This is a genomic window from Coprococcus sp. TM115-187, assembly GCF_027679115.1.
GTDB classification, from domain to species: Bacteria; Bacillota; Clostridia; order Lachnospirales; family Lachnospiraceae; genus Allocoprococcus; species Allocoprococcus comes.
In genome coordinates, this window is the sequence record NZ_JAQEKS010000017.1 from 1 (window position 1) to 57671 (window position 57671).

The following is a 57671-nucleotide window of genomic DNA, read 5'->3' on the forward strand; positions in this document are numbered from 1 at the left end:
CTCTAAGGAATTGACCTAATTATCTAAGTTTCATGTCCACACTATAGGGTCCATTATAACCGGCAGAAGTTGGTTGAAAATTATAAAAGTTTAAAACAGGTCAATCAAATGAGTTCAGAAGGTTGACTATAAACTTCAAAAATAAAAAATGAATCAATGAGTCTAACATTTAATTAGAAAAAGAATCAGGAGATACATACACATGAAAAAGGTTCTCAGGAATTCGATGCAAAATTATCTGAGATTATAAAGCAGGAAGAATGGATTATCGATGGTAATTATGGAAGAACACTTGAAATGCGTTTTAAAGAATGTGACACTGTATTCTTTTTAAATCTGCCGACCAGTGTGTGTCTTACGGGCGCAGAAGAGCGTATTGGAAGTGAAAGAGAAGATATGCCGTGGCAGGAAGAAGAATTGTCAGCAGAATTCAGAGATTTTATTATCAATTTTTCAAGGGATGAAATACCGGAAATCAATGAGATGTTAAGAAAATATAAGAATAAAAATATTATTATATTCAAATCGCGGAAAGAGGTAGATGCATGGAAATGAGGATGAATTTAGAAGCACAGAGACAGTTTATCTTAAATGGAAATATGTATAATGATTTGTCAGATGAGCTGGTGGAAGCACGTGAAAAGACGGTATTTTTAACCAATGAATATAATGCAAGCTTTGGGAAACCGGCGGAAGAGCGGGAAGCTATCCTGAAGAAACTGTTAAAATCCATCGGGAAAGGTGTTCATTTTGAGCCGAATTTCCGATGTGAATTTGGATATAACATTTCGATAGGAAATAATTTTTATGCAAATTTTGACTGTATTATGCTGGATGGCGGTGGCATTGAAATCGGTGATAACGTTCTCTTTGGACCAAGAGTTGGAATCTATACCTCTAATCATGCAATGGATGCATGGGAGCGGACACACGGAGCCTGCTATGCGAAGCCGGTCAGAATCGGGAATAATGTCTGGGTTGGAGCCGGTGTGCATATTAACCAGGGCGTAACTATAGGTGATAATACGATCATAGGTTCCGGAAGTGTGATTACGAAGGATATTCCGGCAAATGTGGTTGCAGCTGGGGTCCCTTGTAAAGTGATCCGCGAAATAACGGAAGCGGATAAGACCGGATATTGTCCGTAGGGAATAAGAAGGCGAGATGAGTCAAGATGAAAAGGTTAAGAAAAATTGTATGAAAACTTATTAATTGATGATGTAAAAAGTTATATAAAAAATATATTTGAAAGAGAAGGTAAAGACACAGTATCTGGATAAATATGAGATTGATCCAGCAAACTTTACATTTCCAGAGTATGAATCGATAGCAGAGAAATCAGAGTCAAAGGATTTATGGACTCCGCAATAGTAAGGTATAAATAATAAGAGAATCTGTGGGTTGAAAAACTTGCAGGTTCTTTTTGTGTGTAAAAAAGTTTTTGCTAAATAAAAGATACGATGTGCCAAAGACACGTGCCCGGTACAAGAATGTGTCATTGTGCAGTCATCATTCAGTGCTGTATATAAAAATTTTAAATCGAGAAAATTCTTCTTGCAATATACCCTGATGGGGTATATAATGACCCTCGTAAAGAGGAAAGATAAGAGGTGAGACGCATGGAAGAAAAGAAAGAATGTTGTCACTGTCATAAGACGAAAGAGCGTTCTGAAAAGGAATACAAGGACATGATCAACCGCCTGAACCGGATTGAAGGGCAGGTCAGAGGTGTGAAGCGTATGGTAGAAGAAGATGCGTACTGTCCGGATATTCTGATTCAGGTGTCGGCAATCAATGCGGCGCTCAACAGTTTCAATAAAGTCCTTCTGGCGAATCATATCCGTACCTGTGTGGCAGAGGATATCCGCGAGGGAAAAGATGAGACGATCGATGAGCTGGTTGTAACGCTTCAGAAACTGATGAAATAATAGGATTGTTATAGATTTTCAGGTGAAAAGCGCAGGAAAATTTTTACAATATAAAAATGGCAGATAAAGCCAAAAAGTGAGGTGGATTTTTGTGGAACAATATACAGTAACAGGAATGAGCTGTGCGGCATGCAGCAGCAGAGTGGAAAAGGCAGTATCGAAGGTATCGGGAGTTACCAGCTGTTCGGTCAGTCTTCTGACGAATTCCATGGGAGTAGAAGGAACCGCATCCCAGTCGGAGATCATTGCGGCTGTTGAGGCAGCAGGATACGGTGCTTCGGTAAAAGGAGCAGATGCAGGAGCCAAAAAAGGCGCAGCAATGGATGAGGATGCCCTGAAAGACAGGGAGACACCGATTATGAAGCGTCGTCTGATCGCATCACTGTGTTTTCTGATTCCACTGATGTACATTTCCATGGGTCATATGATGTGGAACTGGCCACTGCCAGGATTTCTGGCTGACAATCATGTAGCAATGGGACTGATCCAGCTGTTATTTACCGGAATTATCATGGTGATCAACCAGAAGTTCTTCATCAATGGATTTAAGGGACTCCTTCATGGTGCGCCGAACATGGATACCCTGGTTGCACTGGGATCAGGGGCATCCTTTGTATACAGCACCTATGCATTGTTTGCAATGACAGATGCACAGGTGAAGATGGATATGGAAGGAGTCATGTCTTATATGCATGAGTTCTATTTTGAATCAGCAGCCATGATCCTGACGCTTATCACAGTCGGAAAGATGCTGGAAGCGCATTCCAAAGGAAAGACAACAGATGCATTAAAGAGTCTGATGAAGCTGGCTCCGAAGACAGCTGTTGTCCTGAAAAATGGTGTGGAGACAGAGGTTTCCATCGACCAGGTGAAAAAAGGCGATATCTTTGTAGTAAGACCGGGTGAAAATATACCGGTAGATGGTATCGTGCTGGAAGGAACCAGTGCAGTCAATGAAGCAGCACTTACCGGAGAGAGTATTCCGGTTGATAAAGCAGAAGGTGACAAGGTATCTGCTGCAACCATGAACCAGTCCGGTTTCCTCAAATGCGAGGCAACCAGAGTTGGGGAAGATACCACACTTTCACAGATCATTCAGATGGTCAGTGATGCGGCGGCAACCAAAGCACCGATCGCAAAGATTGCAGACCGTGTATCCGGGATATTTGTGCCGGCGGTTATTACGATTGCAGTGATTACAATTATCGTATGGTTGATCGCAGGTCAGAGTGTTGGATTCGCACTGGCAAGAGGTATTTCCGTACTCGTTATCAGTTGCCCTTGTGCACTGGGACTTGCCACACCGGTTGCCATTATGGTTGGTAACGGAATGGGCGCAAAGAACGGAATCATGTTCAAGACGGCGGTATCGCTGGAAGAGACCGGTAAAATGCAGATCGTAGCTTTGGACAAGACCGGGACCATCACAAGCGGGGAACCGAAAGTAACGGATATGATACCGGCAGAGGATATCTCAGAGGAAGAACTTTTGGGATTTGCTTATGCACTTGAAAGAAAGAGCGAGCACCCACTGGCACATGCAATTTTACAGGAAGCCCAAGAGCGCAGACTGGATGCGGAGGAAGTAGAAGACTTCCAGGCAGTACCTGGAAACGGACTTTCCGCAGTTCTTGCAGGAAAGACGATTTATGGTGGAAATAAGAAATTTATCCAGACAAAGACTTCTGTGGATGCAGGAACGCTGAAAAAGGCAGAAGATCTGGCGGCAGAAGGAAAGACACCTTTGTTCTTTGCGAAAGAAGATCAGCTGATCGGAATCATTGCGGTAGCAGACGTCATCAAAGAGGATAGTCCAAAGGCAGTCAAAGAACTGCAGAATATGGGAATCCATGTGGTAATGCTGACCGGTGACAATGAGAGAACCGCAAAAGCGATCGGACGTCAGGCGGGTGTAGATGAAGTCATCGCAGACGTTCTTCCGGACGGAAAAGAAGCCGTTATCCGGAAATTAAAGAAAAAAGGAAAAGTTGCCATGGTTGGTGACGGAATCAATGACGCACCGGCACTTACCAGAGCCGATATGGGAATTGCGATTGGTGCAGGAACCGATATCGCGATCGATGCAGCAGACGTTGTTCTGATGAAAAGCCGTTTAAGTGATGTACCGGCAGCCATCCGTATGAGTAAAGCAACTTTAAGAAATATCCATGAGAACCTGTTCTGGGCATTCTTCTACAATGTGATCGGAATCCCGCTTGCAGCAGGTATCTGGTATCCAATCTTCGGATGGAAATTAAATCCGATGTTTGGCGCAGCAGCTATGAGTCTTTCAAGCTTCTGTGTCGTAACCAATGCACTTCGTCTGAACTGGTTTAAAATGTATGATGCCAGCAAAGATAAGAAGATAAAGTCAAAAGTCAAAGAAATAGAGGAGGAAAAGACAATGACAAAAACAATGAAAATCGAAGGTATGATGTGTGGACACTGTGAGGCAACCGTAAAGAAAACTCTGGAAGCAATCGAAGGAGTAGAGGCGGCAGAAGTAAGCCATGAAAATGGAACAGCGGTAGTAACACTTGCAGCAGAAGTAGCCGATGAGGTACTGAAAAAAGCTGTTGAAGACAAAGATTACAAGGTGACAGGGATTGAGTAGGTTTAAGTCTGAAAAATAAAGATTGTTAGAAATTACAATACTATAAAGAAGAAAAACATGGAGAAAACCATTATTTTGATTGATTTATTATGAAAAAAACAATCAAAATAATGGTTCATAAAAAAATAAAAAAAGTGTTGACACCATATAAAATCTGTGGTAAATTATAACTTGCGTAAAGCGAACAACAAAGAAGAGTATCCACTCTCACCTTAGCGCAATCGGGCGACTAACGGTTTGATATTGAATTTATAATACCGGATATAAGTATTGTATGCAATAGATAGTGGATAGTCTGCAGCTATTCACTATTTTTTTATTTATTGGAGGTGCACAACAATTAGCGATTTAATGATTAACGAACAAATCCGCGACAGAGAGGTACGCGTGGTTAGCGAGAGTGGGGAACAGTTAGGAATAATGTCAGCAAGAGAGGCTATGAAGCTGGCACAGGAAGCGGAACTGGATCTGGTTAAAATCGCTCCGACAGCGAAACCGCCGGTTTGTAAGATTATCGATTATGGTAAGTACAGATACGAACAGGCAAGAAAAGAAAAAGAAGCAAAGAAAAAACAGAGAACTGTCGAGGTTAAGGAAGTGCGTCTTTCACCAAATATTGACACCAACGACCTGAACACGAAGATGAATAATGCTAGAAAATTTATCTCAAAAGGAAATAAAGTAAAGGTTACACTTCGTTTCCGTGGTAGAGAGATGGCTCATATGCAGCAGAGTAAACATATTCTTGACGATTTTGCTGAGAAGATGAAAGATGTTGCTGTCATTGAAAAGCCGGCAAAACTTGAAGGCAGAAGCCTGAGCATGGTTTTAACTGAAAAACGTTAAAAATAAATTATCTATATTAAGGAGGAAAACATCATGCCAAAAATTAAAACAAATAGAGCTGCTGCAAAGCGCTTCAAAACAACAGCTACAGGTAAACTTAAAAGAAACAAAGCTTACAAGAGCCATATCTTAACAAAGAAGTCTACTAAGAGAAAAAGAAATCTTAGACAGTCAACTATCACAGATTCTACAAATGTAAAGAACATGAAGAAAGTTTTACCATATCTCTAAGATTTGGCAGGAAAGATAGAAGGAGGATTAAGTAATGGCAAGAATTAAAGGCGGAATGAACGCTAAGAAGAAACACAATAGAACTTTAAAACTGGCTAAAGGATACAGAGGAGCTCGCTCTAAACAGTACAGAGTTGCAAAACAGTCTGTAATGAGAGCCCTTACATCAGCATACGCAGGAAGAAAGCAGAAAAAACGTCAGATGCGTCAGCTTTGGATCGCTCGTATCAACGCAGCTGCAAGAATGAATGGTCTTTCTTACAGCAAGCTTATGCACGGACTTAAAGTTGCCGGTGTAGATATGAACAGAAAGATGCTCGCTGAAATGGCAGTTAATGATGCAGCTGGATTCGCAGCTGTAGCTGAAGTTGCTAAAAAGGCACTTGCATAATTAAATCAGACGATTTCGTATAGAGTTTGAGAGAAGAGGGAAAACCTTGTGGAGAGAATCCGCAAGGTTTTTTTACGTGGATTGTTGTTATAACAACAGAATAGAATGCGGTTGTAAGCTAAAATAAGTTGGTAAAGTTAAAGGAATACAAATTTTTCGAATAGGAGGATATAAAGGAATATGATTCGTAGAATTATTCAGATAGATGAGGAGAAGTGTAACGGGTGTGGAGCTTGTGCAAAGGCCTGCCATGAGGGGGCTATTTCTATGGTAAATGGGAAAGCAAAGCTGATGAGAGATGATTATTGCGACGGGCTGGGAGACTGTTTGCCGAATTGTCCGGTGGATGCCATTCATTTTGTAGAGCGTGAGGCGGCGGCTTATGATGCGGAGGCTGTGAAGCAGAATATGCTTAAAAAGCAGCAGGAAGAGGCTGCAAAGCAGAATGCGGGAGAAGGACCGAAAGCACCGGTAAAACCATTTGCAGGGGGATGTCCTGGATCCCGTATGCGTATGATGAACAGAGGGGGGAGTACGCAGAATGCGGAGAGCGAAGAGGAAGGCAGGGAGACGGCGAAAAGTGTGAATAAGAGTATGCTTTCCCAGTGGCCGGTACAGATTAAGCTTGCACCGGTAAATGCACCGTATTTTGATGGAGCGAAGCTTCTGATCGCCGCAGACTGCAGTGCCTATGCTTATGGAGATTTTCATAATCGTTTTATTAAAGGGCATGTGACTTTGATCGGATGTCCAAAGCTGGATAATGTGGATTATTCGGAGAAGCTGACGGAGATTATTAAGAACAATAATATTAAGAGTGTGACGATTGTGCGGATGGAAGTACCTTGTTGTGGCGGACTTGAGCTGGCGGCTAAGAAAGCGCTTCAGGAAAGCGGTAAATTTATTCCGTGGCAGGTCGTGACCTTATCGCTTGACGGACAGATCCTTGATGAATAATATCAGTAAAGTAATTTTATTACGGAAAACAGCATATGAAATATGTTGCGGTAAATCTGTAGAGTCTGCAAAAGGGCAAAGAAAAAGGCTGAAAAGTTATAAACTTTTCGGCCTTTTCTGACGCATTTACTAATGTGTTCGTACATATTCTTTGATTGCGTTAAAGCTTTCTCTGCTGATCACGTGCTCCATCTGGCAGGCATCATCTGTAGCGATTTCTTCTGGGACACCGAGTTCGATCAGCCATTTTGAAATAAATTCATGCCGTTCATAAATCATGTTCGCGATCTCTTTTCCTGAATCGGTAAGATAGATAAAACCTGCATCTGTTACGGTAATATGATTCTCCTGACGAAGTTTCTTCATGGCGATGCTGACGCTTGATTTTTTGAAACCAAGTTCGTTGGCAATATCTACGGAACGTACGACAGGTAATTTTTTACTTAACATCAATATTGCTTCAAGATAATTTTCGGAAGATTCATTTTTAGCCATTTATTCCGGTCACCTCACTATTTATTCTTATATCTAATAGGATACCATGAATTGTATTTTTTTTCAAATAATATTGTTCTGTAAATGCTCTTTTTGTGCAAAAAGTAGAAGCTATAACTATTAGAAGTAAGTTTTAAAGGGCAAAAATGAGTAACAGAAAACAATGGTTTAATAAAACTTAAAAAAATGCTTGACAACACACAAATGTTAGCATATACTAACTAGTGAACAAAAGTTGGTAATGAAAAAAATTATCATTCAAAATTCCAAATACGCAAAAGAACAGGAGGTAGGGATTATGCCTTTAACGATGGCGAATATTGGTGAAGTAAATGAAATCAAGAGAATTGGTGGAAATGAAGAAACAAGGCGATTCCTTGCGAATCTCGGATTTGTAGCAGGTGCAGAAATTACAGTTGTTTCTGCAATCGGTGGTAATGTGATCGTGAACATCAAGGATTCACGTGTTGCGGTTAATTCTGATATGGCGCGGCATATCATGATCTAGCCTCTGGCTGGTCGATGGGTCCGCTGCATATATATTCTGTATTACGAAGCTTAAAGGAAAGGAGATACGACAATGACTTTAGGTGATGCAAAGGTTGGAAGCACTGTTGTTGTGACCAAGATTGAAGGAGACGGAGCTTACAAACGCCGTATTATGGACATGGGCATAACAAAAGGAAGCGAGCTGTACATCAGAAAAGTTGCGCCTCTCGGTGATCCTGTTGAGATTACTGTAAGAGGATATGAACTTACAGTAAGAAAAGATGATGCACAGTGTGTGCAGGTAAAATAGCATATACATAATTATGCATGAGAGTAGTACAACAAGGAGGTAAAAAGGAATGGCAATTAAAATTGCACTTGCCGGAAACCCGAACTGCGGTAAAACTACCATGTTTAACGCGCTCACAGGAGCCAACCAGTATGTTGGTAACTGGCCAGGGGTTACTGTAGAGAAAAAAGAGGGTAAATTAAAAAGTAAAAAGACAAAGGAAGAAGTTATCGTAACTGACCTTCCGGGTATCTATTCAATGTCTCCATATACACTGGAAGAGGTTGTCAGCCGTGACTATGTGCTGAAAGAAAATCCGGATGTGATCATTGATCTGGTGGATGCAACCAATATTGAACGTAACCTGTATCTGACAACTCAGCTGATCGAGACAGGTGTTCCGGTTGTTATTGCACTGAACATGGCAGATCTTCTTGCGAAGAGAGGAATCAAGATTGATGTGAAGAGACTTTCAATGCTACTTGACTGTCCGATTATCGAGACATCTGCGCTGAAAGGTGAAGGACTTGACAAACTGATCGATGAAGCAGTAAAAGTTGCTAAGAAGTCAGAAATCGATCTTCCGAAAGATATCTTCTCAGCAGAGCTGGAAGGTGCTGTAGCAGAAGTTAAGAGCGTTCTTCCGAGTTCTGTTTCAGAAGAGAAGAAGAGATGGTACGCTATAAAATTCCTTGAGAACGACAGCAAGGTAGTAGAGAGCATGAAACTTTCCGGTGCGGCAGCCCAGACGGTGGAAGCACAGAGAAAAGCTCTTGAAAAGAAACATGACGATGATATGGAAAGTATTGTAACAGACGAACGTTACAAATTCATCCAGAAGATTGTTTCAACAACTGTTCAGAAGGGAAAAGAAAAACTTACAACTTCTGATAAGATCGACCGTATCGTTACCAACCGGTTCCTCGGAATCCCGATCTTTATGCTGGTAATGTGGATCGTATATTATGTTTCTGTAACGACAGTCGGTACCTTTGTAACAGATTGGACAAATGATGTATTTGTAGTAGCAATTCAGGATGCAGCAACAAGCGCACTTTCAGCGATTGGTGCCGGTGACATGGTTATGGGACTTGTTGTTGATGGTATCATCGGTGGTCTTGGAGCCGTTCTTGGTTTCGTTCCACAGATGGCGATTCTGTTCCTTTTCTTGTCTATCCTTGAAGACTGTGGATACATGGTTCGTATCGCATTCGTCATGGACCGTGTGTTCAGACATTTCGGACTTTCGGGAAAGAGCTTTATCCCGCTTCTGATTTCATCAGGCTGCGGTATTCCTGGAATCATGGCTTCTAAGACTATTGAACAGGATAATGACAGACGTCTTACAATTATGACAGCAACTTTTATCCCGTGTGGAGCTAAACTTCCGGTTATCGCTTTGATGGGTGGTGTTATTTCCGGTGAAGTAGCAGGATATCAGGAAAGTTCATTTATCGCACCGCTTATGTATTTCATTGGAATTGTTGCAGTACTTGTGGCTGCGATCATTCTGAAGAAGACAAAACCGTTCTCAGGAAAACCGGCACCGTTCGTAATGGAACTTCCACAGTACCATATTCCACAGGCTAAGACAGTTCTCCTTCATGTATGGGAAAGACTGAAAGGCTTCATCATCAAAGCCGGAACAATCCTGTTCCTTGCCTGCGTCGTAATGTGGTTCCTTGGCGGATTCGGATTTGTAGACGGAAGCTTTGGTATGGTAGAAGATAGCGCAGACAGTCTTATGGCAATGATTGGTGGCGTGATCGCACCGCTCTTTGCACCACTTGGATTTGGCGAGTGGCAGCCGGTAGCAGCTTCTATCTCTGGATTTACAGCAAAAGAAGCAATTGTTTCAACAATGGGTGTACTTGCAAATGTATCTGGTGATACAGAAGATGCAGTCAACGTAGCAGCTGGTGTTGCATCTTGGTTCCCAAGCTCAATTGCAGCATTTACATTCCTGATGTTCAACCTTCTTGATTCTCCTTGCCTTGCAGCAATTGCTACAATGGCACAGCAGATGCAGTCAAGAAAATGGTTCTGGTTCGCAATTCTTTTCCAGAACATCTTCGCTTACATCGTATGCCTCTGTGTATATCAGATCGGTTCATTCGTAACAGGCGGAGCATTCGGAGTTGGTACAGCAGTAGGATTTATCCTTCTTATCGGAATCCTCTTCATGCTGTTCAGACCAGATCCGTATAAAAACCAGAAAGTTTATTCAAAACGTTCTGTAAACGCATAAGATTTATAAGAACTTTAAGGCGGAAGCCGGATGCAGAAGCCTGTGTCCGGCTTCCAGTGTAAAAGAAAGAACAGGTGAAGGTTTATGATCGCTAATATTGTGATACTCGCACTGATTGCAGGATATTGTATTTTTCTGATCCGTAAAGGATATAAAAACCATAAAGAAGGGAAACCTGTCGGATGCGCGGGCTGTAGCGGAAATTGCAGTTCCTGCAGCGGATGCAGCAGTAAGACCGCACCGAAGAAGGAAGACTGAAAGGCGGGAAGAATATGGGAAATTCATCAGGCTCTATGTTCTATGCTTTCGGTGCAATCCTGATCATTTATCTCGTAGGAGTCAGTATTTATCAATTGGTCTTGTGGATAAAGAAATGGCGTGAACGCCGGAAGGATGAGGAATAACATGGTTGATGCAATTATTATTCTGATCGTGATCGTACTTCTTATTTTTGCATTAAAGGGTACGCTGAAACATTTTAAAGGGGAAAGTCCTTGCTGTGGTGGCGGATCCGAAACGATCGTGACAGACATTGAAGATAAGATGCTGGATAACCCGGCAATCGGTAAAAAGACAGTGAAGATTTCCGGTATGCATTGTGAGCATTGTGTAAAATGTGTAACGGAAGCGATCAACAAAATCGAAGGTGCATCTGCAAAGGTGAATCTCAAAAAAGAAGAAGCGGTTGTAAGCTATGACAGAGAAATCGATGATGATGATCTGAAAAAAGCTGTAGAGGAAGCAGGATTTAAGGTAGTTGATATCAGAGCCTAACAGGTGACAGCATGGAAAGGGGCTATCATGGACGCGAAAGAAAGAATAATCGAGCAGCTGAAAAGAAGTGGCTGCAGGGTTACGAAGCAGCGGCTCATGCTGATCGATATTATTTTGGAAGGAAAATGTAATTGCTGCAAGGAAATTTATTATCAGGCGTCTCAGAAGGATCCGAGTATCGGACCGGCGACGGTATACCGTATGGTCAATACGCTGGAACAGATCGGAGCAATCAGTCGCAAGAATATGTACCGAATTTCGGATAAGGGCTGTAAAATGGAATACATGATCGAGCTGGAGGACGGAACAGTTCTTGATCTTCCGGAGGATAAATGGACGGCAGTGATCAAATCTGGTCTGGATGTCTGTGGATTTTCAGGCGGACAGAATGTAAGAAACATCACACTTAAAGAAGCATAACATTGTAAAAAAAACGTTCCGGAACGGAACGGTTCGGATATGGAGGCAGGTACCGTGATTGTATCTGTCTCTTTTAAATACCGGGGAATGAGTTTCTTCTATATAAATATGGATATAGATAACTGTGGAAAGTTGTGTAAAAATTGAGGTGAAAATAGCAAATCTGTGTCAGATATAGTGAAAAAAAGTTCGACAAAACTGATTTTGCGCAAAAAATGAGAAAATTTATCAGAAGCGAAAAAAGACTGGAAATTTACAGATTCGTGTCATATAATAGGCGTTAATGAAAAAAACAGGAGGTACATAGGTATGTTTGATATTACTAAAGTAAATTGGAAAAAGGTTGGAATTTTTGCATCAGGAGTTCTTTTTGGAACAGCTGGAATTAAAGCACTTTCAAGCAAGGATGCTAAGAACGTGTACACAAATTGCACAGCAGCAGTTCTTCGCGCAAAAGACTGTGTTATGAAAACAGCTACAAATATCCAGGAAAATGCAGAGGATATTTACGCTGAAGCTAAGAACATCAACGAAGAAAGAGCTGCTGAAATGGAAGAATTTTCTGATGCAGATACAGCAGCAGAGGCTGAAGAAGCTGAAAATACAGAGTTCAACGAAGTAACAGAGTAAGAGGCGCACTGAACGTGAAGTTTATAATTAAACATGAGATGAAAGGCCGGATGAGAGTCCGGCTTTCTCAAAAAAGAATGACATATGAACAGGCTGATATATTACAGTATTATCTGCTCTGTAATGAATCGGTCAAATTAGCAAAGGTATATGACAGAACCTGTGATGCAGTCATTAATTATACCGGCGACAGAGAAGAGGTAATTCGTCTTCTGCAGGAATTTCGCTATCAGACAGTGGAAGTTCCGGCAGATGTACTTGCAACTTCAGGTCGTGAAGTGAATGCACAGTATCAGGAAAAGCTGTTCAATAAAGTAGTATTTCATTATGCGAGAAAATGGTTCCTTCCGTATCCACTGAATGCATGCTATACATCGGTCATGTCACTGAAGTATATCTGGAAGGGAATCAAGTGTCTGTGGGCACGTAGAGTTGAGGTCCCGGTGCTGGATGCGACTGCAATCGGTGTATCCGTTGCACGTGGGGATTTCAGTACAGCCGGATCCGTCATGTTCCTGCTTGGAATCGGTGAGATTCTGGAAGAGTGGACACATAAGAAATCCGTAGATGACCTGGCAAGGACCATGTCTCTGAACGTAAGTAAGGTATGGCTGAAGACAGAAGATCAGGAAGTTCTGGTTCCTGCATCCAAGATAAAAGCAGGAGACCGGATTGTGATTCGTATGGGAACTGTGATTCCGTTTGACGGCGATATCGTGGATGGTGAAGCGATGATCAATCAGGCATCTCTTACCGGAGAGTCAGTGTCTGTCCGCAAGACGGTTGGAAGCTATGCATATGCAGGAACCGTGGTCGAAGAAGGTGAGATCACAGTTGAAGTTAAACAGGTAAGTGGAAACAGCCGCTTCGATAAGATCGTTACGATGATTGAAGAATCTGAGAAGTTAAAATCAGGAGTAGAAAGCAAGGCAGAGCATCTTGCTGACAAGCTTGTACCGTATTCGCTTGGGGGAACAGCCATTACCTATCTGCTGACAAGGAATGTCACGAAGGCTCTTTCTATCCTGATGGTAGATTTTTCGTGCGCGCTTAAGCTTTCAATGCCGATTTCAGTGCTGTCTGCAATCCGTGAAGCAAATCTTTACAATATTACCGTAAAGGGCGGAAAGTATCTGGAAGCTGTGGCAGAGGCAGATACGATCGTATTTGACAAGACTGGTACACTTACAAAAGCAACACCTACCGTGGTGGATGTGGTTCCCTTTGATGGAAGAACACCGGATGAACTGCTCCGTATTGCAGCGTGTCTGGAAGAACATTTTCCACATTCTATGGCAAAAGCAGTAGTAAATGCAGCAAAAGAGAAAAATCTGGATCATGAGGAAATGCATTCCAAGGTAGAGTATGTGGTTGCACATGGAATTTCTACAACGATTGATGATAAAAATGTAATTATCGGAAGCTCTCATTTTGTATTTGAAGATGAAAAATGTACAATTCCGGAAGGAAAACAGGAGTTATTTGACAGTCTTCCGGAAGAATATTCACATCTGTATCTTGCAATCGAGAATCAGCTTGCAGGAGTGATTTGTATTGAAGATCCATTGAGAGAAGAGGCGAAGACAGTAGTTGCCGAGCTCAAGAAAACAGGATTTGGAAAGATTGTTATGATGACAGGTGACAGCGACCGTACAGCTTCGGCGATCGCAAAGCGTGTCGGTGTGGATGAATATTATTCAGAAGTACTGCCGGAAGATAAGGCTGCATTTGTAGAAAAAGAAAAAGCAGCCGGAAGAAAAGTTATTATGATCGGCGATGGTATCAATGATTCTCCGGCGCTTTCTGCAGCAGATGTGGGAATTGCGATCAGCAATGGCGCAGAGATCGCACGTGAGATTGCAGATATTACGGTAGGTGCAGATGATCTTGGACAGATCGTGACCTTAAGACGTCTCAGTAATAGGCTGATGAAGAGGATTCAAAGTAATTACCGCTTTATCGTTGGATTTAATTCCGGTCTGATCGTACTCGGAGTAACCGGTGTGATCCAGCCAACGACATCAGCACTTTTACACAATACTTCAACTCTGGCAATTGGGCTGAAGAGTATGAAGAATCTTCTGTAAGGCAGAACAATTTAATGATAGCTCTAAACGTGGGGGGTGATTCTCTGAATCATGCCCCATTGCTGGATTAAGAGGCAAAATAGCGTTACTGTTCACTCCCGTGTCAATCACTACGCTGATTGGCACGGAGGATGCACGTTTTATCTTGAATGGCATCTCGCCCATCGCCAAAGGCGATTTAAAATGGCGAGATGCGTTGCTGGTCGCAGGTACTGTGAACAGTAACAAAATAGCAGATAGTATCCAAAAGGATAAGATTGACAAATGAAGGGATAATCCATACAATGATAAATAGATTGATAAAAGGGAGGAATAAAAAGCGTGAAAATTGATCTGTTTTCAATAGGAAAGTTTACGATACATGGATATGGACTGATGATCGCAATCGGTATCCTTTGTTGTGTGGCAATGGCTTCTTATCGGGCAAAAAAGAATGGCCTGGATCAGGAAGCAATTGTGGATATTGGAATTTACGGTGTAATCGGCGGTTTTTTGGGTGCAAAAATTCTATATGTGATCGTGGAGTTTAAGACGTTTATCAAGAATCCGAAGACGGTACTCGGTTCAGAAGGGTTTGTCGTATATGGTGGAATTATTGCCGGTTTTCTGACAGCGATTGTATATTGCAGAATCAAGAAGCTTTATTTTCTGGAATATTTTGATCTCGCTGTGGCAAGTATTTCGATGGCACAGGGATTTGGAAGAATCGGATGTTTTCTTGCAGGATGCTGCTATGGAAGGGAGACAACCTCCAGATTTGGTGTGGTTTTTCCGGAAGGTGGGCTTGCTCCGGCAGGTGTAAAACTGATCCCTACACAGCTTATTTCGTCGGCAGGCGATTTCCTGATCATGATCGTGTTACTTCTATATTATAGGAAGAATAAAAAAGACGGTACACCGGGAAGTGTAGGTTTTCTGTATATGCTGCTGTATGGTGTAGGAAGATTCCTTGTTGAGTTTTTAAGAAATGATAACAGAGGGGGAGTCGGAATGTTCTCAACCTCCCAGTGGATCTCCATGGTGATCGTAGCAGGTGGAATTGTATTGTATCTGGTAAATAAAAAAAGGCATAAAAGGTAAGGAAGCAGAAGATGGAGCCAGGTTCGTCCAGTGGACGAATGCCCTGCGCCGACCGTAGCGAAGCGAAGACCTGAACTATGGGGTTAAGCTGTACGTTGGTATAAAAAGAATTTCTAAACAAAAACGGAGAGCTTGAAAAAAGAAGGAAGCGGAAGATGGGGCGCAATTCGTCCGGTGGACGAATGCTCTGCGCCGACCGTAGCGGAGCGAAGACCTGAACCATGGTTTCAGGTCACGCTTCGGTACTATAAAAAGGAACCTCTGATAAAATCAGAGATTCCTTTTTATAATGCGGAAGATGGGACTTGAACCCACACAAGCGCAATGCTTACAAGATCCTTAGTCTTGCTCGTCTGCCAGTTCCGACACTTCCGCACAAACAATATTTAATTACCGGATTCGGATAAATCCGAATGCGGAAGATGGGACTTGAACCCACACAGGCGCAATGCCTACAAGATCCTTAGTCTTGCTCGTCTGCCAGTTCCGACACTTCCGCATATCACTCAGTGAGCTTTATTTTTTAACTGCTCGCCGCTGACAAAAGCTATAATACTATATTCCAAACACAAAGTCAACAAAAATTTAAAAGAAATTTTAATTCGCAATATATTACGAAAAATATCGAAAAGATAAATAATTCAATAATTTTACAAATCCACTTTCTTATTATGAGAAAATATAGTAATATGATATATAATTGTATGCGTTAATTGCGCGTTTTATCAATGGATTTGGGAATAATAAGAGCAGAAACTGGTGAAATGGAGGCATTTTATGGATAAAAATATAAAAATGAAGGATATAAAAGAACTGGGAGAGCAGCTTGGAGAACTGCAAAGAGTGTGCCGGGAGAAAAAAATCCCGGTGATGATCGCGTTTGAGGGTTATGGAGCAGCAGGAAAAGGACTTCAGATTGGTAATCTGATCCAGGCACTCGATCCAAGAGGCTTTAAAGTATATGCGGTAAAAAATGAAACGGAAGAGGAATGGATGCATCCTTTTATGTGGCGTTTCTGGACGAAGATCCCGGAAAAGGGAAGAATTGCAATTTTTGATACCAGCTGGTATCGGAGAGTTATGATTGAACGTTTTGAAGGAAAAACACCGGAAAAAGAGCTAGAAAAGGATTTTGCATCGATCCGTGCGTTTGAAAAACAGCTGACGGATGATGGAATGGTGATCATCAAACTGTTTTTAAAGATTGACCGGAAAGAACAGAAAAAGCGCTTCGAGAAACTGCTTGCTTCCAAGGATACTGCATGGCGGGTAAGCAAAGGCGATCTGAAGCGGAATCATGATTTTAAAGAGTATAAAGCAATCAATGAAGAGATGCTGCGGAAAACGGATGCAGATTACGCACCGTGGACAGTGATCGATGCTACAAAGAAGAAAGAAGCTAAAGTGGCTGTTTATCAGGCGGTGATCCAGGCAATGAAAGAAGCAGTCGCAAGAAAGGAACTGGAAGAAAAAGGCAGTCTGGAAAAGAAAACGGAAATGAAAAGGGAAACAGCAGAATCCATTCTGGCAAAGACGGATCTTTCCAAATCCATGCCAAAAGAGGTTTATGAGGAACGCTTAAAAGAGCTTCAGAAAAAGATGGAACATCTGCATGGAGAGCTTTATCGCAGGAGAATCCCGGTTGTCCTTGGCTTTGAGGGGTGGGATGCCGGAGGAAAAGGTGGTGCGATCAAACGTCTGACTTCACATATGGATCCGAGGGGATATGTGGTGAATCCGACAGCGTCACCGAGTGATACAGAGAAAGCACATCATTATCTGTGGCGTTTCTGGCGTGCAATGCCGAAAGCCGGCCATATTGCGATATTTGACAGAACCTGGTACGGAAGAGTGATGGTAGAGAGGATTGAAGGATTTTGCACCGAAAAAGAATGGAAGAGAGCTTATGGGGAAATCAATGCCATGGAGCAGGATCTGGTAAATGCAGGAGCAATCGTGCTGAAATTCTGGATGCAGATTGACAAGGATGAGCAGGCGAGAAGGTTTAAAGCCAGACAGGAAAATCCGAAAAAACAGTGGAAGATCACCGATGAAGACTGGAGAAACCGGGAAAAATGGGATCAGTATGAGGTGGCGGTAGAAGAAATGCTGGAAAAGACTTCTATGCCACATGCACCGTGGATCGTAGTGGAAGGAAATGATAAATACTATGCACGTATTAAAGTTTTGGAATGCGTGACAGAAGCAATCGAGAAACGACTGAAAGAAGAGAGAAAATAAAAAATGACGATCAGGGAACAGATGGAAGAAAGAGAAAAGGAATATCTAAGCCCCTGTGCCACGTTAAGCATGGCTTCCCGGGGGAGAAAGAGAAATGAGCCACAGTGTGATATCCGACCGGTTTTTCAGAGGGACAGAGATCGGATCCTGCACAGTAAGGCATTCCGGCGCATGAAGCAGAAGACGCAGGTGTTTCTCCTACCAATCGGAGACCATTATAGGACACGGCTGACGCATACGCTGGAAGTATCGCAAAACGCCCGGACGATCGGAAAGGCGCTCAGGCTGAACGAAGATCTGGTGGAGGCAATTGCACTGGGGCATGATCTTGGGCATACTCCGTTTGGGCATGCAGGAGAGAGAGCTCTGAACAACGTGTGTCCGTGTGGATTTAAACACAATGAACAAAGTGTCCGTGTAGTAGAGGTGCTGGAGAAACATGGGGAGGGACTGAACCTGACCTGGGAAGTGCTAGATGGAATCCGCAACCACAAAAGTGCGGGCATGCCTGCGACACTGGAAGGGCAGATCGTCAGACTGTCTGATAAGATTGCTTATGTGAACCATGATATTGATGACGCAGTAAGGGCGGGGATCATGAATGAAGAGGAACTGCCCAAAGAGCTGCGAAAGGTTCTGGGCAACAGTAAAAGAGAGCGTCTGAACACACTTACCCATGATGTGATCGTAAACAGCATGGACAAACCGAAGATCTGCATGTCAGAGGAAGTCCGTGAAGCATTGATGGAGCTGCGGACATATATGTTTACCCATGTTTATGAGAATCCACTTGCAAAGGGCGAAGAGGACAAAGCAATCCGAATGGTCGAAGATCTGTATTCTTATTATGAAACGCACATGGAAAAGATGCCGGAGCAGTATCTGAAACAGCTGCAGAAGGGGGAAATGCCGGAGATCGCAGTGTGTGATTACATAGCAGGAATGACGGATAATTTTGCCGTAAAAAAGTTTGAAGAAATTTTTATTCCACAATCTTGGAAATTTTAAAGGAAATAAAAAAGTTTTGTCGAATATATATTATGTAGGGGTTGCGCAAGGTGCGCGAACCCTGCCAGGAAGGTGTAGGACATAATGTATTATTCAGATGAGATTATAGAAGAAGTAAGATCGAAAAATGATATCGTAGATGTGATTTCCGGATATGTGAAGCTGAAGAAGCAGGGGAGTTCGTATTTCGGACTTTGCCCGTTTCACAGTGAGAAATCTCCTTCTTTTTCTGTGAGCAGGGATAAGCAGATGTATTACTGCTTTGGCTGCGGAGCGGGAGGAAATGTATTTACTTTCATTATGGAGTATGAGAATTATTCTTTTGTAGAAGCACTCAAGTTTCTGGCACAGCGTGCCGGTGTGGAGCTTCCGCAGGAGGAATATTCAAAAGAAGCGAAAGAAAGAGCGGATACGAGAAGTGCGCTGCTTGAGATGAACAAGCTGGCGGCCAAGTATTATTATGCGCAGTTGAAGACGGAGGGCGGAAGGCAGGCAAGAGAATACCTGCAGAACCGTCAGTTGAGCCAGGAGACGATCACCGCATTTGGACTTGGATATTCCAGCAAATACAGTGACGATCTGTTTCGATACCTGAAGATGAAGGGTTATAGTGAAGAGATGATCATCAAAGCCGGTCTGGTAAATGTCGATGAAAAGCACGGAGTTTACGACAAATTCTGGAACCGTGTTATGTTTCCGATTATGGATGTGAATAACCGTGTGATCGGATTTGGCGGGCGTGTGATGGGCGACGGGAAGCCAAAGTACCTGAACTCACCGGAGACTCTGATTTTTGATAAGAGCCGGAATCTGTACGGACTTCACCGGGCGAGAACATCGAGAAAGCCGTATTTTATTGTATGTGAAGGCTATATGGATGTAATTTCGCTCCATCAGGCGGGATTTACCAATGCAGTTGCGTCACTTGGAACTGCACTCACAGCAGGACATGCAGCATTGATCAAACGGTATGTGAATGAAGTCTATCTGACCTATGATAGTGATGAAGCCGGAACTAAAGCGGCACTCCGGGCAGCTCCGATTCTTCGGGAGGCCGGTGTGACGACCCGCGTGATCCGGATGGAACCGTATAAGGATCCGGATGAATTCATCAAGAATCTTGGAGCTGAGGCATTTGAAGAGCGGATCAGGAAAGCAAGGAACAGCTTTATGTTCGGTCTTGAGATGCTGGAAAAAAGTTATGATCTGAATGCACCGGAAGGAAAGACGGAATTCCTCAGAGAGGCGGCGAGAAGGCTGGCACGTTTTGAAGAAGAAATTGAACGTGACAATTACATAGAAGCGGTGGCAAAGACTTATCACGTTGGCTACGAAGAACTTAAGAAGCTGGTTGTCAAGGTAGCAGTCCAGAGCGGAATGGCAGCTCCGGCCACAAAGCCGAGACAGACGATCCGCCAGGAAACGCCAAAAGAGGATGGTCATATCCGGTCACAGAAGATTCTGCTTACCTGGCTGATCGACAGGGAAGAGCTGTTTGATCAGGTAAGCCGTTATGTTACGCCGGAGGATTTTACGGTGGAGCTGTACCGGAAAGTTGCTGAACTTCTGTATGAACAGCATGCAAAAGGAGAACTGAATCCTGCGCAGATCATGAATTATTTTACAGAGGAAGAGGAACACCGCGCGGTGGCAGCACTTTTCAATACGAGAATCAAAGAGCTGACGACTGCGGGAGAGCAGGAAAAAGCGATCAAGGAGACGATTCTCCGGGTAAAGGAGTACAGTATCGAAACTGCAACCCGGAATCTGGATCCGACAGACATTCAGGGGCTGCAAAGGCTTATGAATGCGAAGAAGGCAGTGCAGGACCTTCATAAACTGCATATTTCCATTAATTAGGGATAGAATATAAACAAGCGATGAGAGGAAGGACACTACATGGAAGAGAACGTAGTAAAGTTTCAGGAAAAATTAAAAAATCTGGTTGCCCTTGCGAAGAAAAAGAAGAACATTCTTGAAATCCAGGAAATCAATGATGTATTCCGGGATATGGAGCTGGAACCGACACAGATGGACAAGGTATTTGAGTACCTGGAGGCCAATGGGATCGATGTGCTTCAGATGAATGATGACTCCAATGTGGATGATGATGATCTGGAGATCATGCTTTCGGATGAAGACGAAGTGGATATGGAGAAGATCGACCTGTCTGTTCCGGACGGAATCAGCATCGAAGATCCGGTCCGTATGTATCTGAAGGAGATCGGTAAGGTTCCGCTTCTTTCAGCAGAAGAAGAGATTGATCTGGCAAAGAGAATGGCAGATGGTGATGAAGAAGCGAAAAAGCGTCTTGCAGAAGCCAACCTGCGACTGGTAGTCAGCATTGCAAAGCGTTACGTGGGACGTGGTATGCTGTTTCTGGATCTTATACAGGAAGGAAACCTTGGACTTATCAAAGCGGTAGAGAAGTTTGATTATCAGAAGGGATTTAAGTTCAGTACCTATGCAACATGGTGGATCCGTCAGGCAATCACACGTGCGATTGCTGACCAGGCGAGAACCATCCGTATACCGGTTCATATGGTAGAGACGATCAACAAACTGATCCGTGTATCCAGACAGTTACTGCAGGAGCTTGGACGTGAACCTACGCCGGAAGAGATCGCTGCAGAGTTGGACATGCCGGTAGACCGTGTGCGTGAAATCTTAAAGATTTCCCAGGAACCGGTTTCTCTTGAGACTCCGATCGGTGAGGAAGAGGACAGCCACCTGGGCGACTTTATCCAGGATGACAATGTACCTGTTCCGGCAGAAGCAGCAGCGCAGACACTTCTGAAAGAACAGCTGGATGAAGTTTTAAGTACACTGACAGAGAGAGAGCAGAAGGTTCTCCGCCTGCGTTTTGGTATGAGTGATGGAAGAGCACGTACACTGGAAGAGGTCGGAAAAGAGTTCGATGTCACCCGTGAGCGTATCCGTCAGATCGAAGCAAAAGCACTCCGCAAGCTTCGTCATCCAAGCCGCAGCAGAAAATTAAGAGATTATTTGGATTAAGAAGATGGCTGAATTATCAAAAAGATTACAGGCAGTGGCGGATCTTGTCACACCGGGAATGCGTCTTGCGGATGTGGGAACAGATCACGCTTACATTCCAATCTATCTGACACAGAACGGGCTGGTTCCATCCGCAATTGCCATGGATATTAACAAAGGACCATTAGAGAGAGCGGATACACATATCCTTGAACATGGACTGGATGGGAAGATCGTTACCCGTCTTTCTGATGGTCTGGTGAATTTGAAAATGGAAGAAGCTGACACAATGATCGCCGCCGGAATGGGCGGCGGTCTTGTCATACACATTTTGAATGAGGATCCGGCAAAAACCAGAAGCTTAAAGGAACTGATCCTGCAGCCACAGTCAGAGCTTGCGAAAGTCCGTCGTTATCTGGAAGAACATAGATTTCGTATCGTTGCAGAGGACATGGTGGAAGAGGATGGCAAATACTATCCGATGATGAAGGTGATCCCGACAGAGCAGAAAGGTCTTTATGCGGAAGGTGTTCCGGCAGCAGAAGAAGAGCTTGAATATGGAAAATATTTATTAGAGAAGGGTCACCCGGTGATGGGAGAATATCTGAAAAAGGAACTGTCTGTGAATCAGGGCGTGTATGAAAAGCTTCGGGTGCAGGAGAGTGAACGCACGAAGGAGAGAAGTGCAGAGGTTCTGCATATGATAAAGAGAGCAGAAGACCTGCTTGACCGGTATTTTTAGGAGGAAAATGATGATTTGCAGAGAAATTATAAAAGAAATAGAAGCACGTTTTCCAAAGCACTATGCTATGGAGTGGGATAATGTAGGACTGCAGGTCGGAAGAAGCGATAAAGAAGTAAAGCGGATCTATCTTGCACTGGATGCGACGGATGAAGTGATCGAAGAAGCAGCAGACTGGGGCGCAGATATGCTGATCACACATCATCCGATGATCTTTAAAGCAATGAAAAAGATCAATGACGAGGATTTTATTGGCAGAAGAGTACTGAAGTTGATCCGGGATGACATTTCTTACTATGCGATGCATACCAATTATGATGTAATGGGAATGGCAGAGCTTGCTGGGAAGGTACTTGAACTGAGTGAACCGGAGGTTCTGGAAGTGACGGGAAGCATGCATTCAGAATCCGGCGAAGTTCCGGTTGGAATCGGAAGAGTTGCTGATCTGGCACAGCCGATGGATTTAAAATCCTGTGCGGAAATGGTAAAAAAAGCATTTGATCTTCCGAATGTGAAAATTTTTGGAGAGCCGGATATGCAGGTACATCGCCTTGGTGTTTTTCCGGGCTCCGGGAAGAGCGCAATTTCCGTATCTTTGGAAAAAGGTGTGGATGTACTGGTGACAGGTGACATTGATCACCATGAGGGGATTGATGCGGTTGCGCAAAAAATGGCAGTAATTGATGCCGGACACTATGGCGTGGAGCATATCTTTATTGCAGATATGGAACATTTTTGCCGGGAGAAATTTCCAGAGGCAGAGATCCGGACAGCAAAGATCCGGCAGCCATTCTGGGTTTTGACGTAAGGTGTTTGGGAGCGGGGAGAAAACAGACAGATTTGTCAAAGCGCCGTAAGGCAGAAAGAAGGCGGTAAATATGGAACAGCAGATGTACAAAGTACAGATTGACGGGGAAGAGAGAAGTTTTCCGGCAGGAACCACATATCTGCAGATTGCCGGGGAATATCAGGAAAGATACCCACATGATATTGTTCTTGTATATGTAAATGGAAAGCTTCAGGAGCTTGGAAAGAAGCTGAAAAAGGACTGTACGCTCCATTTTGTGACGACAGGCGAGACAATTGGAAATCTTACCTATCGCCGTGGTGTAAGTTTTCTGCTGGTGAAGGCAGTATATGATACAATCGGACACGATAAGATAGAACAGGTGAGAATCCATTTTTCTGTAGATAAAGGGTATTATTGTACAATAAAAGGAGATCAGAAGCTGGATCAGGAACTGCTTGCAAGGATTGAAGAACGGATGCATGAAATGGCAGATATGGATCTTTCAATCCGGAAGAGATCGGTTCATACCGATGAAGCGGTTGAAATGTTCCGCAAGTACGGTATGAAGGATAAAGAGCGTTTGTTCCGGTATCGCAGAGTGTCTACGGTCAATATTTACAGTATCAATGAATTTGAGGACTACTATTACGGCTATATGGTTCCGTCAACCGGCTATCTAAAATATTTTAAATTATATTTATATGATGAGGGATTTGTAGTGCAGATGCCGGAGGCAGCTGAACCGGAAAAGATACCTCCGTTTCAGCCTCAGAATAAGCTGTTCCATGTGCTGAAAGAGTCTACGCGTGGCGGTGATATGCTTGGAATTGAGACGGTAGGGGCACTGAATGATTATGTGACAGGCGGCAGCGCCAATCCAAAGGAACTGCTTCTGGTACAGGAGGCAATGCAGGAGAAGAAAATTGCGCAGATCGCAGAGCAGATTGCAGGAAATCCGCAGAAGAAATTTGTCTTGATCGCCGGTCCTTCTTCGTCAGGAAAGACTACATTTTCCAGACGGCTTTCCATCCAACTCCGGGTAAGCGGTCTGGTTCCGCATCCGATTTCGGTGGATGATTACTTTAAGAACCGTGTGGATACACCGCTGGACGCAGAAGGAAAGCCGAATTATGAGTGTCTGGAAGCGCTGGATGTGGAACTTTTTAACCACGATCTGAAAAAGCTGCTTGCAGGCGAACGGATTGAACTTCCGACGTTCAATTTCAAGACCGGAAAACGGGAATATAACGGACATTATATGCAGCTTGGCGAGCAGGATATTCTGGTGATCGAAGGCATTCACTGTCTGAATGATGCGCTGACTCATGATCTGCCAAAAGAAAATAAATTCAAGATCTATATCAGTGCACTGACCCAGCTGAATATCGATGAGCATAACCGGATCGCATCAACAGATGGACGTCTGATCCGCCGGATGGTGCGTGATGCAAGAACCAGAGGTACTTCGGCAAAGCAGACGATCGCTATGTGGCAGTCGGTGCGAAGAGGGGAAGAGAACAATATTTTCCCGTATCAGGAAGACGCGGATGTGATGTTCAATTCAGCTCTTCTTTATGAGCTGGCAGTTCTGAAAGCTTATGCAGAACCGATCCTGTTTGGAATTGAGAAGGACTGTCCCGAATATCAGGAGGCGAAGAGACTGCTCAAATTCCTGGATTATTTCGTGGGAATCGGAAGTGAGTATGTTCCGCAGAATTCGATTTTGAGGGAATTTATTGGAGGCGGATGTTTCGATTTGTAGAATGTTGAAGCTGGCCTCATGGTGAGAGAACGATATAGATTATAGAGGCAGTTTGAATCCGTTCCGCTGTTTTTTAGTGTGATCCATCGTCAGAAATAAGAAATAAATAAAAGAAGAGCTCCTGGGAGAATGAATAACTTTGTTCTCTCAGGAGCTCTTTTGGGTTTGACCGGAAAATATACATGGAAAATTCTTCCATAAAGAGAGTATTATGTGTCGGGGTATAGGATCACTTACCTATATTTATCAGAGTAACATATCTTCAGGCACAGGCGCTGTGAAATGCATTTCTTCGCCTGTGATTGGGTGCCGGAAACGCAGATGATGTGAGTGAAGTGCCTGACGGCTGATATGGCTGTAATCCGGATTATAGAGAAAATCTCCCGGAAGCGGATGGCCGATGTAATTCATGTGCACCCGGATCTGATGAGTGCGTCCGGTATCCAGCTTTAAGGCAACCAGAGAGTAGACCGGATCTGTATCTGTAATGGAAAGCCTGCGGTAATGGGTGCAGGCGTATTCACCATGTTTAAAATCGACCATGCGCTCGATGGTAGAACCCTCTTTTCTGGCAATTGGAGCAGTGATGGTTCCGTCTTCCGGGATGATTCCCGTGGCAAGTGCCAGATATTCCCGGTGGATTTCCCGGCGTGCCATCATGGCAGAGAGGAGAGAGGCACTGTAAAGATGCCGGGCAATGATCAGAAGACCGGTGGTGTCCCGGTCAAGCCGGTTAATGCAACGGTATACAAAAGGCTCGCCTTTCTCTTTGAAATACCATGCGCAGGCATTGGCAAGTGTGTTGTCATAATTTCCCTGGGAAGGGTGAATTGGCATTCCGGCAGGTTTATTGATGACCAGCAGGTCCGGATCTTCATATACGATCGAAAGAGGCAGATCTGACGGAACAATATTTTCGGAGAATTTTGTTTCGGTAATCCGGATGGCAAGCTGGTCGCCGGGAGTAAGAAGGGTGCGTGCCAGTACCGGGTCCCCGTTCAGACGGATTCCTTCCGTATCCTCTTTGATTGCCCGGATCAGAGAAGAAGAATATCCATGAGCTTTTAAAAACTCATGGATATTGGAAGTTTTCTGTTCGGTTATTGTATAATTCAGAATTCTTTCCCACATTACTTTGATTTCACTTCCCGCCATAATTCATTGTAGACAACATCGTTTTTATCTCCAAGGAATTTGAAGGTCTCACATCCAGAGAGCTCGCTTGCATCCGGGAATGCAATCTTGCTGTTGCGGATGGACTCGTCTTCAATCAGTTCCCGTGCTGCTTCATTTGGAGTCGAGTAGGTGATGTACTCAAAGTTCTTCAGTGCGATGTCCGGACGGCAGAGGAAGTTGATGAACTTTTCTGCATTTTCCTTATGCTCTGCATTCTTCGGAATTACCCAGGAGTCGATCCAGATATTGGATCCTTCTTTCGGGATCACGTATTCCAGGTTTGGATTTTCTTTCTGTGTGTAAATGGCTTCACCGGAGTAAATAACACCGATGGCTGCTTCATTTCCGATCATCTTGTCACGCACCTGGTCAACGACGTATGCCTGAACCAGTGGTTTCTGTTTGATCAGAAGATTCTTCGCTTCGTTCAGCTCGTCCAGGTCGGTTGAGTTCAGGGAATATCCAAGATATTTTAAGGTAACACCGAATGCATCGCGGACGCTGTCCTGCATCAGAATGCTGTCCTTGTACTTTGGATCCCAGAGAACAGACCAGGAATCAATTGGTTCGTCTACCATGGTTTTGTTGTAAAGGATTCCGACAGTTCCCCAGCAATAAGGAACAGAGTATTTATTTTCTGGGTCAAATGCCTTGGACTGATCCATGTAAGTCTGTCCGATGTTTTTGATATTTGAAACATTGTCCCAGTTGATCTCGGCGAGGAGATCATTCTCGATCATACGCTGGATCATATAGTCAGAAGGGCAGACCACATCATAGGAAATGGCGCCGGACTGCACCTTCGGGTACATGATCTCATTGGTTTCGTATTCTTCATAAACTACCTGGATACCGGTTTCTTCTTCGAAGATATCCAGGACATCCGGGTCCAGATATTCGCCCCAGTTGTAGACAATTACCTTTTCGGAGCCGGAAATCTTTGTCTTTGAATTGTAGAAAAATCCTCCGGCTGTAATGACGATCACGAGCAGTGCCGGTACGACACGTGTTACGACGAGACGCATCGTGTGGCGTGCACGGGATGGCTTGCGGATCGTGCCGTCTTTTTCGTGAACTTCTTTTTCCGGTTTTAAATTGACCAGGAAGAGAAGGAAGAGCACCGTTACAAACATGATCGTTGAGAGTGCGTAAATTTCCGGACGGATTCCTTTTCGTACTTCACTGTAAATTTTGGTGGACAGGGTATCGATTCCAGGTCCTTTGGTAAAGTGGGTGATCACAAAATCATCCAACGACATGGTAAATGCAAGCAGGAAACCGGAAAGAATTCCTGGAAGGATATCCGGAAATACGACTTTGAAAAAAGCGTAGATCGGAGAAGCACCCAGATCCAGTGCAGCTTCATAGGTCCGCCGGTTGGTCTGCTTTAGTTTTGGCATGACACTTAGGATGACATACGGGATATTAAAGGTTATATGTGCAATCAGGATTGTCGAAAATCCCATGTTCATACGGAATGCGATAAACAACAGCATCATAGATACACCAGTCACAATGTCTGCGTTCAGCATCGGAATGTTGGTGACACCCAGCATAAAGGTACGAAACTTGCGGTTCATACTCTGGATTCCAATGGAAGCCAAAGTTCCAATCACGGTTGCAATCAGCGCAGAAAGAAGTGCGATGATCAGGGTGTTGTATAAGGTGCTCATGATCGCTTCATCCTGGAAAAGGGATACATACCATTTTCCGGTAAATCCGCCCCATTTGGCACGGGTTCTGGAACTGTTAAAGGACAGAACCATCAGTGTCATGATCGGAGCATAGAGGAAGATCACGATCAGCAGTAAATATAAATTCTGTAATTTCTTTTTCATTAGAATGCTGTGCCCTCCCCGTCTTTATCGTATTTGGCGATCAGAGCCATACTTGCAATGATGAAGATCATCAGGACAAGTGAAAGTCCACTTCCTACATGCCAGTTGCTTCCCTGTTGGAATTCCTGTTCGATGACATTTCCGATCAGAAGGATCTTGCTTCCACCGAGGAGGTTGGAAATGACGAAGGTTGTAAGTGCAGGTACAAATACCATAGTGATTCCACTGATGATACCCGGAACACTAAGCGGAAGGATGATCTTGGTAAATGTCTGGATATTTCCGGCACCGAGATCTCTGGCTGCGGAAATAACATCTTTGTCAATCTTTACAAGTACATTGTAAATCGGCAGCACCATGAACGGCAGGAAGTTGTAGACCATACCGAGGATGATCGCTGTCGGTGTGTTGATAATGTTCCATGAAGGCAGCCCGAAGAAATGGAGAACGGAGTTGATGACACCGTTTTTCTCCAGGAGGTTCTGCCATGCAAGAGTTCTGAGCAGAAAGTTCATCCACATCGGAAGGATGAAAACAAGTACTACGAAGCTGGACTGGTTTACATTTCTTCCGACAAGGATCATTGCCAGAGGATAGGCAAGGATCAGGCAGATCACTGTGCTGACAAATGCAAGCAGAAGTGCAAGCCCCAGAGCCTTTAAATTCTCAGGTGTTGTGATTTTGGCAAGGTTCATCCAGGTGAATTTTCCGTCATTGTCAGTCAGACCATAATAGAAGATCATGATCAGAGGAATGACAATGAAAGAAACTGCCCAGAAAAGGTATGGTCCAGCCAGGAGACGTTTGCTATTCTTCAATTCCTACAGCCTCCTCATCTTCAGATTCCGGTTTTTTCATGATCTGAATATCAAACGGGTCAACATGGATTCCAACCTCAGTGCCAACCGGAAACATATCGGTGCTGTGTACCAGCCATTCATAGTTGTTGGCAAGGACTTCCATTTCATAGTGGACTCCTTTGAAAATCAGATGGGTAACGACACCCTTTAATGTGCCTTCTTCTGGTTTTACAAGATCGATGTCCTCCGGACGGATGACCGCATCGACCGGTTTGTTGGTTCCGAATCCGGTATCCACACACGGGAATTCGGCACCGACAATATTGACCAGCTTATCGCGTACCATGATGGCATTGAAAATGTTGCTATCGCCAATGAAGTCGGCTACGAAAGCATTTTCCGGCTCGTTGTAGATATCTTCCGGTGTACCGATCTGCTGGATGTATCCCTGATTCATGACAACAATCGTGTCAGACATGGTGAGGGCTTCTTCCTGATCGTGGGTAACGTAGATAAATGTAATTCCCAGCTCATTTTTTAAACGGATCAGTTCATACTGCATGTCCTGGCGGAGCTTTAAATCCAGGGCGCCGAGAGGTTCATCCAGAAGAAGAACTTTTGGTTCATTTACAATGGCGCGGGCGATGGCAATACGCTGCTGCTGCCCCCCACTTAAAGAATCCGGATAACGGTTCTGGTAACCTTCCAGATTGACCAGTTTTAATGCATAATGAATCTTATCATCGATGTAAGATTTTGATTTCCCTTTGATCTTCAGACCAAAAGCAATATTTTCAGCAATGGTCATATGGGTGAAAAGCGCATATTTCTGGAAAACAGTGTTGAGCTGTCGTTTATTCGGTGCAAGGGATGTAATGTCCTTTCCATCGAAAATTACTTTTCCGGAGTCCGGATTTTCGAATCCGCCGAGGATACGCAGAAGCGTTGTCTTTCCGCAGCCGCTAGGTCCTAAAAGTGTGAGAAATTCATTTTCTCTGATATAAAGGTTCAGGTCGTCCAGAACCAGATTGTCTCCATATGATTTGGAAACACCAACAATGTCAATCAGTTTGTTTGGCATATGTATAATCCTCCTGTGTACTTAAAAACTTGGGGGAGTGCTGACCCAGATCAGGCGTGCCCCGGAAGAAGACGATGCTTCTATATAATGCTTTGCGTGGGGAGTAAAATAAAAGGATTCTCCCTTTTTAGCTTTGTAGACCTTATTGCCTACGTGGATTTTGACGGAACCCTGAAGCACGTATCCGAATTCCTCACCTTCGTGTGGAAGATCCGGGTAGGTTGCACCGCCCGGAGCCAGGGTAAGACGGATCGGTTCCATCATATTGCGCTGGGCATTCGGAATGATCCATTCAATCGTATTCTTCAGATCAGTATCCTTTTTTTCAAAATAATCCTCATCACCGAAGACAACCTGTTCTTCCTCGTCATCGCTGAAAAATTCATTCAGATTGGTGCCGAGACACTGTAAAATATCAACCAGTGTGGCGATAGAAGGAGAAGTAAGATCCCGTTCCAGCTGGGAAATGAATCCCTTCGAAAGCTCACTCCGGTCTGCAAGTTCTTCCTGGGTAAGATTTTTCGCAATACGGAGCTCCCTTACTTTCTGTCCGATGTTCATAAATAGCTCCTTTCTGTAAATTGTTTGTAAAAATAAAAATAAACCTAGAGTTTAGTATTTCTATACACACGACAAGGTTTATTATACTATAGTTTAGAGAAAAAGCAACCGTTTTATAAGGAAAATGGATACTTTTTTGAAAAATAAAAAACGGGTAAGAATTGACTAATTTTAGTTAATTAAAAAAAGTTTGATTTGTTTAGTAAAGGCTGTAGCTTTACAGATGATTCTGTTATGACAATAGCAGTTGGAGAAGCTCTTCTTGCAGTCGGAACGGAAGCTACAGTAAAGAAAATAGAAGAAGCGGTAGTAACTAACATGCAGGATTGGGGAAAAAGATATCCATATGCAGGTTATGGTGGAAGATTCAGGTATTGGTTTAGAGAAAGAAATCCTAAGCCATACGGAAGTTATGGGAATGGTTCTGCCATGAGAGTGTCAGCGGCGGGATGTGGTGCTAGAATAGTGTTTGGTGAAAAGAGGGAATAGTGGTATAATTCTATTGTAGTAGATTTTAGATATAAAAAGAAATGGAGAGGCACTAGTGCAGATATTTGTAGATGCAGATGCATGTCCGGTAGTAGATATTATCGAGACAATAGCAGAGAAATATAATATTCCAACTACATTGCTGTGTGATACAAATCATATTTTGTATTCTGATTATAGCGAAGTGATTGTAGTAGGGGCAGGAGCAGATGCAGTAGATTATAAACTGATCAGTATCTGCCATAAAGGAGATATTGTCGTATCACAGGACTATGGTGTTGCAGCAATGGCACTAGGAAAAGGTGCATATGCCATTCATCAATCGGGCAAATGGTACACGAATGACAATATTGAACAGATGCTCATGGAACGTCATTTGAATAAAAAAGCCAGAAGAAGTTCCCATAAGAATCATATCAAGGGACCGAAAAAACGAACAGAAGAAGATGATGTAAGGTTTGCACAGTCTTTTGAAAAAATGCTCATGATGGTACAGGAGAAATTTCAAAAGAATACTAAAACAATGGAGACAGGCAGAAAGGAAAACAAATGAGAAAAGCAATCGTATACGCATCTGTACATCATGGAAATACAGAAAAACTAGTAAAGGGCATAGCAGAAGAATGCCAGGTCGATTTGATTGATGCTGTAAAACAGCCAGATGTAGATCTGAGCAGTTATGATATGATTGGATTTGCATCAGGAATCTATTTTTCAAAATTTCATCAGTCGATATTGGGATTTGCAGAGAAGAATCTACCGGACGATAAAAAGGTATTTCTGATCTGTACTTATGGTGGAAGTGCGAATTATAAATCCATAGAGCAGATTTTGGACGAGAAGCGTTCTAAAGTGATAGGAAAATTCGGATGCAAGGGTTATGACACATTTGGTCCATTTAAACTGATGGGTGGTATTGCAAAAGGACATCCGGATGAGGAAGATATAAAAAATACAGTTGAGTTTGTAAAAGGATTATAAGTAGCCCGCAAATAAAAAGTCAAGGTTAAATGGTTGCTTTTTTGTTTGAGTTTCTGTTTGAGTTTCTAAACTTTTATGTGACAAACGTAGCTGTCTGTGATATTATTAAGATAATATAAGCGAAAAAGACTTTTGCGGAAACGAAAGTATCTTCAAATTTTATTTTACGAATGTACTTCCTATAATAAAACTAATTACTTGCAAAATTGATAACTAATATTTTTTCTGCTATTACAGGTACAATAAGAACATGTAATAACAGAAATGAGGTATAGTTACTTGCAGATAGAGAAGTATATCGCAGATGAAATAACATCTTTATGTGAGAAGCGTGATATCAGTAAACACAGATTATCGCAGCTGCCGGGAATTTCCCAGTCGTCACTGAGAGAATCATGACGTAGGAAACAGTAATGTCAATGCTGCGTGGACTTTGGAAGTAGGAGAACAGTTCGAGTATATGTATCGGCTGTTCTTTTTTTATTTTTCAGCGTTAAAGCGGTGAGGTTTTTCTTATGCACGATAGATTGTGGGAGTATAATAACATCAATGTTTTTGCATAAGTTTAAAAACTATAATAGGATGATCGGCAAACCAGATGAAAATCTGGGACGCAAAGCTACAGGGCCTGTAAAATGGCAGCCAGTTGCATGAAATGAGATGCACTGTCTGTAGGACAGTGTTTTTTTATTTCATAGATATATGAAAAAAACGAAAAGGATAGTTAGGAATAGGCGGAAAATGAAAGGGAAAAGAGTGATTGCAGGCATTCTGCTTGCGGAAATTTTAGCAGTCACCCTGGCAGGGTGTAAAAACATAGATAACACCAGAGAAGAAACAGAAAAGCCGGTCATTACACTCGGCAGCGATAACTACCCACCATACAATTATTTGAATGAGGATGGTGTACCTACGGGCATAGATGTAGAACTTGCTACAGAAGCTTTCAAAAGAATGGGATATCAGGTGGATGTTGTCCAGATCAACTGGGAGAAGAAAAAAGAATTGGTAGAAAGCGGAGAGATTGACTGTATCATGGGCTGCTTTTCCATGGAAGGACGCCTTGATGATTACCGCTGGGCAGGACCATACATAGCAAGTCGACAGGTGGTAGCCGTAAACGAGAGCAGCGATATCTATAAGTTGAGTGATCTGGAGGGAAAGAATCTGGCTGTCCAGTCCACAACCAAACCGGAAGGTATCTTTCTGGACAGGATGGATGAGAGAATCCCAAAACTGGGCAATCTGATCAGTCTTGGACACCGGGAACTGATCTATACGTTTCTGGGAAAAAGGTATGTGGATGCAGTTGCCGCACATGAGGAATCTGTTGTCCAGTATATGAAGGATTATGATACAAGCTTCCGTATCCTGGAAGAGTCTCTGATGATCACCGGAATAGGTGTTGCTTTTGCAAAAGATGATGACAGAGGAATCTGTGAGCAGATGGAACAGACATTGGAAGAAATGCGCCAGGATGGCACATCCCTGAAAATCATTGAAAAATATCTGGATGATCCCCAGAAGTATCTGGAGGTGGATGATCTTGGATATTAAGAAAAAAGAAAAACGAATCCAGCTGCTCGGCGGTTTGCTTGGAATCTGTGTGGTGGTAGTCTCCCTGTTTTATTTCTTCCACGCAGAAAAAGCGGAAGCAGAGAAAAGAATGGTGGAGATTGTAAATTATGTGAAAGTGCAGTGTTCCACCTACACCCATTATAATGAATCATCGGAATCCAAAAGTCTCCTCCGTGCCATTGAAAGTGCCAGACAGATGAGTACAAATATTAAAACGGAAACAGAAAACGGCGGGCAGCTAAGCTGGGATTTTCTGAAGGGAAATCTGCAGACTCTCTGGGTGGATGGTATCCTTGTATTGGATGCAGATGGAAAGACGGACTGTGAATACAGCACAGATGAGTCTTTGACTAATGAGATTACGGAGTATCTGCAAAAAGACATCATCATGGATTTTGCCGGATATGAAGAAAGAAGCTATTCGGAACGGTTTACCAGGGAAGATGGGTCACATATCGATATTGCAGCCTGTGCCAGAAAAGATGCACCGGGCATCGTCGCAATCTACTATTACACTTCTCCTGAATTTGCCAGAAACTATACACTGACGATACAGGGGCTTTTAAACGGTTATAGTACTCAGAAAGATGGAACGATTCTTGTTGCAGACAATGGGACAGTTGTTGCCTGCAATGATGAGAGCCTGTTGGGGCAGAATACAGCTGACAACGAAGTGGTTCAGGCAATGAAAAAGCATACAGACAGTCAACATATCTATCATTTTAAGAAAGAAGGAATCGGATGTTACGGAATCATGCTGAAGCAGCGTGATTATTATATCTATGCATATCTTCCTGATACGGAAGTATTCCACAACCTTCCATTAAATGTGATGAGTGTTATTTTTCTTTATTTTTTGATGTTCGGTTTATTCTGGTTCTGGACATATAAAACCAATCTGACACATCAGAAACTGGAACAGGAAAAAGATGAAAAATATAAAGCAGAACTTCTGATAGCTGCAAAAAAGGCAGAAGCCGCCAATGAGGCAAAAACAGAGTTTCTTCAGCGAATGAGCCATGATATCCGGACTCCGATTAATGGAATTTGCGGCGTGCTCAATGTGGCAGATCATTATGCAGACGATATGAAAAAACAGACGGAATGCAGGGCAAAAGTCAAAGAGGCCTCTCATCTGCTTCTGGAACTGGTAAACGATGTCCTGGATATGAGTAAGCTGGAGTCAGATGAAGTGATTCTGGAAGAAATACCATTCAATCTGAGCGGTATTTTCAGGGAAGTATTTGTTGTGATCGAACAGATTGCAGCAGAACAGAATATTCGGATTGCGTGGGAGAAAAAAGAAATCATACACCGGAATCTTATCGGAAGTCCGGGGTATGTGAAACGTGTGATGATGAATATTCTGTCGAATGCGGTGAAATATAACAGAGAAAACGGACATATTTATATCAGCTGCGTAGAAATTCCATCCGAACAGCCAGGAATGACAACAATGGAATTTGTCTGCAGGGATACAGGAATCGGAATGACTGAGGAGTTCCAGAAATGTGTGTTTGAACCATTTGCACAGGAACACACAGGAAGCCGAACAAAATTTGCAGGAACAGGTCTGGGAATGTCGATTTCAAAGAAGCTGGTCGAAAAAATGGGCGGAACGATTACCTTTGAAAGTGAAGAAGGTGCAGGAACCACATTTGTGATCCGGATTCCGTTTAAAATAGATCTGGATGTGGATAAATCTAAAGAACAGAAAGATTTATCAGAAAAAACGATAAAGGGGCTGCACATTCTTCTGGCGGAAGATAATGAGCTGAACATGGAAATTGCAGAATTTATGTTTCAGAATGAAGGCGCTGAAGTGACCAAAGCATGGAATGGACTGGAGGCTGTTGAAATATTTGAAAAAAGCAGACCTGGTGAATTTGATGTGATTTTGATGGATATCATGATGCCAGTCATGAATGGTTATAATGCCACAAAGAGGATCCGTTCTATGGACAGAGAGGATGCTAAGGAAATACCGATCATTGCAATGACAGCAAATGCATTCACAGAGGACAGAATAAGAGCAAAAGAAGCAGGGATGGATGAGCATATTTCCAAGCCTGTTGATGGGAATTTACTGGTAAAGGTAATTCATGAATTGTTGAACTAGCGGAAAATAATTTCAAATGGGAGATTCGTAATGAAAAAGAAAAAATGGAACAGAGTTTTGGCTGTACTCTTAATGATGGTGATGAGCATATCGCTTCTGTCAGGCTGTGGCAGCAAAAATGCGGAAAAAGAAGATGCAGAAACCAATGAACTGAACAGTGGCATGAATTCCATTGATTACAATGCAATTTCAGGTCAGTTAACTATAATTATGGTCGCCTTTAAAGAAGGATGGATACATCGGGATCATTGGATATTTTGACAGTTAAGTTTTTTTAAAGAGAGGGTAGCGTATGGATGATTTTAAAAAACTCACAGAACAACTTTTGAAAATATATATTAATGCCGGATCAGTAAATAATCTTGGTATAGAAAATTATTTTGATGAAAATATCAGTCTGATTGGAACTGGGAAACATGAGTTATTCACGAATCTGCATGAGTTTTTAGAATCATTCAAATTTGATGTAAAACGAAGAGGAAAAATCAGACTCGAAGTAAGAAATTTACATCAGGAAGAAGAAAGACTTGATGATGACCATGTTCTTGCACATGGAACAGTAGATTTTACTGGTCTGTTTAAAGATGGTTCAATCTGTTTTAAAATGGAGACAAGATTTACGATTATCTATAAGTGGACGAATGAAAAATGGCTGGTTCAGCATCTGCATCATTCAACACCGGATCTGGAACAGATGGACGGTGAAGAGTTCCCTCTCGCATTGGGGAAGCAGGTCAAAAAAACCCGGCAGGCCCTTCATGCATTAGGTACTGCTTATTATCATATCTCAAGGCTGAACTTAAAAACAAAGAAGATAGAACTTGTCAAAAGATCTCGAGAAATGGATATGGGTATTAAAGAGAATACTTCAGATTGGGATCCTCAGTTCAAGATTATCGAAGATATTATAGCAGAACCATTTGTGCAGAAGTATATGGAATTTTTTGACATACAAACCATGGCGGCACGTCTTCATAATAAAGAATCTATGTCTTCCGAATTCAAAAAGAAGGATGGATCATGGTTTCTTTCCATGGTTGTTCCTCAGAGTTATGATAAAAATGGAAATGTGACATCCGTGTTGTTTGCAAATAGAGATGTGACAGATGAAAAATTGAGGGAATTAAAACAAGAGGAAGAATTGCGGGAAGCTAAATTAAAAGCGGAATGTGCAAACAAAGCAAAATCATCATTTCTGTTAAATATGTCTCATGATATCAGAACTCCTATGAATGCAATCATTGGTTATGCAGAACTGGCATCCAGACATTTGCAGGAAACAGATAAGCTTGGCAGATATCTTGAAGAAATCCAAATATGCGGAAAAGAACTTTTGTCGATGCTTGGTAATGTTTTAGATCTTGCAAGAATTGAGAATAATAAGGTTGAGATGGAATACACTGTTTCAAATGTCCATGAGTGCTTTGAAAATTGTGTCATTATGTTCCAACAACAGGCAGAAAGTAAAAATCAGACGATCTCTTTGACAGAACAAATCATGTATCCGTATGTGTATATGGATGAACCTCACCTGTCAGAAGTCTGTCTTAATATAATAAGCAATGCAATAAAGTATACAAATACAGGAGGTTGGATATCCTGTAATGTTGTACAGAAATCCTGTGAAAAAGAAGACTGGTGCAATATGATCATTAGTATTACCGATAATGGAATAGGTATGTCTGAAGAATTCCAAAAGCGTGTTTTTGAAACTTTTGAAAGAGAACGTAACACTACATCCAGTCATATTGAGGGCAGCGGCATCGGAATGGGCATTACCAAAAAGCTTGTAGAGCTCATGGATGGCACAATAGAAGTGAAAAGTAAGCAGGGTAAAGGTTCCACATTTACAGTAACTATTCCTTGCAGAAAAGCGTCAGAAGACGATTCTCTGGTGAAAAAAAACAGTAATTTGCGCAATAAGAATTGTTTGAACGGTGTTCGGATCTTACTGGTCGAAGATAATGAGATCAACACTGAAATCGCAACGGAATTATTGACGGAAGAAGGATGTATTGTTGAGACTGCCAATGATGGTGTTGCATGTATTGACATGATTGAAAAGGCTGATGCTGATTATTACAAGATGATCCTTATGGATATCCAGATGCCGGTTATGAATGGATATGATGCTACATTAGCTATCCGAAAGATGAAGGATACGAAAAAAGCCAGGATCCCTATTATTGCGATGACTGCCAATGCTTTCGCAGAAGATGCACAAAAGGGTCTTTCTGTTGGAATGAATGCTCATGTTGCAAAGCCTGTTGATATGAATATTCTTGTCCCAACCATGCTGAAATTTTTGGGTTTGTGACGTGTAATAATCTGGTGATTTAAGGAGAAAAGAACAATGTACAAAAGTAGAAAAAAATCAGACGCTTGCCGGATAAGGATAAAGCATGCATACCTATCATTGCAATGACAGCAAATGCATTTGAAGAAGATAAGCGAGATGTTCTTGCAGTTGGTATGAATGGTCATATCGCAAAACCCATTGAGCTTGACAAACTGCTGTCGATGTTAGCGGAAGTAATAAGGCAACAAGAAAATTGCTGATTTCATGTTATACTGAATGGAGTGTCATTTTGGAAAATATGGAAAAGCAGGGAGAGATGCATTGTGATACAGAAATCGTAATTCTGATAGGAACGTCAGAGTATATTTTCAAGATGTTATTGGAGAATGGAATCGGTTATAAAAAGCCACCTGACTGAGGTGGCTTTTTGTGTGTCAGAAATTATTTCAAAGCCCAGAAAGTTATTATAAAAAATAAGGAGGAACTCTATGGAACAGAAGTCTGACGGTACAATAGCAGATAAAACATACAAAATATACATGAAGTTTTATCTTGGAAATAGATATCAAAATAAGGCCACCACATCAGTGCCGTAGAAGCTTTTGAGTTTGTCCATTCGGGCACTCATGTTGGTGAAGAGCAGATCGAGGATCGTGATTGCGGCCATGGATTCTACGACTACGACGGCGCGTGGGACGATGACCGGGTCGTGACGTCCTTTAATGATCATTTCGGTGTTTTCTCCATCTTTGGTGACGGTGGACTGTGGCTGTGAAATGGACGGAGTCGGCTTTACTGCCGCGCGGAAGATGATCTTGCTTCCGTCACTCATACCGCCGAGGACACCGCCTGCATGGTTGGTGTCTTTGGTGATCCTTCCATCTTTTGTATGGAAGGAATCATTGTTGATACTTCCTTTTGTATCTGCAGCTTTAAAGCCGTCACCGATCTCAAAGCCTTTGACTGCTCCGATGGACAGCATTGCTTTGGCAAGATTGGCGTCCAGTTTTTCAAATACGGTATCACCGATTCCTACCGGCATACCGGTAACAACACATTCAATGATGCCTCCTGAAGAATCCTGATTTTTAATACATTCTTCCAGATAGGCAGATGCTTTTTGGGCATATGCGTTGCTTGGCATATAAATCGGGTTCTGGAAAACCTCTTCCGGATGGTATTCATTTTCCGGAACAGATACCGGACCGATTGCTTTCGTATAAGCATGTACTTCAATGCCAAGTTCTTTCAAAATCTTAGCAGCAACTGCACCTGCTGCAACTCTGGCAGTAGTTTCTCTTCCGGAAGAGCGTCCCCCTCCTCTGTAATCACGGAAACCATACTTTTCATCAAATGTATAATCTGCGTGTCCCGGCCTGTATGTGTTCATAATATTTCCGTAATCACGGGAACGCTGATCCTGGTTCTGTACGAGAATTGAAATCGGAGTTCCGGTCGTCCGGCCTTCAAATACGCCGGACCAGATCTGTGCCATATCACTTTCCTTACGTCCGGTTGTAAACTGGCTTTGTCCGGGTTTTCTTCTATCCAGATAAACCTGGATATCCTCCTCTGAAAGAGAAAGCCCTGCCGGACACCCGTCAATCACAACACCGATCCCCTTTCCGTGCGATTCCCCCCATGTAGAAATCTGAAACAATCTTCCATAAATAGATCCTGCCATACTATATACCATCCTTTCTGTAAGCTTTTATTTATAAAGAATTAATTTGTGAATCAGTCAAAACGAAAAAACGAACAATAAAACAGAAGAGCCCTTGCGCGATGGGATTTGAAACATTTCGTTTATTCTATTTGTCATCACAACGCAAATCATTCATTTCCCCAAAATCACCTCATTATTATAATAGAAGATTCCCATCCCAACAAGTGATAAAAATATGAAAGTTAAAGTTATGTATTGTATTTACACGCTCCTTCGTATTATAATGACTACATATTGAGTGAAAAAAGGAAGTCAATAGTATAAATGAGTGAAAAGAGTATGAATGAAAAAAACGAAAGAAATCTTGACAGCACAGTAGATGAAATCATGGAAGAGATCAGAGAGCAGACTGTAAGTGAGGTGAAGGACATCAATGAAAAAGAACAGAAAAGCGAAGAAAGACCGCGGAAAAAGAAAGTCACTAAAACAAAACGTCCTTCAGGCCATCACGTATCTGGCGATGGTGTGGATCATAAAGCAGCCTCAGACAAAGATCGACCGGTTAAGAAAAAGGCTCCGCGCCGGAAAAAGAAAGTAGTTCGTGAAGAGACCGGGCTTCTGGATCTGGAAGGAGCAGAAGAATGGCGGGATGAAGAAGAGACAGCAGTACCACCGGTTATTAAAAGTGCAGATATTTTAAGCAGTGGAGATGCAGAAGCATTCAATCCGGATGAGGAAGAAATTTTTGATGATTCTTTCTTTGATGAAGAAGAGGAAAAGCCGCATAGAAGAACTAAACGGGAGAAAAAGCAAGGCTCAGAAAAGTCCGGTAAAGTGGTTAAAATTGTAGTTGGTGCTGTGGTTGGAGTGGCAGCGGTTGTTTACCTTGGATTTTCCGTATATTTCATGAATCATTTTTATTTTAATACGAAGATCAACGATGTGAACTTCTCCGGAAAATCAGTTTCGGCAGTAGAGTCATATATGAAGAGTCAGGTAGATGGATATGTTCTCACGATGAAGGAATCAGACGGAACAGAAGAGAAGATTGCCGGAACAGATATTTCTCTTGCGTACAAAGCAGGAGATGAACTGCAGAAGCTCGTAAAAGAGCAGAATGCATTTCTGTGGCCAGTCTGCCTTGGAAAGACACAGACAATTACGGCATCAGTCGGTGTTACATATGACGAAAACCAGCTGGATACCCTGATTAACGGTCTCGAGTGTATGCAGGCAGATCAGCAGGTTGAACCGGTAAATGCACATCCGGAGTATGACGGCAATTCGTATGTAGTCAAAGCTGGGGAGACCGGAAGTAAGATTGATACCGAGAATTTCAAAAAGGTAGTGAAAGAATCAATCGAAGGTTTCAAAAGCGAGATTGACATGACTGCTGAAGACTGCTATGTAGAACCAAAATACACAATCGAGTCAGAAGAAGTGAAGAAAGCATGTGACGATATGAATAAGTATCTGAAGGCAAGTATCACTTATAACTTTGGCTCGAATACAGAAGTTGTAGATAAAGATCTGATTTCCCAGTGGGTAACGGTAGATGATAACATGGCAGTTACCTTTAACAGTGATGCAGTCGTGAAATATGTACAACAGCTGGAGAGTAAGTATGACACTTACCAGACAAAGAGAACATTTACAACCGGAGGCGGCAACAGTGCAACGGTTGAAGGTGGAGACTATGGATGGATCATTGATGAAGCTGCCGAGATTGCAGCCCTTGAAGCGAATATCCGCAATGGAGAGACTGTGACGAGAGAGGCAAATTATTCACAGACTGCAGCAAGTCATGACGGAGCAGACTGGGGGAATACTTATGTTGAAGTCGATCTGACAAACCAGTATCTGTATCTTTTTGTAAATGGTGCAATTGTGACACAGGGACCAATTGTTACCGGTAAGCCAAGCAGAGGAGATGCCACACCGCAGGGAGTGTATATTCTGAAATACAAAGAAAAGGATACAACCCTTCGTGGACCAAAGAAGGAAGACGGAAGTTACGAATGGGAATCACCGGTTACTTACTGGATGCCGTTTAACGGTGGAATCGGACTGCACGATGCACCGTGGCAGACGAATTTTGGTGGGGACTGGTACCTGGAACATGGGTCACGCGGATGTGTCAACTTGCAGTATGATGTTGCAGAGACGGTGTTCAACAATGTAGATTCCGGAACACCGGTTGTATGTCATTACTAAATTTATGAGAGAGGTTATTTTTATGTATGAACTGATAAAAAGGGACGGTCGCGCCAAGCGCGGCCGCTTCCATACCGTACACGGAGTGATCGAGACTCCTGTATTTATGAATGTAGGAACAATTGCAGCGATCAAAGGGGCTGTTTCTACTGCAGATCTTGAAGAAATCGGAACACAGGTGGAACTGTCTAATACTTATCATTTGCATGTGCGTCCGGGAGATCAGGTAGTGAAAAAGCTTGGCGGATTGCACAAATTTATGGCCTGGGACAAGCCGATCCTTACTGATTCCGGTGGATTCCAGGTGTTTTCTCTTGCCGGACTCAGAAAGATTAAGGAAGAGGGTGTATACTTCAATTCCCATATTGACGGAAGAAAGATTTTTATGGGACCGGAAGAGAGTATGCAGATTCAGTCGAATCTGGCGTCTACGATCGCGATGGCATTTGATGAATGTCCGTCCAGTGTAGCGGAAAGGAAATATATGCAGGCATCGGTAGAGCGTACAACGAGATGGCTTGCAAGATGTAAAGAAGAGATGGCAAGACTCAATTCTCTTGATGATACGATCAACAAACATCAGATGCTTTTCGGAATCAATCAGGGGGGTGTCTATGAAGATATCCGTATTGAGCATGCACAGCAGATTGCAGAGATGGATCTGGATGGATACGCAGTCGGCGGACTCGCAGTTGGTGAGACACATGAAGAGATGTACCGGATCCTGGATGCAGTAGTTCCTTGTCTTCCGGTTGCCAAACCGACTTATCTGATGGGAGTCGGAACGCCGGCGAATATTCTGGAAGCGGTAGACAGAGGTGTGGATTTCTTTGACTGCGTATATCCAAGCCGTAACGGAAGACATGGTCATGTTTATACAAAGCATGGTAAGCTGAATCTGTTCAATGCAAAATTCGAACTGGATGAACGCCCGATCGAAGAAGGCTGTCAGTGCCCGGCCTGCCGCCGTTATTCAAGAGCTTATATCCGGCATCTGCTGAAAGCAAAAGAGATGCTTGGAATGCGGCTTTGCGTTCTCCACAATTTATATTATTATAATCATCTTATGGAAGATATCAGAGGAGCGATCGAAGAGGGAAGATATGCTCAGTTTAAGAAAGAGACACTGGCAAAAATGGAAGAAAAAGAAGATTAGGATAAAAAAATTCTAAAATGTCTTGATGAATGTCCTATTATTGTGTATGATGGTAACAGTGTCTATTTTAGCAGGAGGAAAGAAAAATGAATAATCCAATCGTACTTATTTTATTTTACGTTGTAATTATCGGAGGATTCTGGTGGTTACTGATGAGACCACAGAAAAAGGAACAGAAGAGAGTACAGCTTATGTTATCTGAACTGGCTGTAGGAGATACTGTTCTTACAACAAGCGGTTTTTACGGAGTTGTTATTGATATTACAGATGAAGACGTAATCGTTGAATTCGGAAGCAACAAGAACTGCCGTATCCCGATGCAGAAGTCTGCGATCATGCAGGTTGAAAAGCCGGAGAACAACTAAATCAATTTTTTTAAAAAAGTTGAAAAAAAGCATTGCATTTTATGTGCAATGCTTTTATAATACAATTATTGGAAACGTTACCGATACCGATACCGAAACCGTTACCGTAGAAAGATGTGAGGTGCATATTATGAGAACAAGCGGTGTATTACTGCCGGTGGCAAGTCTGCCATCAAAATATGGAATAGGTGCTTTTTCGAAAGAAGCATACGAGTTTGTAGATACACTTGAGAAGGCAGGTCAGAGCTACTGGCAGATCCTTCCGTTAGGTCCGACAGGGTATGGAGATTCGCCGTATCAGTCTTTCTCAACTTTTGCAGGAAATCCGTATTTTATAGACCTGGAAAAGCTGATAAAAAAGGGCTGGATTACAAAAGATGAATGTAAGGCATATGACTTTGGTGATAATGCGGGATATGTGGATTATGAAAAGATTTATAACTGCAGGTATGAGATCTTAAGAAAAGCATATGAAAGAAGCCAGATCGCAGATGATGCAGATTTTCAGAAGTTCTGTAAGGCGAATAAAGAATGGCTGGATGATTATGCGCTTTATACGGAGATCAAAGCTGCGAATGGTGGGAAAAGCTGGAGCGAATGGGAAGATGAATATCGTCTGAGAGATGAGCTTGCGCTGGAAAAATTCGCCAAAGAGAATCAGGAAGGGATCCTGTTCCAGAAGTTTATGCAGTATGAATTCGCAACACAGTGGAGTGCACTGAAAGCATATGCGAATGAAAAAGGGATTGAGATCATTGGTGATATCCCGATTTATGTAGCATTTGACAGCGCAGACAGCTGGTCGCATCCGGAACTGTTCCAGTTTGATGAGAACGGACTTCCGACTGGTGTTGCAGGGTGTCCGCCAGATGCATTTAGTGCAACCGGACAGCTTTGGGGCAATCCGCTTTATAAGTGGGAATATCATAAGGAGACCGGATATGCATGGTGGATGAAGAGAATCCGTCATTGTGTAGAACTTTATGACGTGATCCGAATTGATCATTTCCGTGGATTCGATGAATATTATTCCATTCCATACGGAGATCTGACAGCGGAATTCGGACATTGGGAAAAAGGACCGGGAATGGATATTTTCCGGACGGTAAAAGAGTCTCTGGGTGATGTGAAAATTATTGCAGAGGATCTTGGATTCCTGACAGACAGTGTGATCCGGATGGTGGAAGAGTCCGGATATCCGGGAATGAAAGTTCTGGAGTTTGCATTTGATTCCAGAGAGCCTAGCAATTATCTGCCGCACAATTATGATAAGAACTGCGTAGTATACACAGGAACCCATGACAATGAAACACTGGCAGGATGGTACAGAGAATTAAAAAAAGAAGATAAGAAGTTTGCGCTTCGCTATATGGGAAGAAAGAAACTCAGTATCAATGAAGCAGTATGGGAAATCATCCGTCTTGCGCAGTCGAGCGTGGCGGATACCTGTATCATTCCGATTCAGGATTATCTCTGCCTCGGTAATGAAGCGAGGATCAATCATCCGTCAACTCTTGGCGGCAACTGGATCTGGAGACTTCATAAGGATGAGATTTCAAAAAAACTCGTGAAGAAGATCCGCAGGATGACAGAACTTTATTGCAGAATCCCGGAGAAGACCGAAATGACCCTTAAGGCTGAAGATGCAGAGGACTTAGGAGAAGAAAAGAAATAAAATGGGAATGACGATTAAAGATATTGCGAGGAAGTGCGGGGTCGGAGTCAGCACCGTGTCCCGTGCGCTGAACAATCATCCGGATATCAATCCTGAAACCAAAAAGATGATTTTAAAGACGGTTGAAGAATCAAATTTTGTGCCAAATAACAGTGCAAGGAATCTGAAACGGACCGATTCGAAATCCATTGCGATTCTGGTAAAGGAGATTGATAATCCATTTTTCGCAACGATGATGCGGGTAATGGAAAAAAAGATCCGTAAACAGAAATATTCCTTTTTTATCCAGCATATGGGAAAGGATCAGGATGAGGTCGATACCGCACTGGAGCTGATCAAAGAAAAAAAGCTCAGAGGGATTATTTTCCTGGGTGGGGATTTCAGGAAGAACAAAGAGCGGATTGCAAAGATAAAGGTTCCGTTTGTTGTTAGTACGTCAGCATTTGATAAACTGCCGGAGAAATGTATCGCATCCTATGTATCGATCGACGACCGCGCGGAAAGCCGTAAGATTGTAGATCATCTGTGTGAGACCGGACACAAAAAGATTGCAATCCTTGCCTCGGATAAGAAAGATGAGAACATCGGAAAACTCAGACTGGAAGGTTACAGGGAAGCACTAAAAGCACATGGTCTGGAAGTCGATGAGGAAAGAATCTGTTATCTGGATGAAGAAGATACCACATATTCGATGGAAAACGGATATCGGATGATGAAAAAACTGCTGAAAAAAGAAACAGAATTTACCGCAGTATTTGCAATTTCCGATCTGATGGTGATTGGTGCATGCAAGGCGCTTCTGGAAGAAGGAAAAAGGATTCCGGAGGATGTGGCGGTTGCGGGATTTGACGGACTTGACTATACCGGATTTTATCAGCCGGCGATCACTACGATGGCGCAGCCGGTCGAAGAGATCGCGAGACAGTCCGTCGGGATCCTGTTTGACATGATAGAAACAAAGAAAAGCAAGGAAGGGAAATATCTTCCGGCAACACTGAAAGAAAGAGAATCAACTACAGGAGGTAGAAGAAAATGGAAGCAAGACTGACAGAGATTTTACAGGAAAAATTCCAGACAGGACTTGAACAGGCAACGAATGAACAGGTATATTATGCGCTGCTCACACTGACAAAGGAACGGATCAAAGAAGGACCGAAGAATGAAGGAAAGAGAAAACTCTATTATATTTCCGCAGAGTTTCTGATCGGAAAGCTTTTATCCAACAACTTGATCAACCTTGGAATTTATGATGAGACAGCAGAGGTGCTGGAAAAGCACGGGAAAAAACTTGCAGAGATCGAAGAAGTTGAACCGGAACCGTCTCTTGGAAATGGTGGACTTGGACGATTGGCAGCCTGCTTCCTGGATTCCATTGCAACACTCGGACTTCCGGGAGACGGAATCGGGCTGAACTATCATATGGGTCTGTTCAAACAGGTATTTACCGACCACAAACAGGATGAACAGAAGAATCCGTGGATTGAAAAAGACAGCTGGCTCAATGATACCGGTATTTCATTTGAAGTCCCGTTCAAGGATTTCAGTCTTCGTTCCCATCTGTATGATATTGATGTAACCGGATACGAAGGCGGAAGCAACAAACTTCATCTTTTTGATGTAGAGACGGTAAATGATGCAATCGTTGGAAACGGAATCAATTTTGATAAGAACGATATCCGTGAAAACCTGACGTTGTTCCTCTATCCGGATGACAGCGACAAGGCAGGAAATCTGCTCCGTATTTATCAGCAATATTTTATGGTCTCCAATGCAGCACAGTACATCATCCGCGAGTGTGAAGAAAAGGGATATGATCTCAGAAAGCTTCATGAGCATGTGGCGATCCAGATCAATGATACACATCCTTCTATGGTTATTCCGGAGCTGATCCGTCTTCTTGTTCAGAAACAGATCGACTTCAATGAGGCGATTGAGATCGTACAGAAGACCTGCGCATATACCAATCACACCATCCTCGCAGAAGCACTGGAAAAATGGCCGGTTGATTATCTGGAGCAGGTTGCACCACAGATCGTTCCGATCATCCGTGATCTGGATGCAAGAATTAAGGGAAGATATAAAGATCCGAGAGTCCATATTATCGATGACCAGAATCGTGTACACATGGCTCATATGGACATCCATTATGGATACAGTGTCAACGGAGTTGCTTATCTTCATACAGAGATCCTGAAAAATGAAGAGCTGAAACCGTTCTACGACATTTACCCACAGAAATTCAACAACAAGACTAATGGTATTACGTTCAGAAGATGGCTGCTGCACTGCAACCATGAACTGACTGCATGGCTGGATGAGAAGATCGGACCGGATTACCGAAAAGATGCAACAAAGCTTGAAAAACTGCTTGATTATGTAAATGATGAGGAAACCTTAAAGAGTCTTCTTGTGGTAAAACAGAAAAAGAAAGAGGATCTGGCAGCTTACTTAAAAGAAACCCAGGGACTGGAAATCAATCCAAATTCAATTTTTGATATTCAGGTAAAACGTCTGCATGAATACAAGCGTCAGCAGATGAATGCGTTATATGTGATCTATAAATATCTGGAGATCAAGAGCGGAAAGAAACCGGAGACTCCGATCACGGTAATCTTTGGAGCCAAGGCTGCACCGGCTTATATTATTGCAAAGGATATCATTCATCTGATCCTCTGCCTGCAGGAGCTGATTGATAACGATCCGGAAGTTGCACCGTATCTGAAAGTGGTTATGGTAGAAAACTACAACGTGACACTGGCAGAAAAGCTGATCCCGTCCTGTGATATTTCTGAACAGATTTCTCTTGCATCCAAAGAAGCAAGTGGAACAGGTAACATGAAATTCATGCTGAACGGGGCTGTGACAATGGGAACAGAAGATGGAGCCAACGTAGAAATCCATCAGTTTGTAGGGGATGAAAATATCTACATCTTCGGAGAATCCAGTGAACAGGTTATCGAGCATTACCGCAAGATGGATTATAATGCAGTTGATTACTATATCAATGATGAAGAGATCCGCAGACTGGTAGACTTTATCATCAGCCCGGAACTTCTCCGTATCGGAGATAAATACCTGCTTCTTGAACTGCATGCAGAACTGATTCGTAAAGACTGGTTCATGACACTTCTTGATGTGAAAGATTATATCCAGAAGAAAGAACAGGCTTACGCAGATTATGAAGACCGCATGGCATGGGCAAAGAAGATGGTTGTGAATATCGCAAAAGCAGGATATTTCTCATCTGACAGAACCATTGCTGAATACAACAGAGATATCTGGCATCTGTAAAATGTATATGTAAAAAACAGAAGTCTGTCCTGAAAAAACAGAGACAGACTTCTGTTTTTTGTGCAAAAGTGTATTTTTATACGGTTTCTGCGGGAACTTCCTGTATTTCCCTTATTGCGGGAAAAGAGAAGGATATGCTATGATAAGGAGAAGTATTGCTGTCTGTTTTCCGGATATGGAAAAGTTTTTGGGAAGATCCGGGAAGCAATAGAAGCAGATGAGAGGTGAATATATGGAAAAAAGAAGAAAAAGTGCAGCACTCTTGCCGGTCGGTGTATTTCTGATATTTTATCTGGGACTGGGTATTTTATTTGAATACATAATGAAAATTCCAATGGGGTTTTATAATGTACCGATCGTAGTGGCGTTTCTGGCGGCACTCCTGGTCGCGTGTCTGCAGAACAGAAAGGTTGGCTTTGATGAGAAGCTGGAGATCATGGGACGGGGAATTGGAGATAAGAATATTATCACAATGCTGCTGATTTTCCTGACGGCGGGAACTTTTGTGGGAGTGGTTGGAAGAAGCAGTGCAGAGAGTGTGGCGTATTTTATGCTATCGATCATCCCGGCACGGTTTGCGGTTGCCGTTCTGTTTGTGGTTGCATGTTTTGTTTCAACAGCAATGGGAACTTCGGTTGGGACGATCACCCTTCTGACTCCGATTGCGGTGGCAGTTTCGCAGACGTCCGGTTTTTCCCTGGCACTTTGCGTGGCATCGATGATGGGAGGCTCCATGTTCGGGGACAATCTTTCTTTCATATCAGATACAACAATTGCTGCCTGCAACGGGCAGGGATGTGAGATGAAAGATAAATTCCGGGAAAATTTCTGGATTGCACTTCCGGCGGCGATCGTATCGTTGATTCTGATCCTGATCAGCTCTTTCCGGGCAGAGATCGGAACGGCAGTTACGCACGAATACAATCTGACGCAGATCATTCCGTATGTGCTGGTGCTGGTCGGCGGGATCGCAGGGTTCAACGTCTTTCTGGTACTTTTGACGGGAATTGTGTCCGGTGCGGTGATCATGCTTGCAATGGGGCAGGTAACACCGTATGAAATGCTTGCTGCCATGGGATCAGGTGTATCCGGGATGTTTGAAACCTGTATGGTGGCGGTGCTGGTTGCTGCAATGTGTGCGCTGATCCGGGAAAATGGTGGCTTTGATGTATTGCTGGATGTGATCCACCGTGTCTTTAAGGGATCGAAAAGTGGTCAGCTGGGTGTTGGTATTTTAGTAGCGCTCCTGGATGTGGCAACAGCGAACAATACCGTAGCAATTGTGATGGCTAATCCAATTGCAAAGGAAATGGCAGACGATTATCAGATCACACCGAGAAAGACGGCATCCCTTCTGGATACTTTTTCCTGTATTTCACAGGGAGTGATTCCGTATGGCGCGCAGATGCTGGTGGCAATTTCGGCAGTGCATGAGCTTGGCGGTGAGATTTCTGCATTTCAGATCATTCCGAAGCTTTTTTATCCGGGAATGCTGTTTGTCAGTTCGCTGATCTTCATTTTTGTGATTCCACAGAAAACGGAAAAATAAAACAGAGTTCGCTCTGATTTTTATACTTTTACAGATTAAAGGGTTGAAACCTGACAAAAAATACGGTATTATAGTGTTTAACAGATTTTTGGAACGAAAAATGGTACCAAAATCACAGATACATAGAAGGGAATGACAAAGATGAGCCTGAAAATCGGAGTAATTAAAGGTGACGGAATCGGTCCGGAGATTGTAACGGAAGCGATGAAAGTTCTTGATAAAGCTGGAGAGGTATACGGATTTGACTGTTCTTATGAACAGCTGCTTCTTGGGGGAGCATCCATTGATGTACATGGAGTCCCGCTTACAGATGAGACGGTAGCAAAAGCAAAAGCATGTGATGCCGTACTGATGGGATCCATTGGAGGAGATGCGAAGACTTCCCCGTGGTATAAGCTGGAACCATCAAAGAGACCGGAGGCCGGTCTTTTGAAGATCAGAAAAGAACTGAACCTGTTCGCAAATCTGCGTCCGGCGGTTTTATATAATGAACTGAAGGGCGCATGCCCTCTGAAAGAAGAGATTACAGAAGGCGGATTTGATCTGATGATCATGCGTGAACTGACAGGCGGTCTTTATTTTGGAGAGAGAAAGACAGAAGAAGTGAATGGTGTGATGACTGCATTCGATTCACTTACTTATAATGAGGATGAAATCCGCCGGATTGCGATCCGTGCGTTTGACATTGCAATGAAGAGAAGAAAGAAAGTGACAAGCGTCGATAAGGCGAATGTACTGGATTCTTCAAGACTCTGGAGAAAAGTAGTAGAAGAAGTTGCGAAAGATTACCCGGAAGTTACACTGGAGCATATGCTGGTTGACAACTGTGCAATGCAGCTTGTAAGAGATCCGAAGCAGTTTGATGTCATTCTTACAGAAAATATGTTCGGAGACATCCTTTCTGATGAAGCAAGTATGGTAACCGGATCGATCGGAATGCTGGCAAGTGCAAGCCTGAATGAGACCAAGTTCGGACTGTATGAACCAAGTGGCGGCTCGGCACCGGATATAGCAGGACAGGGAATTGCAAACCCGATAGCAACAATTCTTTCAGCAGCAATGATGCTTCGTTTCAGCCTGGATCAGGATAAAGCAGCAGATGCGATTGAAGCAGCCGTTTCCCAGGTATTAAAAGATGGATACAGAACCGGAGATATTATGTCAGATGGATGTACAAAGGTTGGAACAGCCCGGATGGGAGATCTGATCTGCGAAAGAATTCGATAGTCAAGGATTGGGAAGATACAGTTCCGTACTGCTATGGGGAAAGAGAAGCAGTACGGAACTGTAATAGAATAGAGACAAAGTTTACAGGAGGATTATAAAATCATGAGAAGTGATAATGTAAAAACAGGTATGCAGCAGGCGCCGCACAGATCATTGTTCAATGCGCTTGGTCTTACAAAAGAAGAACTGGAGAGACCGCTTGTCGGAATCGTATGTTCTTATAACGAGATCGTTCCGGGACATATGAACCTGGATAAGATTGCAAATGCAGTAAAGATGGGAGTTGCGATGGCAGGCGGAACACCGATCATGTTCCCGGCGATCGCAGTCTGTGACGGTATTGCAATGGGACACATCGGTATGAAGTATTCTCTGGTAACAAGAGATCTGATCGCAGATTCGACAGAAGCAATGGCAATGGCGCATCAGTTTGACGCCCTTGTTATGATCCCGAACTGTGATAAGAACGTACCTGGGCTTTTGATGGCAGCAGCCCGTATCAATGTACCTACAGTGTTCGTCAGTGGCGGACCAATGCTTGCGGGACATGTGAAAGGACAGAAGAGAAGTCTTTCCAGCATGTTCGAGGCAGTTGGATCTTACGCAGCAGGAACAATGGACGAATGTGATGTATGTGAATTTGAAAATAAAGTATGTCCTACCTGTGGATCCTGCTCTGGAATGTATACAGCTAACAGTATGAACTGTCTGACGGAAGTACTTGGTATGGGACTTCAGGGGAATGGAACAATTCCGGCTGTATATTCAGAAAGAATCCGTCTTGCAAAACATGCAGGTATGCAGGTAATGGAAATGTACAGAAGAAATATCCGTCCGAGAGACATTATGACAAAAGAAGCCATCTTAAATGCTCTGACTGTTGATATGGCACTTGGATGCTCAACCAACAGTATGCTTCACCTTCCGGCAATCGCACATGAGATCGGTATGGATTTTGAAATTGATTTTGCAAACGGAATCAGCGAAAAGACTCCGAACCTCTGTCACCTTGCACCGGCAGGTCCTACATATATGGAAGACTTGAATGAAGCAGGCGGTGTATATGCAGTTATGAACGAGCTGAATAAGAAAGGCCTTCTGTACACAGACTGCATGACAGTAACCGGAAAGACAGTTGGAGAAAATATCGCAGGATGCGAAAATAAAAATCCGGAAGTAATCCGTCCGATCGACAATCCATACAGCCAGACTGGTGGACTTGCAGTCCTCAAAGGTAATATCGCACCGGATGGCAGTGTTGTAAAACGTTCTGCAGTTGTACCGGAAATGCTGGTACATGAAGGACCTGCAAGAGTATTTGAATGTGAAGATGATGCGATCAAGGCAATTAAAGGCGGAGATATCCATCCGGGAGATGTTGTAGTTATCCGTTACGTCGGACCAAAGGGTGGTCCTGGTATGCCGGAGATGCTGAATCCGACTTCTGCAATCGCAGGTATGGGACTGGGTTCATCGGTAGCACTTATTACAGACGGTCGTTTCAGCGGTGCATCCCGTGGAGCTTCTATCGGACACGTATCACCGGAAGCAGCAGTCGGCGGACCGGTAGCACTGATCGAGGAAGGCGATATCATCGAGATCGATATCCCGAACCTGAAATTAAATGCAAGAATTTCAGATGAAGAACTTGCAAGAAGAAAAGAAAAATGGCAGCCAAGAGAACCGGAAGTTACAACAGGATATCTTGCAAGATATGCAGCAATGGTAACTTCAGGAAACCGTGGAGCAGTTCTGGAAGTTCCACACAAATAAAATAAAATCTGGACAAGGGGAATGTACAATGCAGTTAAATGGTGCAGAAATACTGATAGAGTGTTTAAAAGAGCAGGGCGTGGATACCGTATTCGGATATCCGGGCGGCGCAATTTTAAATGTATATGATGAATTATATAAGCATAGTAATGAAATCAGACATATCCTTACATCGCATGAGCAGGGAGCTTCTCATGCGGCAGACGGATATGCGCGTGCCACTGGTAAGGTTGGGGTGTGTTTTGCAACCAGTGGACCTGGAGCAACAAATCTCGTAACAGGAATCGCGACCGCATTTATGGATTCTATTCCGATTGTTGCGATCACCTGTAATGTAGGGGTACCGCTTCTTGGAAAAGACAGTTTCCAGGAAATTGACATTACCGGTATTACGATGCCGATCACAAAGTATAATTTTATTGTGAAGAATGTCAATGATCTTGCAAGGACAATCCGCAAGGCGTTTGAGATCGCACAGTCCGGAAGACCGGGACCGGTGCTGATCGATATCCCGAAAGATGTGACAGGCAATAAAGCAGAGTATGAGCCTGTCAAAATCCAGCCAATCGTAAAATACAAAAAAGAAATCTGTATGGAAGATATTGACAAGGCAGTAGAGATGATCGAAGAAGCAAAGCGTCCGTTCGTATTCGTCGGAGGTGGAGCTATATTATCTGATGCAAGTGAAGAACTCCGTGCATTCGTAGACAAGGTACAGTGTCCGGTATGTGATTCCCTGATGGGAAAAGGTGCATTTCCGGGAACTGATGAACTTTATACAGGAATGCTTGGTATGCATGGTACCAAGACATCGAACTTTGGAGTCAGTGAATGTGATCTTCTGATCGTAGTCGGTGCAAGATTCTCCGACCGTGTCACAGGTAATCCAAATAAATTTGCAAGTAATGCAAAGATTCTCCAGTTTGATATTGATGTGGCAGAGATGAACAAGAATGTCATCATCGATGAAGGTGTGGTTGGAGATATCAAGGAAGTGCTTGCGGCAGTTAATGAAAAACTGCCACAGCAGGAACACACCGAATGGATTAAAAAGATCCAGGAATATAAAGCGAAATACCCGCTTACCTATCATCTGGAAAGTCTGACTGGTCCGTATGTGATCGAAGAGATTTACAAACAGACAGAAGGTGATGCGATCATCGTCACAGAGGTTGGACAGCATCAGATGTGGGCAGCGCAGTATTATAAATTCACAAAACCGAGAACACTGCTTACGTCAGGTGGCCTTGGAACCATGGGATACGGTCTTGGAGCCGCAATCGGAGCCAAGATGGGCAGACCGGAGAAGACGGTAGTCAATATCGCCGGAGACGGATGTTTCCGTATGAATATGAATGAAGTTGCAACAGCGGCGCGTTATAACATTCCGATCATCCAGGTTGTAGTGAACAACCATGTGCTTGGTATGGTAAGACAGTGGCAGAATCTGTTTTACGGGCAGCGCTATTCAGCAACTGTTCTGAATGATGCAGTAGATTTTGTGAAACTTGCAGAAGCGATGGGGGCGAAAGCGGTAAGAGCTACGACCAGAGAAGAATTCGCAGATGCATTTAAGTTTGCTTTAAATGCAGGCGGTCCGGTGGTGATTGACTGCCAGATTGACAGCGATGACAAGGTATGGCCGATGGTTGCTCCGGGTGCTCCGATCAGTGAAGTTTTTGACGAGAAGGATCTGCAGGAAAAACAGCAGACAAACTAGAAAAACATATGCAGCGACAGATACGTAGAGCAGGAATGGAGGAGTAATATGAAACGAGTTTACAATTTTTCAGCAGGACCGGCAGTACTGCCGGAAGAAGTTTTACGAGAAGCAGCAAATGAGATGCTGGATTACAAAGGATGTGGAATGTCCGTTATGGAGATGAGTCATCGCTCGAAAGCTTTTGCTGAAATCATTGAAACCGCTGAACAGGATCTTCGTGATTTGATGGAAATCCCGGATAATTACAAAGTACTGTTCCTTCAGGGTGGCGCAAGCCAGCAGTTTGCAATGATTCCAATGAATCTGATGAAGAACAAAGTAGCGGATTATATTGTTACCGGGCAGTGGGCCAAAAAGGCAGCTGCTGAAGCATCCAAATATGGGAAGGTGAATAAGATCGCATCGTCCGAGGATAAAACCTTTTCGTACATTCCTGACTGTTCGGATCTGCCGGTTGATGAAGATGCAGATTATGTATATATTTGCGAAAATAATACAATTTACGGAACCAAATTCAAGGAACTTCCGAACACGAAAGGCAAGACACTGGTAGCGGATGTATCATCCTGTTTCCTGTCCGAGCCTGTAGATGTGACAAAATATGGTCTCATCTATGGTGGAGTCCAGAAGAATGTCGGACCAGCGGGTGTTGTTATCGCGATCATCCGCGAAGATCTGATTACGGAGGATGTACTTCCGGGAACACCGACCATGCTTACATACAAGACACATGCAGACGCAGGTTCTCTTTACAATACACCGCCGGCATATGGAATTTATATCTGCGGTAAGGTATTTAAATGGCTGAAAAAGATGGGCGGACTGGAAGTTATGAAAGAACGCAACGAAAAGAAAGCCAAACTGCTCTATGACTACCTGGATCAGAGCAAACTGTTCAAAGGTACGGTAGAAAAGAAAGACCGTTCTCTTATGAATGTACCATTTGTGACAGGCAGTGACGAGCTGGATGCCAAATTTGTAAAAGAGGCAAAAGAAGCAGGTCTTGAGAATCTGAAAGGACACCGTACTGTTGGGGGTATGCGTGCAAGTATTTATAACGCAATGCCATACGAAGGTGTGGAAGCCCTGGTTGCATTTATGAAGAAGTTTGAGGAGGAGAATCTGTAATATGTATAAATATTTTTGCTTAAATCCGATTTCTCCTGTTGGACTAGAGAAATTCAGTGATGACTATGTACCTGCCGGTGAGATGGCAGGAGCAGATGCGGTACTTGTAAGAAGTGCCGGAATGCATGAACTGGAATTTGATAAAGATTTAAAAGCGATTGCCCGTGCCGGAGCCGGTGTAAATAATATTCCACTGGACAAATGTGCGGAGCAGGGAATCGTTGTATTTAATACACCAGGGGCAAATGCCAATGGTGTAAAAGAGCTGGTGATCGCCGGTATGCTGCTTGCATCCAGAGATATCCTTGGAGGTATCAACTGGGTACAGGAGAACGAAGAGGATGGCAATATTGCCAAAGATGCAGAAAAAGCGAAAAAAGCATTTGCAGGCTGTGAGATCCAGGGAAAGAAGCTTGGCGTGATCGGCCTTGGTGCAATCGGTGTCCTGGTTGCCAATGCGGCTACACATCTCGGGATGGAAGTGTATGGTTATGATCCATATGTTTCTGTAGATTCCGCATGGAGACTTTCAAGAAGCATTCATCACACTAAGAATGTAGATGAGATCTACAAGGAGTGTGATTATATCACAATCCATGTACCGGCACTGGAAGATACCAAGGGTATGATCAATAAGAATGCCATCAGTCTGATGAAAGAGGGCGTTGTGATCCTGAACTTTGCAAGAGATGTACTGGTAAACAGCGAAGACATTGTGGATGCACTTGTTGGAGGAAAAATCGGACGCTATGTAACTGACTTCCCGACACCGGAGATCGCAGGAGTAAAGCATGCGATTGTCATTCCGCATCTGGGAGCGTCAACTGCTGAATCAGAAGATAATTGTGCAAAGATGGCAGTAGAAGAGCTGAAAGATTTCCTGGAAAATGGAAATATCCGTAATTCTGTCAATTTCCCGGCATGCGATATGGGGGTAAGGGATAAAACAAGAATTACGATTCTGCACAGAAATATTCCGAACATGATCGGTCAGTTTACTGCGCTTCTGGCAAAGGATAATGTCAATATCGATGATATGACGAATAAGAGCCGTGGCAGCTATGCATATACGATGATCGATGTGGATAATGATGTGACAGAAGACGTGGTAAAAGGTCTGGAAATGATCGAGGGCGTTCTGAAAGTCAGAGTAATTGCATAAAAAGTGACAGAGGGTGCGTTTGAAAAAGCGCATCCTCTTTTGATGCAAGGGAAGGAATCCAGGTAAACGGTCATTTTTTCAAACTGATCAGTTTTTATGATAATGAATGTGGATATACCAGTCAGATCTTCCGCCTGATTTCGCATATGTACCAGGTGGATCAAAACAGATTGTAAATGAAAAAGTAAAACGTATATCAGCAGTAACAGTCAGAAGCCATAAAAGAAAGAGTATCACGTGAACAAAAAGCCTCCGGCAAGATGCGCACTGAACCATGCAATGTATATGACGTAAGCGACCGCCCAAGGCGCTAGAATATGCGAAGCATATTCTGTGTCCTCTGGTACTCAAATTTTTCAAAATGCTTTTTCAAAGGCAGGAAAATATCGTCTTTTTTATAACGATGCTTGCGTATTTTGAAAAATATGGTATGATAGAGGACAAAAGTAGCACTTTACAGTGTGAAAATGTAACGCAGGAGGAAAAGATAATGGCATACGAGATTACAGGACATACAGTCCTTACCGGATTACTGGGGAGTCCGGTAGCACACAGCATTTCCCCAATGATGCATAACGAGGCATTTCGCCAGCTGGAGCTGGATTACGCATATTTGGCATTTGATGTTGGAACAGATAACTTAAAGACAGCGGTAGATGGCCTGAAAGTCATGGGAGTCAGAGGATTCAACCTGACTATGCCTGACAAGAATCTGATGTGTTCACTGGTTGACAAACTTTCACCGGCATCTGAGATCGGTGGGGCGGTCAACACTGTTGTGAATGATAACGGTGTCCTGACAGG

At 43.1% G+C, this 57671-nt stretch carries 55 protein-coding genes, 2 tRNA genes and 1 riboswitch (1 of these 58 running past the window's edge); of the genes, 48 read left to right on the forward strand and 9 right to left on the reverse strand.

Annotation, left to right across the window (positions count from 1 at the left end; translation table 11 throughout):
- Positions 1 to 297: 297 nt before the first annotated feature.
- From PGW42_RS11020 to PGW42_RS11055, 8 genes are all read left to right on the forward strand, one after another.
- The gene (locus PGW42_RS11020; RefSeq protein WP_270203595.1) at positions 298 to 555 is read left to right on the forward strand and encodes a hypothetical protein; all 258 of its coding nucleotides are present in this window, start codon (positions 298 to 300) and stop codon (positions 553 to 555) included.
- Positions 546 to 1148, forward strand: a complete 603-nt coding sequence (locus tag PGW42_RS11025) for a sugar O-acetyltransferase (RefSeq protein ID WP_330677031.1) — start codon at positions 546 to 548, stop codon at positions 1146 to 1148. Before PGW42_RS11020 ends, PGW42_RS11025 begins: the two co-directional genes overlap by 10 nt.
- A gap of 471 nt (positions 1149 to 1619) precedes the next feature.
- Positions 1620 to 1928 carry a metal-sensing transcriptional repressor gene (locus tag PGW42_RS11030; protein WP_117833980.1) on the forward strand — a complete coding sequence of 103 codons (309 nt, stop codon included), beginning with the start codon at positions 1620 to 1622 and terminating at the stop codon, positions 1926 to 1928.
- A gap of 91 nt (positions 1929 to 2019) precedes the next feature.
- Complete coding sequence (locus PGW42_RS11035) at positions 2020 to 4542, forward strand: heavy metal translocating P-type ATPase (RefSeq protein ID WP_270203596.1); 2523 nt, start codon at positions 2020 to 2022, stop codon at positions 4540 to 4542.
- A gap of 351 nt (positions 4543 to 4893) precedes the next feature.
- Positions 4894 to 5388 (forward strand): translation initiation factor IF-3, encoded by a 495-nt coding sequence (gene infC / locus PGW42_RS11040; RefSeq protein WP_008374852.1) that lies wholly within the window; start codon positions 4894 to 4896, stop codon positions 5386 to 5388.
- A gap of 33 nt (positions 5389 to 5421) precedes the next feature.
- Entirely contained in the window at positions 5422 to 5619 is a 198-nt protein-coding gene (gene rpmI, locus PGW42_RS11045; RefSeq protein ID WP_022220532.1) for a 50S ribosomal protein L35, read from the forward strand.
- Positions 5620 to 5653: 34 nt separating this feature from the next.
- Positions 5654 to 6010, forward strand: coding sequence for a 50S ribosomal protein L20 (rplT, locus tag PGW42_RS11050; protein ID WP_117556230.1), 357 nt, complete (start codon positions 5654 to 5656; stop codon positions 6008 to 6010).
- 180 nt (positions 6011 to 6190) lie between these two features.
- Positions 6191 to 6967 (forward strand): ATP-binding protein, encoded by a 777-nt coding sequence (locus tag PGW42_RS11055; protein ID WP_117823078.1) that lies wholly within the window; start codon positions 6191 to 6193, stop codon positions 6965 to 6967.
- 129 nt (positions 6968 to 7096) lie between these two features.
- Here PGW42_RS11055 and PGW42_RS11060 read toward each other — a convergent pair whose 3' ends face one another.
- A complete protein-coding gene (locus PGW42_RS11060) occupies positions 7097 to 7462 on the reverse strand; it encodes a metal-dependent transcriptional regulator (protein WP_008374860.1) in 366 nt (121 codons plus the stop codon).
- A 298-nt stretch (positions 7463 to 7760) separates the two neighbouring features.
- Between PGW42_RS11060 and PGW42_RS11065 the strand changes: the two genes are divergently transcribed.
- From PGW42_RS11065 to PGW42_RS11115, 11 genes are all read left to right on the forward strand, one after another.
- A complete protein-coding gene (locus PGW42_RS11065; protein WP_022220531.1) occupies positions 7761 to 7970 on the forward strand; it encodes a FeoA family protein in 210 nt (69 codons plus the stop codon).
- Positions 7971 to 8042: 72 nt separating this feature from the next.
- Entirely contained in the window at positions 8043 to 8261 is a 219-nt protein-coding gene (locus tag PGW42_RS11070) for a FeoA family protein (protein ID WP_055260881.1), read from the forward strand.
- A gap of 49 nt (positions 8262 to 8310) precedes the next feature.
- Positions 8311 to 10488 carry a ferrous iron transport protein B gene (feoB, locus tag PGW42_RS11075; RefSeq protein WP_270203597.1) on the forward strand — a complete coding sequence of 726 codons (2178 nt, stop codon included), beginning with the start codon at positions 8311 to 8313 and terminating at the stop codon, positions 10486 to 10488.
- 84 nt (positions 10489 to 10572) lie between these two features.
- Positions 10573 to 10746, forward strand: a complete 174-nt coding sequence (locus PGW42_RS11080; protein WP_117823082.1) for a FeoB-associated Cys-rich membrane protein — start codon at positions 10573 to 10575, stop codon at positions 10744 to 10746.
- 14 nt (positions 10747 to 10760) lie between these two features.
- Positions 10761 to 10892 carry a hypothetical protein gene (locus PGW42_RS11085; RefSeq protein ID WP_270203598.1) on the forward strand — a complete coding sequence of 44 codons (132 nt, stop codon included), beginning with the start codon at positions 10761 to 10763 and terminating at the stop codon, positions 10890 to 10892.
- A 1-nt stretch (position 10893) separates the two neighbouring features.
- Positions 10894 to 11262: a heavy-metal-associated domain-containing protein gene (locus tag PGW42_RS11090; protein WP_117556224.1), complete on the forward strand. Its 369-nt coding sequence runs from the start codon at positions 10894 to 10896 to the stop codon at positions 11260 to 11262.
- A gap of 27 nt (positions 11263 to 11289) precedes the next feature.
- Complete coding sequence (locus PGW42_RS11095) at positions 11290 to 11682, forward strand: Fur family transcriptional regulator (protein WP_117556222.1); 393 nt, start codon at positions 11290 to 11292, stop codon at positions 11680 to 11682.
- 309 nt (positions 11683 to 11991) lie between these two features.
- On the forward strand, positions 11992 to 12312 hold the full coding sequence (locus PGW42_RS11100; RefSeq protein ID WP_008374872.1) for a DUF6110 family protein: 321 nt from the start codon (positions 11992 to 11994) through the stop codon (positions 12310 to 12312).
- 14 nt (positions 12313 to 12326) lie between these two features.
- Positions 12327 to 14399: a heavy metal translocating P-type ATPase gene (locus PGW42_RS11105; RefSeq protein WP_330677032.1), complete on the forward strand. Its 2073-nt coding sequence runs from the start codon at positions 12327 to 12329 to the stop codon at positions 14397 to 14399.
- 321 nt (positions 14400 to 14720) lie between these two features.
- Positions 14721 to 15479: a prolipoprotein diacylglyceryl transferase gene (locus PGW42_RS11110; RefSeq protein WP_270203599.1), complete on the forward strand. Its 759-nt coding sequence runs from the start codon at positions 14721 to 14723 to the stop codon at positions 15477 to 15479.
- A gap of 132 nt (positions 15480 to 15611) precedes the next feature.
- Positions 15612 to 15788 carry a hypothetical protein gene (locus PGW42_RS11115; RefSeq protein WP_270203600.1) on the forward strand — a complete coding sequence of 59 codons (177 nt, stop codon included), beginning with the start codon at positions 15612 to 15614 and terminating at the stop codon, positions 15786 to 15788.
- On the opposite strand, the gene PGW42_RS11120 is transcribed toward PGW42_RS11115, so the two are convergent.
- A tRNA-Leu gene (locus tag PGW42_RS11120) sits at positions 15770 to 15854 on the reverse strand. The two genes, PGW42_RS11115 and PGW42_RS11120, sit on opposite strands and share 19 nt — an antisense overlap.
- Before the next feature lie 39 nt (positions 15855 to 15893).
- Positions 15894 to 15978: transfer RNA gene (locus PGW42_RS11125), tRNA-Leu, on the reverse strand.
- A gap of 278 nt (positions 15979 to 16256) precedes the next feature.
- Between PGW42_RS11125 and pap the strand changes: the two genes are divergently transcribed.
- From pap to PGW42_RS11160, 7 genes are all read left to right on the forward strand, one after another.
- Positions 16257 to 17720, forward strand: a complete 1464-nt coding sequence (gene pap / locus PGW42_RS11130) for a polyphosphate:AMP phosphotransferase (protein ID WP_270203601.1) — start codon at positions 16257 to 16259, stop codon at positions 17718 to 17720.
- A 3-nt stretch (positions 17721 to 17723) separates the two neighbouring features.
- Complete coding sequence (locus tag PGW42_RS11135; protein ID WP_195501553.1) at positions 17724 to 18728, forward strand: deoxyguanosinetriphosphate triphosphohydrolase; 1005 nt, start codon at positions 17724 to 17726, stop codon at positions 18726 to 18728.
- Between the two features lie 84 nt (positions 18729 to 18812).
- Positions 18813 to 20588, forward strand: a complete 1776-nt coding sequence (gene dnaG / locus PGW42_RS11140; protein WP_117823091.1) for a DNA primase — start codon at positions 18813 to 18815, stop codon at positions 20586 to 20588.
- 39 nt (positions 20589 to 20627) lie between these two features.
- Positions 20628 to 21743: an RNA polymerase sigma factor RpoD gene (rpoD, locus tag PGW42_RS11145; protein WP_117823093.1), complete on the forward strand. Its 1116-nt coding sequence runs from the start codon at positions 20628 to 20630 to the stop codon at positions 21741 to 21743.
- A 4-nt stretch (positions 21744 to 21747) separates the two neighbouring features.
- A complete protein-coding gene (locus PGW42_RS11150; RefSeq protein WP_055297074.1) occupies positions 21748 to 22464 on the forward strand; it encodes a tRNA (adenine(22)-N(1))-methyltransferase in 717 nt (238 codons plus the stop codon).
- A 10-nt stretch (positions 22465 to 22474) separates the two neighbouring features.
- On the forward strand, positions 22475 to 23272 hold the full coding sequence (locus PGW42_RS11155) for a Nif3-like dinuclear metal center hexameric protein (protein ID WP_044999230.1): 798 nt from the start codon (positions 22475 to 22477) through the stop codon (positions 23270 to 23272).
- A gap of 70 nt (positions 23273 to 23342) precedes the next feature.
- Complete coding sequence (locus tag PGW42_RS11160; protein WP_270203602.1) at positions 23343 to 25016, forward strand: nucleoside kinase; 1674 nt, start codon at positions 23343 to 23345, stop codon at positions 25014 to 25016.
- Positions 25017 to 25262: 246 nt separating this feature from the next.
- Here the strand turns inward: PGW42_RS11160 and PGW42_RS11165 are convergent, their stop codons facing one another.
- From PGW42_RS11165 to PGW42_RS11185, 5 genes are read right to left on the reverse strand one after another with little or no spacing between them, the layout of a single operon-like run.
- Complete coding sequence (locus PGW42_RS11165) at positions 25263 to 26147, reverse strand: RluA family pseudouridine synthase (RefSeq protein WP_270203603.1); 885 nt, start codon at positions 26145 to 26147, stop codon at positions 25263 to 25265.
- A complete protein-coding gene (locus tag PGW42_RS11170) occupies positions 26147 to 28030 on the reverse strand; it encodes an extracellular solute-binding protein (protein ID WP_270203604.1) in 1884 nt (627 codons plus the stop codon). Before PGW42_RS11170 ends, PGW42_RS11165 begins: the two co-directional genes overlap by 1 nt.
- Complete coding sequence (locus PGW42_RS11175; RefSeq protein ID WP_270203605.1) at positions 28030 to 28848, reverse strand: ABC transporter permease; 819 nt, start codon at positions 28846 to 28848, stop codon at positions 28030 to 28032. The genes PGW42_RS11170 and PGW42_RS11175 overlap by 1 nt, the downstream gene beginning before the upstream one ends.
- The gene (locus tag PGW42_RS11180) at positions 28838 to 29911 is read right to left on the reverse strand and encodes an ABC transporter ATP-binding protein (RefSeq protein WP_117556198.1); all 1074 of its coding nucleotides are present in this window, start codon (positions 29909 to 29911) and stop codon (positions 28838 to 28840) included. Before PGW42_RS11180 ends, PGW42_RS11175 begins: the two co-directional genes overlap by 11 nt.
- A gap of 21 nt (positions 29912 to 29932) precedes the next feature.
- Positions 29933 to 30472 (reverse strand): helix-turn-helix domain-containing protein, encoded by a 540-nt coding sequence (locus tag PGW42_RS11185; protein ID WP_008374904.1) that lies wholly within the window; start codon positions 30470 to 30472, stop codon positions 29933 to 29935.
- Positions 30473 to 30706: 234 nt separating this feature from the next.
- Here PGW42_RS11185 and PGW42_RS11190 point away from each other — a divergent pair, with 234 nt between their 5' ends.
- The 9 genes from PGW42_RS11190 (at position 30707) to PGW42_RS11230 (ending at position 38356) form a co-directional block, all read left to right on the forward strand.
- On the forward strand, positions 30707 to 30961 hold the full coding sequence (locus PGW42_RS11190) for a hypothetical protein (RefSeq protein ID WP_117556196.1): 255 nt from the start codon (positions 30707 to 30709) through the stop codon (positions 30959 to 30961).
- Positions 30962 to 31016: 55 nt separating this feature from the next.
- Positions 31017 to 31514 carry a YaiI/YqxD family protein gene (locus tag PGW42_RS11195; protein ID WP_117834005.1) on the forward strand — a complete coding sequence of 166 codons (498 nt, stop codon included), beginning with the start codon at positions 31017 to 31019 and terminating at the stop codon, positions 31512 to 31514.
- Positions 31511 to 31942: a flavodoxin family protein gene (locus tag PGW42_RS11200; protein ID WP_117823103.1), complete on the forward strand. Its 432-nt coding sequence runs from the start codon at positions 31511 to 31513 to the stop codon at positions 31940 to 31942. The genes PGW42_RS11195 and PGW42_RS11200 overlap by 4 nt, the downstream gene beginning before the upstream one ends.
- 578 nt (positions 31943 to 32520) lie before the next feature.
- Positions 32521 to 32596, forward strand: a riboswitch (cyclic di-GMP riboswitch).
- 87 nt (positions 32597 to 32683) lie between these two features.
- Positions 32684 to 33499: a substrate-binding periplasmic protein gene (locus PGW42_RS11205; protein WP_117823105.1), complete on the forward strand. Its 816-nt coding sequence runs from the start codon at positions 32684 to 32686 to the stop codon at positions 33497 to 33499.
- Positions 33483 to 35639 carry an ATP-binding protein gene (locus PGW42_RS11210; protein WP_270203606.1) on the forward strand — a complete coding sequence of 719 codons (2157 nt, stop codon included), beginning with the start codon at positions 33483 to 33485 and terminating at the stop codon, positions 35637 to 35639. Before PGW42_RS11205 ends, PGW42_RS11210 begins: the two co-directional genes overlap by 17 nt.
- Before the next feature lie 30 nt (positions 35640 to 35669).
- Positions 35670 to 35900, forward strand: a complete 231-nt coding sequence (locus PGW42_RS11215) for a hypothetical protein (RefSeq protein WP_117556186.1) — start codon at positions 35670 to 35672, stop codon at positions 35898 to 35900.
- Positions 35901 to 35931: 31 nt separating this feature from the next.
- Entirely contained in the window at positions 35932 to 37956 is a 2025-nt protein-coding gene (locus PGW42_RS11220; RefSeq protein WP_270203607.1) for an ATP-binding protein, read from the forward strand.
- Positions 37957 to 38021: 65 nt separating this feature from the next.
- Positions 38022 to 38198: a response regulator gene (locus PGW42_RS16145; RefSeq protein ID WP_270203608.1), complete on the forward strand. Its 177-nt coding sequence runs from the start codon at positions 38022 to 38024 to the stop codon at positions 38196 to 38198.
- 29 nt (positions 38199 to 38227) lie between these two features.
- Positions 38228 to 38356, forward strand: a complete 129-nt coding sequence (locus tag PGW42_RS11230) for a hypothetical protein (protein WP_270203609.1) — start codon at positions 38228 to 38230, stop codon at positions 38354 to 38356.
- 147 nt (positions 38357 to 38503) lie between these two features.
- Here PGW42_RS11230 and aroC read toward each other — a convergent pair whose 3' ends face one another.
- The gene (gene aroC / locus PGW42_RS11235) at positions 38504 to 39622 is read right to left on the reverse strand and encodes a chorismate synthase (protein ID WP_270203610.1); all 1119 of its coding nucleotides are present in this window, start codon (positions 39620 to 39622) and stop codon (positions 38504 to 38506) included.
- A gap of 306 nt (positions 39623 to 39928) precedes the next feature.
- Between aroC and PGW42_RS11240 the strand changes: the two genes are divergently transcribed.
- The 13 genes from PGW42_RS11240 to PGW42_RS11300 all read left to right on the forward strand — a co-directional run.
- Entirely contained in the window at positions 39929 to 41818 is a 1890-nt protein-coding gene (locus PGW42_RS11240) for a L,D-transpeptidase family protein (RefSeq protein WP_270235143.1), read from the forward strand.
- A gap of 22 nt (positions 41819 to 41840) precedes the next feature.
- A complete protein-coding gene (gene tgt, locus PGW42_RS11245; protein WP_117834022.1) occupies positions 41841 to 42974 on the forward strand; it encodes a tRNA guanosine(34) transglycosylase Tgt in 1134 nt (377 codons plus the stop codon).
- An 86-nt stretch (positions 42975 to 43060) separates the two neighbouring features.
- Positions 43061 to 43339 (forward strand): preprotein translocase subunit YajC, encoded by a 279-nt coding sequence (yajC, locus tag PGW42_RS11250; protein ID WP_008374927.1) that lies wholly within the window; start codon positions 43061 to 43063, stop codon positions 43337 to 43339.
- Between the two features lie 130 nt (positions 43340 to 43469).
- Positions 43470 to 45014 (forward strand): 4-alpha-glucanotransferase, encoded by a 1545-nt coding sequence (gene malQ / locus PGW42_RS11255; RefSeq protein WP_270203612.1) that lies wholly within the window; start codon positions 43470 to 43472, stop codon positions 45012 to 45014.
- Between the two features lies 1 nt (position 45015).
- Positions 45016 to 46062 (forward strand): LacI family DNA-binding transcriptional regulator, encoded by a 1047-nt coding sequence (locus tag PGW42_RS11260; RefSeq protein WP_270203613.1) that lies wholly within the window; start codon positions 45016 to 45018, stop codon positions 46060 to 46062.
- Positions 46047 to 48305, forward strand: coding sequence for a glycogen/starch/alpha-glucan phosphorylase (locus tag PGW42_RS11265; RefSeq protein ID WP_270203614.1), 2259 nt, complete (start codon positions 46047 to 46049; stop codon positions 48303 to 48305). Before PGW42_RS11260 ends, PGW42_RS11265 begins: the two co-directional genes overlap by 16 nt.
- A gap of 232 nt (positions 48306 to 48537) precedes the next feature.
- Positions 48538 to 49854 carry a Na+/H+ antiporter NhaC family protein gene (locus PGW42_RS11270; protein WP_270203615.1) on the forward strand — a complete coding sequence of 439 codons (1317 nt, stop codon included), beginning with the start codon at positions 48538 to 48540 and terminating at the stop codon, positions 49852 to 49854.
- Positions 49855 to 49995: 141 nt separating this feature from the next.
- On the forward strand, positions 49996 to 51081 hold the full coding sequence (leuB, locus tag PGW42_RS11275) for a 3-isopropylmalate dehydrogenase (protein ID WP_117556168.1): 1086 nt from the start codon (positions 49996 to 49998) through the stop codon (positions 51079 to 51081).
- 102 nt (positions 51082 to 51183) lie between these two features.
- Positions 51184 to 52854 carry a dihydroxy-acid dehydratase gene (gene ilvD / locus PGW42_RS11280; RefSeq protein ID WP_008374941.1) on the forward strand — a complete coding sequence of 557 codons (1671 nt, stop codon included), beginning with the start codon at positions 51184 to 51186 and terminating at the stop codon, positions 52852 to 52854.
- 28 nt (positions 52855 to 52882) lie between these two features.
- Positions 52883 to 54574 carry a biosynthetic-type acetolactate synthase large subunit gene (gene ilvB / locus PGW42_RS11285; RefSeq protein ID WP_117823123.1) on the forward strand — a complete coding sequence of 564 codons (1692 nt, stop codon included), beginning with the start codon at positions 52883 to 52885 and terminating at the stop codon, positions 54572 to 54574.
- A 48-nt stretch (positions 54575 to 54622) separates the two neighbouring features.
- Positions 54623 to 55705 (forward strand): 3-phosphoserine/phosphohydroxythreonine transaminase, encoded by a 1083-nt coding sequence (gene serC / locus PGW42_RS11290; RefSeq protein ID WP_270203616.1) that lies wholly within the window; start codon positions 54623 to 54625, stop codon positions 55703 to 55705.
- A 1-nt stretch (position 55706) separates the two neighbouring features.
- The gene (locus PGW42_RS11295; RefSeq protein ID WP_270203617.1) at positions 55707 to 56867 is read left to right on the forward strand and encodes a phosphoglycerate dehydrogenase; all 1161 of its coding nucleotides are present in this window, start codon (positions 55707 to 55709) and stop codon (positions 56865 to 56867) included.
- A gap of 490 nt (positions 56868 to 57357) precedes the next feature.
- A protein-coding gene (locus PGW42_RS11300) for a shikimate dehydrogenase (protein ID WP_270203619.1) crosses the window boundary here: on the forward strand, positions 57358 to 57671 show its 5' end (the start). 556 nt of this gene lie beyond the right edge of the window; the window shows 314 of its 870 coding nt (coding positions 1-314); it begins with the start codon at positions 57358 to 57360; its stop codon lies off the right edge, out of view.

What these genes read in the sequence shown, in the direction of transcription:
- PGW42_RS11070 (WP_055260881.1), top strand. Translation starts at nt 8,043, where the DNA reads ATGACTTTAGGTGATGCAAAGGTTGGAAGCACTGTTGTTGTGACCAAG.
- PGW42_RS11260 (WP_270203613.1), top strand. Translation starts at nt 45,016, where the DNA reads ATGGGAATGACGATTAAAGATATTGCGAGGAAGTGCGGGGTCGGAGTC.
- aroC (WP_270203610.1), bottom strand. Translation starts at nt 39,622, where the DNA reads ATGGCAGGATCTATTTATGGAAGATTGTTTCAGATTTCTACATGGGGG.
- PGW42_RS11215 (WP_117556186.1), top strand. Translation starts at nt 35,670, where the DNA reads ATGAAAAAGAAAAAATGGAACAGAGTTTTGGCTGTACTCTTAATGATG.
- PGW42_RS11240 (WP_270235143.1), top strand. Translation starts at nt 39,929, where the DNA reads ATGAGTGAAAAGAGTATGAATGAAAAAAACGAAAGAAATCTTGACAGC.
- PGW42_RS11020 (WP_270203595.1), top strand. Translation starts at nt 298, where the DNA reads ATGCGTTTTAAAGAATGTGACACTGTATTCTTTTTAAATCTGCCGACC.
- PGW42_RS11205 (WP_117823105.1), top strand. Translation starts at nt 32,684, where the DNA reads ATGAAAGGGAAAAGAGTGATTGCAGGCATTCTGCTTGCGGAAATTTTA.
- dnaG (WP_117823091.1), top strand. Translation starts at nt 18,813, where the DNA reads ATGTATTATTCAGATGAGATTATAGAAGAAGTAAGATCGAAAAATGAT.
- PGW42_RS11135 (WP_195501553.1), top strand. Translation starts at nt 17,724, where the DNA reads ATGACGATCAGGGAACAGATGGAAGAAAGAGAAAAGGAATATCTAAGC.
- PGW42_RS11060 (WP_008374860.1), bottom strand. Translation starts at nt 7,462, where the DNA reads ATGGCTAAAAATGAATCTTCCGAAAATTATCTTGAAGCAATATTGATG.
- tgt (WP_117834022.1), top strand. Translation starts at nt 41,841, where the DNA reads ATGTATGAACTGATAAAAAGGGACGGTCGCGCCAAGCGCGGCCGCTTC.
- infC (WP_008374852.1), top strand. Translation starts at nt 4,894, where the DNA reads ATGATTAACGAACAAATCCGCGACAGAGAGGTACGCGTGGTTAGCGAG.
- PGW42_RS11220 (WP_270203607.1), top strand. Translation starts at nt 35,932, where the DNA reads ATGGATGATTTTAAAAAACTCACAGAACAACTTTTGAAAATATATATT.
- PGW42_RS11265 (WP_270203614.1), top strand. Translation starts at nt 46,047, where the DNA reads ATGGAAGCAAGACTGACAGAGATTTTACAGGAAAAATTCCAGACAGGA.
- PGW42_RS11295 (WP_270203617.1), top strand. Translation starts at nt 55,707, where the DNA reads ATGTATAAATATTTTTGCTTAAATCCGATTTCTCCTGTTGGACTAGAG.
- PGW42_RS11200 (WP_117823103.1), top strand. Translation starts at nt 31,511, where the DNA reads ATGAGAAAAGCAATCGTATACGCATCTGTACATCATGGAAATACAGAA.
- PGW42_RS11185 (WP_008374904.1), bottom strand. Translation starts at nt 30,472, where the DNA reads ATGAACATCGGACAGAAAGTAAGGGAGCTCCGTATTGCGAAAAATCTT.
- ilvB (WP_117823123.1), top strand. Translation starts at nt 52,883, where the DNA reads ATGCAGTTAAATGGTGCAGAAATACTGATAGAGTGTTTAAAAGAGCAG.
- PGW42_RS11180 (WP_117556198.1), bottom strand. Translation starts at nt 29,911, where the DNA reads ATGCCAAACAAACTGATTGACATTGTTGGTGTTTCCAAATCATATGGA.
- PGW42_RS11065 (WP_022220531.1), top strand. Translation starts at nt 7,761, where the DNA reads ATGCCTTTAACGATGGCGAATATTGGTGAAGTAAATGAAATCAAGAGA.
- serC (WP_270203616.1), top strand. Translation starts at nt 54,623, where the DNA reads ATGAAACGAGTTTACAATTTTTCAGCAGGACCGGCAGTACTGCCGGAA.
- PGW42_RS11100 (WP_008374872.1), top strand. Translation starts at nt 11,992, where the DNA reads ATGTTTGATATTACTAAAGTAAATTGGAAAAAGGTTGGAATTTTTGCA.
- PGW42_RS11090 (WP_117556224.1), top strand. Translation starts at nt 10,894, where the DNA reads ATGGTTGATGCAATTATTATTCTGATCGTGATCGTACTTCTTATTTTT.
- pap (WP_270203601.1), top strand. Translation starts at nt 16,257, where the DNA reads ATGGATAAAAATATAAAAATGAAGGATATAAAAGAACTGGGAGAGCAG.
- PGW42_RS11155 (WP_044999230.1), top strand. Translation starts at nt 22,475, where the DNA reads ATGATTTGCAGAGAAATTATAAAAGAAATAGAAGCACGTTTTCCAAAG.
- PGW42_RS11270 (WP_270203615.1), top strand. Translation starts at nt 48,538, where the DNA reads ATGGAAAAAAGAAGAAAAAGTGCAGCACTCTTGCCGGTCGGTGTATTT.
- PGW42_RS11085 (WP_270203598.1), top strand. Translation starts at nt 10,761, where the DNA reads ATGGGAAATTCATCAGGCTCTATGTTCTATGCTTTCGGTGCAATCCTG.
- rpmI (WP_022220532.1), top strand. Translation starts at nt 5,422, where the DNA reads ATGCCAAAAATTAAAACAAATAGAGCTGCTGCAAAGCGCTTCAAAACA.
- PGW42_RS11030 (WP_117833980.1), top strand. Translation starts at nt 1,620, where the DNA reads ATGGAAGAAAAGAAAGAATGTTGTCACTGTCATAAGACGAAAGAGCGT.
- rplT (WP_117556230.1), top strand. Translation starts at nt 5,654, where the DNA reads ATGGCAAGAATTAAAGGCGGAATGAACGCTAAGAAGAAACACAATAGA.
- PGW42_RS11055 (WP_117823078.1), top strand. Translation starts at nt 6,191, where the DNA reads ATGATTCGTAGAATTATTCAGATAGATGAGGAGAAGTGTAACGGGTGT.
- yajC (WP_008374927.1), top strand. Translation starts at nt 43,061, where the DNA reads ATGAATAATCCAATCGTACTTATTTTATTTTACGTTGTAATTATCGGA.
- feoB (WP_270203597.1), top strand. Translation starts at nt 8,311, where the DNA reads ATGGCAATTAAAATTGCACTTGCCGGAAACCCGAACTGCGGTAAAACT.
- PGW42_RS11170 (WP_270203604.1), bottom strand. Translation starts at nt 28,030, where the DNA reads ATGAAAAAGAAATTACAGAATTTATATTTACTGCTGATCGTGATCTTC.
- PGW42_RS11165 (WP_270203603.1), bottom strand. Translation starts at nt 26,147, where the DNA reads ATGTGGGAAAGAATTCTGAATTATACAATAACCGAACAGAAAACTTCC.
- PGW42_RS11025 (WP_330677031.1), top strand. Translation starts at nt 546, where the DNA reads ATGGAAATGAGGATGAATTTAGAAGCACAGAGACAGTTTATCTTAAAT.
- PGW42_RS11210 (WP_270203606.1), top strand. Translation starts at nt 33,483, where the DNA reads ATGATCTTGGATATTAAGAAAAAAGAAAAACGAATCCAGCTGCTCGGC.
- PGW42_RS11160 (WP_270203602.1), top strand. Translation starts at nt 23,343, where the DNA reads ATGGAACAGCAGATGTACAAAGTACAGATTGACGGGGAAGAGAGAAGT.
- leuB (WP_117556168.1), top strand. Translation starts at nt 49,996, where the DNA reads ATGAGCCTGAAAATCGGAGTAATTAAAGGTGACGGAATCGGTCCGGAG.
- malQ (WP_270203612.1), top strand. Translation starts at nt 43,470, where the DNA reads ATGAGAACAAGCGGTGTATTACTGCCGGTGGCAAGTCTGCCATCAAAA.
- rpoD (WP_117823093.1), top strand. Translation starts at nt 20,628, where the DNA reads ATGGAAGAGAACGTAGTAAAGTTTCAGGAAAAATTAAAAAATCTGGTT.
- ilvD (WP_008374941.1), top strand. Translation starts at nt 51,184, where the DNA reads ATGAGAAGTGATAATGTAAAAACAGGTATGCAGCAGGCGCCGCACAGA.
- PGW42_RS11190 (WP_117556196.1), top strand. Translation starts at nt 30,707, where the DNA reads ATGACAATAGCAGTTGGAGAAGCTCTTCTTGCAGTCGGAACGGAAGCT.
- PGW42_RS11150 (WP_055297074.1), top strand. Translation starts at nt 21,748, where the DNA reads ATGGCTGAATTATCAAAAAGATTACAGGCAGTGGCGGATCTTGTCACA.
- PGW42_RS11095 (WP_117556222.1), top strand. Translation starts at nt 11,290, where the DNA reads ATGGACGCGAAAGAAAGAATAATCGAGCAGCTGAAAAGAAGTGGCTGC.
- PGW42_RS11080 (WP_117823082.1), top strand. Translation starts at nt 10,573, where the DNA reads ATGATCGCTAATATTGTGATACTCGCACTGATTGCAGGATATTGTATT.